The organism is Microbacterium sp. ARD31, from assembly GCF_031844425.1.
The window spans coordinates 1-55,226 of sequence record NZ_JAUZVE010000002.1 but is presented as its reverse complement, the minus strand read 5'-3'; the positions used below and the strand labels follow the sequence as shown (position 1 = coordinate 55,226).

Below are 55,226 nucleotides of genomic sequence, written 5' to 3'. Positions count from 1 at the left end.
CGTCGTGCTCAGCCGCTCGGCGATCGGCGCGCGGGCGCTCCTGGCCGACGATGCGCTGCCGGTGGCCTTCGTGCCGACGGTCCGCGATCTCGAGGCGTACCTGTCCACTCAGGACATCCGGGTCGTGCTCTACGTCAACCAGAACACCCGTAACTTCCAGATGTTCCGCTACGGGCGCCGCTGGCACGTGTTCATCAACCACGGCGAGTCCGACAAGATGTACATGACCACCAATCAGTTCAAGGCCTACGACTATGCGTTCGTGGCCGGTGATGCCGCGCGCGAGCGGTTGTCACGGGTGCTGTGGGACTACGACATCGAACGCCGCACGATCGAGATCGGCAGGCCGCAGGCCGATCACTACTCCGGAGCCCTGCCGTACACGCCGGACGACCGCACCGTCGTTCTTTACGCGCCGACGTGGGAGGGGGATCGACCGAGCGCGCACTACGGTTCGATCCTGACCCACGGCGAGGCGCTCGTCGACGCGCTCGTGGCCACCGGCCGGCACCGTGTGGTCTATCGACCGCATCCCCGCTCCGGTGTGGTCGACTCCGCGTACGGCGCCGCCAACCGGAGGATCATCGCCGCGCTCGCCGCGGCCAACAGCGCAGACCCCGCCGCGCAGCATGTCTTCGACGACGGCCCCGAACTGGGGTGGCAGCTCTCGGCGGCCGATGTCGCCGTGGTCGACATCTCGGCGATGGTCTACGACCGTCTCGCTGCCGACAAGCCCCTCATGATCACGCGGCCCGTCGATCCCGCAGCCCTCATCGACACCCACGGCTATCTGTCGGCGTGCGAGTGGCTGACCGCGGCGGCCGCGCCCGGGATCGTCGGCGAGATCGACCGGGTGCTGTCGGACCCGGATGCCGTGTCCCGTCTGGCGACCTGGGTGCGCCATTACTTCGGCGACACGTCGCCCGGAGCCGCGACGGCCCGCTTCCAGGACGCCGTCGGCACGCTCATGGCCGACTGGGAGACATGGCACGCGCGGGCGGCCGCCGACGAGCCCCAGGAACCCGACACCGACGAAGCGGAGCTGGACGACGCCGACGCCTAGGCTCGAGCCCGCCGCTCAGCGGAAGCCGTCCAGACGCACCACGAGCCGCTCGATCGCCCGGAGCGGGATCGCTACCCAGGTCGGCCGGTTGCGCGCCTCGTAGATGCTCTCGTACACCGCTTTGTCGAGTTCGAGGGCCGCCAGCAGGATGCCCACGTCGTCGAGGCCCTCTCCCGAGCCGGCCGCGTAGCCGCGGACGAACTCGTCGCGCGCGCTGCGCGCCCACCGCAGGGGGACGTCGGGCGGCCGGTCGGGGTCGTCCAGCCGCAGCGATCCCGCGACGTAGTCGAACGAGCGCAGCATGCCCGCCACATCGCGCAGTGCCAGATCGGGCAGCACGCGCTCCCGCATCGGACGAAGGGGCTCGCCTTCGAAGTCGAGCAGCACCCACCCGCGATCGGGTACGAGCAGGACCTGGCCCAGGTGGAAGTCGCCGTGGATCCGCTGCAGCCGCGGCCACGCGAGCTGCGAGGCGGCGGCGTAGACCGTCTCGATCGCCTCTCTCAGGTCCGTGATGGCGGGCACCTCGGCGATCGCGATCGCCAGCCGGCGCGCCCACGCCTGGACGGTCGCGTCACGGTCTTCGGGGGTGGCCGCACGCGTGGGGAAGAGCTCGGACAGCGAGCCGTGCACGTTCGCGGTGGCCTCGCCCAGCTCGAACGCCTCGCGGTCGAACGCCTCGCCGTCGGCGGCCGCGCGCAGGGCGACGCGCCATGCGTCCTCGACACCCGCGAGGAACTGCTGGGCGAAGGCGAGCGACCCCGTGATGGTGCGCGACGCATCCGACGGGTGCGGCCATGTGCCCTCGAGCGCGCCGACCGCACGGGGGACGTACGGGGATCCTGCGGCTGACAGTGCGGACGACAACTCGATGTCGGGGTTCAGGCCGCCGTTGACCTGGCGGTAGATCTTGCAGATCAGCGCATCGGCGTCACCTCGGAACACGACGGAGGTGTTCGACTGCTCTCCGGTGAGCACCTGGGCCGAACGGGGGGACCCGTCGACGGGCTCACCCTCGGGATGCCCCACGGCCCGGGCCGCGGGCCCGGTGCACTCGCCGCCTTCGGTGACCAGGCGCTCGAGGGCTCGGGTGTAGGCGGGATCGAAGGGGCCGTCGATCAGGGTCGTCCCGGGCTCCGGGCTGCCGATGACATGGTCTGGGTCGGCGGTCACGGCGACGGTCTCGCGCTCGACGACGGGCACCTGGTACAGGACGGGTGGGAGGGCGCCCTCATCGACGAGAAGGTAGGTGCGCACGCGCGCTCCCGGGTCGTCGGAGGACATGTCCCACCACGCCACGAGGTGGAGGCTCGGCACGCGGCCTTTGCCGGCGTACCACCGCTGTCGCGGCATCCACGCGGCCACACACCCCAGCGTGCTGTCCATGCCAGCGAGACTATGGCCGCCGCACGCTCGTGTCGAGGACATCCTGCAAGCGTTTGCAGAGTCGTGTCCCGGGGACGACGGACGTGGCTCAGCGACCGATCGCGCGGCGGAGGGTGTCTCCGGTGCGCCGGGTTCCCCCGGCGATCGCCTCACCGGTGCGCCGCGTGCCGCCGACGATCGCCTCGCCCACACGACGGATGCCGCCGGCGGCGGCGGATTCGAGCCGCAGGGTTCCCGGGCGGGGCTCGAGATCGGCGGGCACGAGTGCCGGCGGCGGACCGAAGGCCCGGCGCGACGCGACGAGCACCCGTCGCCCGAGGATGTTGTTGCCCGCGCCGCCGACGGCCGCTCCGACACCGAAGGGCAGCGCCTTGCCCAGCCAGGAGGCGCCCCCGCGGGCGGCGAACTGGTGGATGAACGCGGACTTGAGGCGATCGACCAGCGGTCCCATCGCCGCACGGGGCAGCGTCTTGGTGACCATCTCGCCCCAGTAGGCGTCGCGCGTGACTCCGCGTCCCGATGCCTGACGGGCGAGCTGGCCGACCAGGTCGACACCCTCCTTGCCGAGCATGAGGGTGAGGACGAGGGCACGCGCTCGATCGGGATCCCCGACGGGGATGCCGTGGACCTCGGCCACCGACTGCGCGAACAGCGTCGTTGCCTCCAGGAACCCCACCGTCTCGACGCCGCTCAGGGCCAGGGTGATGCCGGTGCCGATCCCGGGCACGACCGCGGTGGCACCCACGGCGGCGCCACCGGTCGTCACGGCCGCGAGATACCGCCGCTCCAGCATCCGGATGATCGTCGCCGCATCCGCATCGGGATGACGCAGACGGATGCTGCGCAGATGCGACAGCACGATCGGACGCTGGATGGCCAGCACCCGATCGAGCACGCGGATGATCCCCGGGTGCTCGTCGGATCCGGCAGGCGGAAGCCCGTTCTGCCACGGCGAGTCGCCGGGAAGCGAATGTATGCGGTGCACCTTGTCGGCCATCGGGCCGATCCTAGGTACGCGCGCTGGGGGAGCGCTGGGGGTTGACGAACGTCAGACGAACTGGTTCGCCCGCTCGAGATCCTCGGCGAAGTCGACCTCGACGGCGTACAGATCCGAGATGTCGAGCGGGCGGACGCGGACGCCGTCCTCGGCGATCGCGAGCTCGAGGCCCCGCTCGAAGTAGTCCTGGTCATCCACTCGACCCAGCTGGCGGATGAAGGCCTTCTTGTCGCGGCTGGAGATGTAGTTGATCCCCACCGCCTCGCCGATCCCGCCGACGACCGTCTTCGACAGCTCCTTGATGGAGCCGTCGGCGGCGACGGTGTACTTGACCTCTTCGTCGCTGACCTTGGCGGTGTTGACCGTCACGAACGACTGGTCGCGCTCGATGAGTTCGATCGCCCGGCCGAGGACCCGCGGGTCGAACACCACGTCGCCGTTCATCCACAGCACGCCGCTGCGGCCGGTGGTGGTGAGGGCGCGTAGCAGCGACTTCGAGGTGTTGGTCTGGTCGTAGCGGTCGTTGTAGACGTAGTCGACGTCGGGGAAGGCCTCGACGATCGTCTCCGCGCGGTAGCCGACCACCGTGGTGATCTCGGCGTCGGTGCCGAAGGCTGCGCGGATGTTGTCGTGCTGCTGCTGCATGATGCTGCGGCCGTCGCCCAGCTCGGTGAGCGGTTTGGGCAGGCTGCGCCCGAGGCGCGAGCCCATTCCGGCTGCGAGAATGACGGTCTGAAGAGTCACAGTGTTGCTCCTGGAGTGCGTGGTTAAGCGTCGGTTCACCGAACGGACACTCCTTCGTGCCGGATTCATGGTAGCGATGTCGTCTGGGAACGCGCAGGATGCTGGACCTCCGTTGCCGTTTCGTGATATTGCACCGATTGCAGCGGATCGCCACGCGGCGTTGCGGCCCCGCGCCGGGCGCTTGATACCTTGGATCGGTGACTGCGTCGCTGCCGGTGCCCCATGAGACCGATCCGGACGAACCGGGCGGCGCACTGGCGAGCCCGCGCGTCGTGCGCCTGCCCGCCCATCCGGGACCGCCGCCGCCGCTGCCGACCGACCTCGACGTGCCGCCGCGCCCGCCCCTGCCGGCGCAGCCTGCGCCCGAGGCGGAACCCGAGTCCTTCGCCCCCGCACCCGCTGGGGAGCCGGATTCGCACGTGGGCGAGCTGCCGGACTCCTTCACGCCGCCCGCTGTGGATCTCGCCTCGCCGGTCCTCGAACTGCGCGGGGTGGCGAAGAGCTTCGGCGGCGCCCGCGCCGTGGAGGAGATGGACCTCACCGTCCCCGCCGGCACCTTCTACGGCCTCGTGGGCCCGAACGGCGCAGGCAAGACCACGACGCTGTCGATGATCGCGGGCCTGCTGCGGCCCGACCGCGGCAGCATCACCGTCGCGGGCGTGGACGCGAACGCCCGTCCGCTAGCGGCCAAACGCCTCATGGGTGTGCTGCCCGACCGGCTTCGGACCTTCGACCGGCTCACCGGGCGACAGCTGCTCTACTACTACGGCGTGCTGCGCGGGATCTCCCCGGCGGTCGTCGAGAGCCGGACGGCGGATCTCGCCCGCGCGTTCGATCTGACCGATGCGCTCGGACGCGTGGTCTCGGACTACTCCGCCGGCATGCTGAAGAAGATCATGCTCGCGGGGGCGCTCATCCATTCGCCGCGATTGCTGGTCCTCGACGAGCCGTTCGAAGCGGTCGACCCGGTGTCCAGCGCGGTGATCCTGGACATCCTCTCCACGTACGTCGCGCACGGCGGCACGGTGATCCTCTCGAGCCACGGCATGGACCTCGTGGAGCGGATGTGCTCCCGGGTCGCGGTGATCGTGGCAGGCCAGGTGTTGGCGGAGGGCACGGTCGACGAGGTGCGCGGCGAGCTCACCCTCGAGCAGCGCTTCGTCGAGCTCGCCGGCGGCCTCAGCGACGTGGAGGGCCTGGAGTGGCTGCATACGTTCTCCGACTGAGGGTCGCGCTGCTCGTCGGCGCGCTCCGCGGCGGAGCCTCGCACGTCACCCGCGTCGTCATCGGTCTCACGCTGCTGGCGATGGTGGTGGCGGCCGCGTGCTGGGCACTCCTCACGCTGCGCGAGACGACGCCGACCACGGCCTTGACCGTCACGGTGCTGGCGGGGTCGGCCGTGACCCTCGGGTTCGCGCTCGCCCCCCTGATGGGAGGCGCGACGGATCCACTGGATCCCCGCCGCTTCACGCTGCTGGGTCTTCCCGCCCGGTCCCTCGCTCTGCTGCTCGTCGTCGCGGGCCTGATCAGCGTCCCCGTCGCGGCGATCATCGTTCTCGCGGTGGGCTTCGGAGCCGTCTGGGCGCGGTTCGACATCCCGGCGCTGCCGGTGACGGTGTCGGTCGTGCTCGGCATCCTCACCTGCGTCCTGCTCGCCCGGGTGTGCATGGCCCTGGCGGCGATGTTCCTCTCGGGCCGGCGATCGCGCGAGCTGTCGGGGCTCTTCGTCCTCGCCGTCGTCGTCGTGGTCGTCCCGGTGGGCGTCTTCCTCTCGTCGCTGGAATGGAACGGCGCGGTCCCCACCCAGCTCGTCGAAGCCGTGCAGGCGCTGGCGCTCACCCCGCTGGGCGCGGCGTGGGCGGTCCCGGGACTCCTCGGCACAGATCCCGATGCCGCCACGCTGTCGCTCGTCGTCGCGGCGGGCACCGTGATCTTCCTCGGTGCGGTGTGGATGCTGCTGGTCCACCGCGTCCTCACCACGACCGAGCGCCCGTCGGTGGTCCGTGAGCGGGCCGGCCTCGGATGGTTCGCCGTCGCCCCCGGCACCCCGGGGGGAGCGGTGTCGGCACGCAGCCTGCTGTACTGGTCCCGGGATCGCCGCTACATCGTCAACATCCTCATCATCCCGGTGGCCGCCGCGGTGACGATGGTTCCGCTGCTGGTGGCCGGCGTGCCCTGGGAGCTCGTCGTGCTCGTGCCCGTCCCCTTCGCCGCGCTCTTCCTCGGCTGGCTGCCGCACAACGACCTCGCCTACGACTCCACCGCCGTGTGGATGCACATCGCCAGCGGCGTCCGGGGATTCTCGGATCGCATCGGCCGGCTGGTGCCGGTGCTGCTGATCGGGATGCCGCTGCTGGCGGTCGCGATTCCCGTCGCGATCTCGCTGCACGGCCGCTGGGCGCTCCTGCCCGCCCTCACCGGGGTGTGCGTGGCGCTGTTCTTCGGGGGGCTGGGACTGTCGAGCGTCTCGTCGGCCGTCGCGCCGTACGCGGTCTCGCGTCCCGGCGAGAGCCCGTTCCAGCAGCCGCAGCGAACCACCTCGAGCGGGGCGATCGCGCAGGCGCTCGTCCTGGGCGGTGCCGCGCTGACGGCCGTTCCGGCGCTGTGGTTCAGCTGGCGCGCGCTCACCGTCGACATCACGGAGGCCGATTCGGCGCTGTGGGCCGGGCTGGCCGCGGGAGGGACGGTCTTCCTCGTCGGACTCGTCGTCGGCTCGGTCGCGTTCGAGCGCCGCGGCGGCCGTCTCATGGAGTTCGCCGAGTCCACCTGAGTCCACAGGCGCACCGTCGGCCGCCCGCCGACACCCCCCCGCGGGCTACACTGTTCCCTCATGAGCACCCCCCTCGACAGCCCCGATCAGGGCGGCCTGGCCACCCTCGACCGAGAGCTCGAAGAGCTCATCCGCGAAGAGAACATCGAGCCCGGAGACCACGAGCGCTTCTCGCACTACGTCAAGAAAGAGAAGATCCTCGAGTCGGCGATCACCGGCAAGCCGGTCAGGGCACTGTGCGGCAAGAAGTGGACGCCCGGGCGCGATCCCGAGAAGTTCCCCGTCTGTCCGACGTGCAAGGAGATCTACCAGTCCCTGGTGTGATCACCCGGGCCGTCTGAGGTCTCGCCCGTGCGACGTCAGTCGGCGTCGCGGAAGACGGTGGGGATGGCCGGGTCCGAGCGGCTGAGCGCGAGCGCCCGCACCGGGAGCTCTTCGCGGACGCGCGCGTGGTGCTCTCGCGCGGCCCGGACGCCGGCGGGTCCCTCCGCCGCGGCATCCGGTTCGCCGTCGACGATGAGCGGAACCTGCAGCGCACGCGCCTCCGGGAGCTCTGCCGCCGAAGCGAGCTCCTCGAACCCGTCCGAGACGATCACGAGTTCACTCGAGGCGGTGCCGTGCTCGAGCGTGCGGAAGGCGGCCTTGCGGCCCCCTGTCGAGGCCTTGTCGGTGGACGCCTTCGCGACCCCGACCCAGCCGCCGTCCGCGCCCTGCCGTGCGACGAGCTTGTAGACCATGCCCGCCGTGGGCGAGCCCGATCCGGTGACGACGGAGGTCCCCACGCCGTACGCGTCCACGGGCGAGGCGGCCAGGGCGGCGATGGCGAACTCGTCCAGATCGCTCGTGACCGTGATGCGGGTGTCGACGGCTCCGAGCTCGTCGAGCTGACGACGGACCTCGGCCGCGACGGTCGGCAGGTCGCCGGAGTCGATCCGCACGCCGCCCAGTAATGTCCCGGCCACGCGCACCGCCGTCTCGACGCCGGTGCTGATGTCGTATGTGTCCACCAGCAGCGTCGTGCCGGCGCCGAGCGCGGCGACCTGGGCGCGGAAGGCATCCTCTTCGCTGTCGTGCAGCAAGGTCCAGGAGTGCGCGGCCGTGCCCATCGTCGGGATTCCCCACGTACGACCCGCCTCGAGATTGCTCGTGGCGGTGAAGCCGGCGATGAAGGCGGCGCGCGCCGCGGCCACCGCAGAGGCCTCGCCGGCGCGTCGCGAGCCCATCTCGGACAGCGGGCGTTCCCCGGCAGCGATGCTCATGCGCGCGGCCGCGGTGGCGACCGCGGAGTCGTGGTTGAGCACGCTGAGGGCGAGCGTTTCGAGGACGACCGCCTCGGCGAAGGTGCCCTCGACCGTCAGGATCGGCGAACCGGGGAAGTACAGCTCGCCCTCGCGGTAGCCGGTGATCGAGCCGGTGAAGCGGTAGCCCTCGAGGAAATCCAGGGTGGGGGCGTCCACCACCTTCTGGTCGCGCAGGAATCGCAGTTCGTCGTCGCCGAAACGGAACTCGCGCAGCAGCTGCAGCAGGCGCCCGGTGCCGGCGACCACGCCGAAGCGCCGCGCGCCCGGCAGACGGCGGCCGAACAGCTCGAACACGCAGCGTCGGTGCGCCGTGCCATCGCGCAGGGCGGCGTCGAGCATCGTCAGCTCGTAGCGATCGGTCAGCAGGGCCGTGCTCGGCGAGGTCATGCCGAAAGCCTAGCCAGGCCGTGGCGTAGGCTCGATCATCGTGACTTCCGGGCAGGCTCGGGGCGGCGGCGACGCCCCCATCGGCATCTTCGACTCGGGCGTCGGCGGACTCACCGTGGCGCGCGCGGTGTCGGCGATGCTCCCGCGCGAATCGATCCTCTACATCGGCGACACCGCCCGCTCTCCGTACGGGCCGAAGCCCATCGCCGACGTCCGCCGCTACGCGCTCGAAGTGCTCGACACGCTCGTGGACGAGGGCGTGAAGATGCTGGTCATCGCGTGCAACACCGCGTCGGCGGCGATGCTCCGCGACGCGCGCGAACGCTATGACGTGCCGGTGGTCGAAGTCATCGGACCCGCGGTGCGCACCGCGATGTCGACCACGCGCAACGGCCGCATCGGGGTCATCGGCACCGAGGGCACCATCGGATCCGGCGCCTATCAGGACATGCTCGAGGTGAACGAGCGGCTGACGGTCTTCGCCCGCGCCTGCCCGCGGTTCGTGGAGTTCGTCGAGCGCGGGGTCACCGACACCCCCGAGGTGCTCGCCGTGGCGGAGGAGTACCTCGCCCCCCTTCGTGACGCCGGCGTCGACACGCTCGTGCTGGGCTGCACGCACTACCCCTTCCTCGAAGGCGCCATCAGCTACGTGATGGGTCCCGACGTCAGCCTCGTGTCCAGCGACACCGAGACGGCCAAGGACGTCTACCGCCAGCTGGTGTCCCGCGACCTGCTCGCCGGACACGGGGCCGTCCCCACCCACGTGTACGAGGCCACGGGCGCATCCGCCGACGACTTCCTCGACCTCGCCCATCGCCTCATGGGACGCGAGGTCAGCACCGTCCGCCTGGTGCAGACCGGCGCCATCGACCTTCCCCGCTGAGCACCCGCTTCTTCCGACAGGAGAGACATGTCCGAGATCACCCGCGCCGACGGGCGCGCCACCGACGACCTGCGCACCATCACGATCGAGCGGGGATGGAGCGCCCACGCCGAGGGGTCGGCGCTCGTGTCGTTCGGGGGGACCAAGGTGCTGTGCACGGCATCCTTCACCAACGGTGTGCCGCGCTGGCTGACCGGCAAGGGCAAGGGCTGGGTCACGGCCGAGTATGCGATGCTCCCGCGCGCCACCAACTCCCGCAACGACCGCGAGAGCGTGAAGGGCCGCATCGGCGGCAGGACGCACGAGATCTCGCGCCTGATCGGACGCGCGCTGCGCGCGGTCGTGGACACGAAGGCGCTCGGCGAGAACACGATCGTGATCGACTGCGACGTGCTGCAGGCCGACGGCGGCACCCGCACCGCGGCGATCACCGGCGCGTACGTCGCCCTCGCCGACGCTGTCGAGTGGGGTCGGAGGAAGAAGTTCATCGGGCAGAAGTCCGAGGTGCTCTTCGACTCGGTGGCCGCCGTCTCGGTGGGCATCATCGACGGCGAGCCCATGCTCGACCTGGCCTACGTCGAGGACGTGCGCGCCGAGACCGACATGAACATCGTCGTCACCGGCCGCGGGCTGTTCGTCGAGGTGCAGGGCACCGCCGAGGGCGCGCCGTTCGACAAGCGCGAACTCGACGCGCTGCTCGAGCTCGGCGTCGCCGGATGCGCGTCGCTGCGTGAGCACCAGCTGGCAGCCCTCGCGGCCACGGGGGAGTGAACATGGCAGCGGCGGACGCGGCAGCGTCGGGCGAGCTCCGCCAGGTCGTCCTCGCAACCCACAACCCCCACAAGGTGACGGAGTTCCAGGCCATCGTCGCCGCGACGCGGCCCGACCTGCAGGTCGTGGCGTACGACGGGCCCGAACCCGTCGAGGACGGCATCACCTTCGCCGAGAACGCGCTCATCAAGGCGCGCGCCGCCGCCGCGCACACGGGTCTTCCGGCGCTCGCCGACGACTCCGGCATATGCGTGGACGTGCTGGGCGGGTCGCCCGGTGTCTTCTCGGCCTACTGGGCCGGGCACGCGAAGGACGCCGCGGCGAATCTCACGCTGCTGCTCGATCAGCTCTCGGATGTCGGCGACGGGCTCCGCACCGCGCAGTTCGTCTCGACGATCGCGCTCGTCGTGCCCGGCGACGCGTCGCGCGAGGAGGTCGTGGAGGGCGTGTGGCCCGGCCGCCTGGCCACCGCGCCCGCAGGCGCAGGCGGGTTCGGCTACGACCCGATCTTCATCCCCGACGCCCAGCCCGACGGTGCGGCGCGCACGGTCGCGGAGTTCTCGGCGGCCGAGAAGAACGCCCTCTCCCATCGGGCGCGCGCGTTCGAGGCGCTGACGCCGCTGCTGGAGCGGCTGTAGGTCCTACCCTGGTCGCATGCACGACCACGCATCGCCGGGCATCCGCGGCGCCGACAACCGGCGCCTGCTGAGCGTGTCGCTCGCCATCACCGCGGTGGTGATGGTCGTGCAGGTCGTCGGTGCGGTGCTGTCGGGGTCGCTGGCACTGCTGGCCGACGCCGCCCACATGTTCACCGATGCCGCAGCGCTCGTGGTCGCCCTGGTCGCCAGCGTCGTGGCAGCCCGCCCCGCGACCGAGCGGTCGACGTTCGGGTACCAGCGCGCGGAGGTGCTGGGGGCGCTCGTCAACGCGATCGTCCTCATCGCCCTGTCGGTCTGGGTGGCGACCGAGGGAGTCCGGCGGCTGCTCGGGCCGGCCGAGACGGACGTGGCCGGCGGACTGATGCTCGCCGTGGCGATCATCGGACTTCTCGCCAACGCCGCCGCCATGTGGCTGCTGAGCGGGGCGCAGCGCCGCAGCATGAACGTCCGCGGCGCCTACCTGGAGGTGATGGGCGACCTCCTCGGCTCCGTCGCGGTGATCGTGGCGGCGGTCGTCATCATCGCGACCGGATGGGTGCAGGCGGACGCCGTGGCATCGCTCCTCATCGCCGCGATGATCGTGCCTCGAGCGGTCTCGCTGCTGCGCGAGGTCGTCTCGGTCCTGACCGAGTCCGCGCCCCAGGGCACCCACGTCCGTGAGATCCGCGAGCACATCCTCGCCACCCCGGGCGTCGTCGACGCGCACGACATCCACGTGTGGCAGCTCACCCGCGGCGCCCCGGTGTTCACCGCCCACGTCGTCGTGGACGACGCGGCCCTGGCCGACGGGTGCGCGCCCGGCATCCTGAGTCGTCTCCAGGGATGCCTGTCCGACCACTTCGACGTCGAGCACTCCACGTTCCAGCTCGAGCCGGCCGGACACGTCGAGCACGACGCGCACGCCTGAGTCCCCGGCGGCTCAGGACTCGCGACGGACCTCGGCCGGCGACTTGTCGGGGCGCAGCCCCCGCCAGCGGGCGTGCCGCAGGATGCCGCCGGGGGTGAACTCCGCGAACTCGACCTCGCCCACGAGGTCGGGCCTCACCCAGAGCGCGTCGCGGGCATCCGCGGCCGGGACCCCCTGCACCGTCGTCGCATCGACACGAAGCGGAGTCAGCTGCCGCAGCAGTGCGGCGAGGGCGCGATCGCTGAAGCCCGAGCCCACCCGTCCGGCGTAGCGCAGCCCGTCCTCGTCCGGGACCGCGAGCAGCAGCGAGCCGAACGTGCCGGCACGGCCTCCCTTGCCCGGCCGGATGCCGGCGATGACGACCTCCTGCGTGCGGGTGTGTTTGACCTTGAGCCACGACTCGGAGCGTGTCCCGCGGCGATAGCGGGATGCGGGGTCCTTGACGACGACGCCCTCCAGCCGGAGGCGTTCACTGGCGTCCAGGGCGGCATCCACGTCGTCGAACACCGGCGGCACCGAGATGGGCGCAGCGGCACCGGCGGCGACCTGCTCCAGCCGTCGGCGCCGATCTCGCAGCGGCATCGAGGTCACGTCGGATCCGCCCGCCGACAGCACATCGAACAGGTAGTACCGCACCGGGATGCGCCGAGCCTCGCGCGTGATCTCCGCGGGCCGCTCGAGGTTCATGCGGGATTGCAGCAGGGAGAAGCTCGGCCGGCCGTCGGGCTCGAGCGCGACCAGCTCGCCGTCGACGATGGCCGGATGGTCGCCGAATCCGGCGTCGATGTCGGTGAGCTCGGGGTAGCGGTGGGTGACCTCGTTGCCGCTTCGGGCGTAGAGCCGGAGCCGAGCGCCGTCCCACACGCCGAGCGCGCGGATGCCGTCCCACTTCCCCTCGACCCATGCGTCCGACTCGGCATCGGACGCGCTCCAGCGCGCGGCGGCGCGACGGGCCTCGGCCGGGGTGGCCGTGGTGGCGAGCATCGGTCGCAGCTCCGGGGGCGAGAACGCCGTGGGCGAGGGCGAGGGCGAGGGCGCGGCGGGCGAGGGCGCGGCGGGCGGTTCGGGCGTATCGCGGTCGGCTTGGGGGCTCGGCTCCACCGGGTCGCCGTCGGCCTGCGGCCGGCCCGCGGCATCCGTCTTCATCCGGTGCAGGAGCCACGAGGACTTCTCGCCCTCGCCCTCCGTGCGGATGAGCGCCACCCGCACGCGCCCGAGCGGTCCGCCCGGACGCCCCTCGAGCGTCACGATGACTTCGTCGTCGCGCCACTTCTCCAGGTCGTAGCGTCCGTCGTCCCAGATGGTCACGGTGCCGCCGCCGTACTCGCCGGCCGGGATCGTGCCCTCGAACGAGGCGTAGTCCATGGGGTGGTCCTCGGTCATGATCGCGAGGCTGTTGCGCGTGGTGGTGTGCGGCACACCGCGCGGGACGGCCCAGCTCACCAGGACCCCGTCGTGCTCGAGCCGGAAGTCCCAGTGCAGACGCGAGGCGTGATGCTCCTGGATGACGAAGATCGGCTTCTCGTGGTGAGGTGATGCGCCCAGCGGGTTCGCGGGCACCGGCTCGGGGGTCCGCGCCGCGGATCGCTTGGCGATGTAGGCGGCGAGGGGGCCCGCCTCGGCTTCCCGTGCCCCGGCGTGGAAGCCCAGTGCCGCCATGGGGTCGCCCTCGGGCGATCGCTGGAGAACCTCCTCGAAGCTGAGGTGCCGAAGGTCGGGGTCGTCGAGCTCGGCCCACTCTCGCGGCGCGGCGACGGTGGGGTGCGTGCGTCCGCGCAGCGAGTACGGCGCGATCGTGGTCTTGGCGCCGTTGTTCTGACTCCAGTCGATGAGCACCCGGCCCTCGCGCTCGGTCTTCTTCATCGAGCTGACGACGAGGTCGGGGTGGTCGCCCTCGATGGCGCGGGCGAGCTCTTTCGCCACAGCCGAGGCCTGCTCGGTCGTGTGCCCGGGTGGCAGGGCGGCGTACAGGTGGATGCCCTTGCTTCCGCTGGTCACCGGGTAGGGCTCCAGGCCCATGCCGGTGAGGATCGTGCGGGCCCAGCCTGCGACGACCGCGCACTCGGCGAGACCGGTGCCCGGGCCGGGGTCGAGATCGAGCACGAGCCGGTCGGCGAAGCCGCGCTCGCCCTCCGGGGTGAACCGCCACTGCGGGACGTGGAGTTCCAGGCTGGCCACCTGCGCCAGGTACACGAGGGTCGGGACGTCCGCCACCAGCGGGTAGTGCTTCGTGCCGCTGGAGTGGGGGATCGGCATCCGCGTCACCCACGACGGCGCGCCCGCCTCGAGGTCCTTCGCGAAGAAGACCGGCTCGGGATGCTCGTCGGTCCCCACGCCCTCGACCCACCGCTTGCGCGTCACGGGCCGCCCGATGACATGGGGGATGAGCAGCGGCGCGATGCGGGTGTAGTAGTCGATCACCTCGCCCTTGGTGGTGCCCGTCTCGGGATACATGACCTTGTCGAGGTTGGTCACGCGCAGGCGTCTGCCGCTGATGCTGACGAGGTGCTCGGCCGCACCCTTCCCCCGTGTCTGGGCCATCGGTCCATCCTGCCGTGCCGGCGGCTCGAACGGCACGGGGTAGCCGCAACCGGTGTGACAGGTGTTCACTGGTGTGATGAGGGCGATCTGGAAGGGCGCGCTGACGTTCGGGCTCGTGAACGTCCCGGTCAAGGTGTACTCCGCGACCGAGGACCACGACGTTCCGCTGCATCAGGTGCACAGCACGGACGGCGGCCGCATCCGCTACCAGCGGATCTGCGAGATCGACGGCGAGGTGGTGCCGTACAGCGACATCGACCGCGCCTACGACGACGGCGAGAAGACCGTGGTGCTCACGAAGGACGACCTCGCGTCGCTGCCGTCCGAGCGCAGTCGCGAGATCGACGTGGTGGAGTTCGTGCCGAGCGAGCAGGTCGATCTGCTCACCCTCGACAAGGCCTACTATCTCGAGCCCGATTCCGCGTCGCCCAAGGCCTACGTGCTGCTGCGCAAGACGCTGGAGCAGACCGACCGCACCGCCATCGTCCGCTTCTCGCTGCGGCAGAAGACGCGGCTGGCGGCCCTCCGCGTCCGCGGCGACGTCCTGGTGCTGCAGACGCTCCTGTGGGCGGACGAGGTGCGCGAGGCGGCCTTCCCGTCGCTCGACGAGCCGGTGCGGATCTCGGCGAAGGAACTCGAGTTGTCGGCATCCCTCGTCGAGAGCTTCGCGAGCGATTTCGACCCGTCCGACTTCGCCGACGAGTATCAGGAGGAGCTTCGCACCCTGATCGACGCGAAGCTCGAGAAGGGCGATGCGCTCGACACGACCGAGACGTTCGGCGACCGCGACGAGGAGGAGTCCGGCGGCGAGGTCATCGACCTCATGGCCGCGCTCCGCGCAAGTGTCGAGCGATCGCGTGCGGCTCGGGAAGGGTCCGCGGGGGCGGCATCCGCGTCATCGGGCGGCGATCAGGCGGGCGGGAAGGCGACCGCGTCGGGCAGCGGCACAGCGAAGAAGACACCGGCGAAGAAGGCGCCGGCGAAAGCACCCGCCAAGAAGGATGCCGCGGCCAAGGACGCTGCGGCCAAGGATGCTGCGAAGACGCCGGCGGTGAAGAAGAAGACCGCCAAGGCTTCCTGATCGCCTCTGCTCCGTCGTTCGGCCGCGCGGTGCGGGGATCGCTCAGGCGTCGTCGCGGCGGTGCGGGTCCCGGTCGGAACCGTGCTCGAGCACCTCGGGGTCGAGCACGAGTTCGCGCGCCTCATCGGCGTCGGTGACGACGTCCTCGCCGGCGGCCTCGGCCTTGCGTGCCTTGTTGCGCTCGGCGAAGTAGTGCCAGACCACGAAGACGATGGTGCCGGCCACTGCGGCGAGCAGGATGACGTCGATGTACTCCGTGACGAGGTCGCCGACGCCCGGGATGAAGCCGATCCCGTAGCCGATCATGGTCAGGCCGAAGCCCCAGATGACCGCGCCGATGAAGTTGTACAGGCTGTAGCGGTGCCACGGCATGTGGCCCACTCCGGCGGCGACCGGGGCGAACGTGCGCACGATGGGGACGAAGCGGGCGAGGATGATCGTGAGCCCGCCGTAGCGCTCGAAGAAGGCGTTCGTGCGCTCGACGTTCCGGCGGCTGAACACGCCGGACTCCTTGCGCTCGAAGACCGCCGGCCCTCCCTTGTGCCCGATGAGGTAGCCGACTTCACCGCCAACGAAAGCGGAGAGGCCGATCAGGAGCGCGACGACCCACGCGCTGACACCGAACACGCCGTTCGGTGCGACCTCGCTCGGGTGGGACAGCAGGCCCGCCATGATCAGCAGCGTGTCGCCGGGCAGCAGGAAGCCAACGAGGAGGCCCGTCTCGGCGAACACGATGAAGCAGACCACCAGGAGCGCCCACGGGCCGGCGGTGGCGATGATCGCGGCGGGATCGAGCCAGGGGATGAGGGCGATGGACTGCAAGAGGCGGTTCCCGTCGATCGTTGGCGGTCGGTGCTGAGGGATGCCGGGCACGAGGCGACGACACGTGCGGAAGGTGGGACTTGAACCCACACGCCCGAAGGCACAGGAACCTAAATCCTGCGTGTCTGCCGATTTCACCACTCCCGCGAGTGGGTTCAGTCTACTGAGGGCGTGGGAGCCTGTGGATAAGTTCGGGGCCCCCTCCGAGCCTCTTGCGAGGATGCTCGGGTGACTCCTCCCGCCGCTCCCGTCGCCGTGGCCGCGGCCGCCGTCGCCGAGCGGGTGCGCGAGCGCCTGCGGGCAGAGCGCGCAGACCCCTCCCGCGATCCCGAGCTGGCCGCGCACATCGCGCGGGACGAGGTGCGTCGCCACAACGACTACGCCCTGGCGAGGGGACTGGCGCCGGTCGACGACGAGTCGGCGTGCGTGCGGGAGGTCCTCGCATCGGTCGCGGGATACGGTCCGCTGCAGGCCTACCTCGACGACCCGTCGGTCGAGGAGAACTGTACACAACGCCGAGCTCTTGTCTGGTGTCCATGAGCGATGTCAGGATCACCATCGCGGCGGGTGTGGCTATTCACTGCGGCGCGACACGACTCTGATTCGAGTGGCGCTCGTCGGGAAACGGTCGTCTCGGTAGTGTCGATCCGGGAAGCTTATGGTCGTCTGCCGCTGTCAGGGCCTGACACTACTTTCTGGACCTGAGGAGAGACATGACGGATGCCTCAACGGCTGCCATACATCAGGCGCTGTGTTACTTCGCCGATTCGCTGCACGAGAAACTCGGCACTGCGGGCGCCGGAGACGTTTGGGCTGAGGACCAGCTCAAGGGGCCCGCGGAGGTGCTATTCAAAGCGGTGGGACTCGCGCTAAATAAGGTGACTGTCGTGCGAACCGAGGCACCTCAGCCAGCGAGCGGGTCGGGCGTCGTAGGAGAGTCTGCGCCGAGCCTCGCTAACGGAGCCGAAGACGGTGCGACCGAGGCGGAAGAGGCAGGCGGCAGTCGCGTTGACGCTGCGGTCTACGTCGGTCCGAGCGTGGCGGCGACGCTACTGACCGGCCACATCGAGTTGAAGGCACCTGGCAAATCCGCTGACCCAAGGCGGCTGACCTCGAAGGCCGACAAACTTCAGTGGAAAAAGTTCCAGAAGTTGCCCAACCTGATCTATACCAACGGTCGCGAATGGACCTTGCAACGCACAGGAAAACAGCTCGGGGCGATGCTCAAGTTCTCGGGTGACCCAGTTGCTCTGGGCGCAGCCGCCGTCACGGTCGACGATGCGGTGCGCTTCGAGACCTTCGCACGCCAATTCCTGAGCTGGCAGCCGATTGTGCCTCACTCGTCGCGCCAGATCGCGGAGTTGCTTGCGCCGCTGTGTCGACTGTTGCGGGCGGAGGCATTGGAGGCACTCAAGCGCAAAGACTCGGCTTTGACGAGTCTCGCTACAGAGGTAAGGAAGTACCTCTTCCCCAACGCAACCAATGAGGTCGTGGCGGATGCTTACGCGCAGACATTCACTTACGCCCTCCTGATTGCTCGATTCGAAGGCGCGGACCCACTAACGGTTGATACCGCCGAGCAAGCGCTCCAGGCGCAGTACGGGCTCCTGGGGGAAGTGTTACATCTCCTTGACGGTCCTGCGGCACGGAAGGAGGTCGCGACATCCACCGAGACACTCGAACGTGTGATCGCGCAGATCAAGCCGAGCGAGATCGTCACTACCCATGGATCGAATCCGTGGCTGTATTTCTATGAGGAGTTCTTGGCCGCGTATGATCCCGCGCTTCGCAAGCAGGTGGGCGCCTATTACACGCCGGTCGACGTCGTACATGCGCAGACCGCGTTCGTCCGGGGGATCCTCACCGAGAAACTCGGGAAGACCGGAGCGTTTGCGGATCCTGACGTAGTGACGCTCGACCCGGCAGTCGGGACTGGGACCTACCCGCTCGGGATTCTGCAATCCGTGGTCGACTCGGTTCCCGAACACGCGTCGGGTTCTATCCCTGATCAGCTTCGTCGCGCCGTCAATAATCTGTTTGGGATCGAGTACCTGATCGGACCTTACTCGGTCGCTCACTTGCGACTTTCTCGATATCTTGCAGATCACGGTGTGGAATCAAGTGAAAAGCATCCATTAAACATCCTGCTCGCGGACACACTCGCTTCTCACGAGAGCACCGGGCCCGAGATGCTGCCGGGAGTGTTCGGATACGAAGAGATTCTGCAAGAACGCGAGACAGCCCGGGAACTCAAGGTCGATACGCGCGTTGTCGTATGTCTGGGCAATCCGCCATACCTCCGCGGTCGAAAGGCGGGGACTGGTGGATGGATCACCATGCGTCGGACTCCGATCAAGGGTGACAAAGTACGGGATCCCTTCACGCGGCGGATGGTTGCGGATCGAGGCGAGCAGGGAATCATCAAGGACTTTCTGAATCCTGCAATCGCGGCTGGCAGGGGCGGCGACCTGAAGAATCTCTACAACGCCTATGTGTACTTCTGGCGGTGGGCGCTCTGGAAGGTCTTTGAGCAGGAAATCCCTGATCCCGCGCTCGAGGCGACGCCTTCGAGAGCAGGCGTGATCAGCTTCATCACGGCGGCCTCGTATCTGCGCGGCCCGGGGTTTGTTGGCATGCGTCAGCACATGCGATCGACTCTCGATGAGATTTGGATCGTGGACCTAGGCGGGGACAATAAGGGCGGTCGTAAGACGGAGAACGTGTTCTCCATCGAGACTCCGGTAGCGATCCTCACCGGTGTCCGCTATGGCGACCCGCAACCCGACACCCCTGCGACGGTTCACTACGTGTCGCTCGCTGACTTGAGTGCGAAGGAGAAGCGCTCGAGGCTCGGCGCTGTCACGGGTCTCACTGACCCTTCGCTTGCCTGGGTGGACGTGATGTCCGGCTGGCAGGACCCGTTCCTCCCAATCACAGACGAGGAATACCTCACTTGGCCCGCGCTCACGAACGTTTTTCCATGGCAGTCGAGCGGTGCGCAGATAAAGCGGAGCTGGCCAATCGGCGAAACAAGACAGGTCCTGGAGGCCCGCTGGAGTGAACTCACGGCGAGTCTGCCGCTGGACTTGGCGACACCGAGTCCGGCGAAGGACAAGGTCCTTCGAGACAAGAGGCGAGCGACGCTGCTTCACGAGAGCCGCGATCGAAAAGCTACCGGCAAGTACACCGACCTCTTCGATGGCTCCGAGCTGCAAGTCTTAACCGAAGTCGCGCCGGGGACTCAACCGGAGGTGCGACCCTACGCCTTCCGGGCTTTCGACGAACAGTTCGTCATCGCGGACAATCGGGTCGCCGATTACCTGCGACCCTCGCTGTGGAGGGCACACAGCGCCGATCAGCGGTACATCACAAGCATGCTCACGGAGGTGATAGGTCGCGGTCCAGCGGCGGTAGCTGCGCGGGCGGTTCCCGACCTGCACTACTTCCGCGGGTCGTTCGGCGGCCGACACGTGATTCCGCTCTGGCGCGACGCGCAGGCGACCCAAGCCAACGTGACAGCTGGCCTACTCGACCAGCTTTCGCTTGCCTATGGAGCGGAGGTTACGGGCCCGGAGCTCTTTGCTTATGCCTACGGGCTACTCGGGACGAGTGCGTACGTCGACACGTTCTGGGATCCGTTGACGCTGCCGGGGCCGCGGCTACCAATCACCAAAGACGGCACGCTGTTCGAGCGGGTGCGCAAGCATGGGCAAGCCCTGCTCGACTTGCACACAGACCGTCTGTACAACCTAGACGTCCTTCACACTCGGGAACCGGGGCGAGCACGCTATGTCCGCCCGATCCCCGACGGCAGCTATCCCGAGTCCTTCTCCTACGATGCCGTTACCGAGACGCTGTCCGTCGGGGACGGCATCTACGACCGTGTCTCGCACGCGGTGTGGGACTTTTCAGTGTCTGGGTTTCGAGTGGTCGATTCGTGGCTCGGGTACAGGCTCAAGCGCCGCGCGGGAAAGTCCAGTAGCGACCTGGACGGGATCCGTCCGGCAAGCTGGCCGGACGAGGGGGGGCATCAACTTCTGCGGTTGCTCTGGGCTCTGGAGATGACCGTGGTTGCGGACGCCGACGGCGGGGCCCTGCTGGCCGAAGTCCTCGATTCCGACTTGTACTCGGCCGCCGACCTGCCGATGCCGGCCGAGGCCGAGCGGCGACCGCCTGGCGCGGTGGATGAGCCGGACGACGAGGACGACGAGGACGACGAGGACGACGAGGACGACGAGGACGACGAGGAGGAGGGGGAAGACGGTTTGGGGTAAAACCGAGGTCATGCGCATTTGCCGAGAGAAGCTATGCCGCCCCGGGTCGTGGCTAGTCCCGACCGGTTGAAGCTCCCCATGAGCCGATCCGCTGTGCGCCGAGCTGGCCGAACCAACGGGGAACATTGGAGGAGATATGGCATTCAGCGTCGAGAGTCGCTATCCCGAGAAGCCTGTAGTCAGGCATGGTTTCTTCGAGACCCAGGAGGATGCGAAGGTGGCCGTTCTGCAGGCTGACAGGAAGCCGATCGCAGCGGCGATTTACATGGGCTCTGTTACCAGCGGGGGAGCGCTCTACGCGGTCTACGACGAGGAAAACGGTTGGGTTGACGTTGACCGAGTGACGCAGCCGCGCTGGTGGAGTCGTGTTTCCAACGATGTGCACGAATGGGTGTTGAACAACCCGGCTGCGCCGCTCGCTCCGTGGATTGCATCGGCGATCACGGACGCGGCCGGCGGGCTCATGAACCTTCCTGGCGACGGGAGTAAACCGACAGGTAACCTGCTCGAGACTCAGGACGAGGAGTGGGTCCGTTTCCAACGGGTGCTGCGCCTCCTCGAATATTGACAAAAGGCCCGCCCCCTTGCGCCGGAGTAGCGACGCGAAGAGAGCGGGCCTGTGCCGCTGCCGTCCAAGGAGGCGGGAGTGGGCGACGGTTGCGCGTCGCGCCGGGTCCTACGCCGGCCACGCGCTCACCTCGCCGGGTCCTTACGCCGCAGGTGCTCACGCCACGCGAGTCAGGAGAACTCGCCGCGTGCTCTCGCCGCGCTTGAATGCCGCAAGCCGCGAGCACTCTGCGCCCGTTCTGATGCGGGCACAGAGGAGCTATCGGGATACGCCGCGCGGGATGCCTTGGGCATCGCGGAGGCATGAGAGCACGACGCCGTACGCGCGCTGAGCCACGGCGGCGGCGCCTTGCTGGCGTGCTACGCCGGCCAGGCGCAGTCGCGCGCGCTGGTGTACGTGGTTGGCGGTCTCATCGTCCAGAGCGAGGAGCTCAGAGAGCAACGGGTCAACGAGGGAGCCGAGGGCGTTGGCGATGAGGCCGTCGTGCGGTGAGTGCCCGGTCATCGCGCCGCCTCCACGGTGAGGTTGAGTCCGTGGAGGCGCAGTTTTCGGCGGAGCTGCTGCATCGTGCCTTCGTTGGGTCGAGAAATGAGCGCCGCCGTCATGCGTGGCGTGTAGACCGTGAGCGCGACCGCGGTGGCCAGGTCGCAAGCATCCTCGGGGATGCCGTAGAACTCGCGGGCTTGCCAGCGGGCGGCCTCGTAGCGGCCTTCATAAGCCTCGAGGGCGAGTCCACGGGCGAACGAGACGAGGAGGTCGAGGTCAACGCCGTCGAAGGTGTGCAAAACGTCCTCCTGTCGGATGAGCACGGCGAAGCGCTCGCGGCGTTCATCGACGGCGAGGGCGACCGGGCCTCGAGGTCGGGTCAGGGAGGAGTGCGGCATGAGCGGGCCTTTCGAGGGGACTAGGAGGGCGGGGCCGCCCGTTGCCGTGTGGGCGCGGGGCAGCCCCGTATGGTGACGCCAGGGGCGTTGAGGGTTACGCCGCCGCGGTATCGATGCGGACGACGCCGCCGTGCTCGACGAGGTCGACGGTGCCGTTCTCGCGATCGACGGGAAGCGGCATCGCGGCGACCTTGACGAAGCTCGAGACGAGCGAGCGGTCGGCTGCGACGTTGCTGTCGTAATCGTTGATCACTCGGACGGCGAAGCTCACGCCGCGCTTGTCGTCAAAGACGGGCGTGGTGATGCTCGCGCCGTAAGCGGCGCCCTGCGGCACCTTGGGCGCGCGAGCCACGAGCGCGAAGGCCTCGGGGATGAAGACGGCGATCGCGCTGTCAGCGAGGCGGGTCGATTCGATCACCTCGACACCGCGAACGGTCTTGCCGTTGGCGTCGAAGCCCGCGCTGGCCGGCGCGTCGAGAAGGTCGGCGTAGACGCTCGCGCCGACGGCGGCGAACAGTTTCGCGGACTCCGGCACGCCGTTGGTGCGGAGGATACGCCGAGCTGCGGTGATCGCCTTGGCCGGTGCCGTCGCCGAGTAGGCGACGCTCGTGGTCTCCGGCGTCGCTGACATGGTCGCGGCGGTCAGCGCCTCGATCTTCGCGGCGATGGCGCGGGTCTGGGGTGCGAGCACCTGGCGGGCGTAGTCCTCGAGCTCGAGTGACAGATCACCCTCTGAGAGCACCGTCAGCGAGTACAGGTGATCGGTCAGCGTGACGTCGATGTACTTCTCTGCGAGCTCGTCGGCGATCAGGGCCGTCGACTTGTCGCCAATGAGCTTCGAGTGTGTCGGAATCGCCCCGGGGACGGGGATGCGGACGGTTGCGCCCGTGCCCTCTGCGAAGTCGGCGGCGGCGTTGGTGCTGATCAGCTTGGCGAGGTTGAAGTCGGCGCCGGCCAGCTTCGCTGCGACGGTCGCAAGCTGCTGCGGGCTGTGGGTAAAGGTGTTAGCCATGATGGCTCTCCTTGAGAGTGGTGGGCGGAAAGTGCGCCTGGTGATAGATGAGGAGGGCCGCCTTGCGGTTGTTGGCATCCGACGCCTTGGCCGGGATGCCGCGCCCCAGGGTGGTCTCGCGCGCAGTGCTCGCCTTGGAGCGCGTCGCGGCGGGAGAAGTGGGCCTGGGAAGGATCGCGTGGCATCAGGCCCGCACATGGCGTGCGCAGGGCCTTACGCCGTCGCGTGCGGGCAGGGTTTGCCTGTCGTGCCCGGGGGCCAGCTAGGCCGTTGGGACGATGCGGGCGACCCGTCGGGATGGGCGCGACAGGGAGACGAATCGGGGGAGGGGCGCGCCCCGATCGTTGGTGCGTTTCAGCGTGCCGCGAGTCGTGGTCTGGGGCGCCGATACGGCCTGTCGGGTGGTCAGACGCGCGAGGGCGTAGCCGGCGCCGACCCGGACGACCTCGGTGAGCGGCTCGGCCATGACGGCATCTGGGGCGATGTGGGACGGACCCGGTGTGCGTCGAAGCGGGCGCGCAGGCCGCCGCGCTCGGATCTTCCCCGCAGAGGTGTGGGGCATCCGGCGGGAGGTCGGGAGTTGTGCGAAGGAGGGCGGCGGGTGGCGGCGCGCGTATATGAACCCCTCACCATTAGAAGTTGGTGCCCACCCCCATCTACATTGCGAGGGCGGCGATGATGCGGTCGGCTTTCGCGTTGCCGACCTCTTGCGCGAGTGCGACGTCGGCCTCGTCGAGTTCGTAGATGCGCACGGTGCGGGCGTCCGCGCGGGTGTCCCGGAGAGCATCCGCGATGCAGGTGGACCTGATGAGGCCTGCCTCGGCGCGGGCGTGTGCGGCTTGGCGATGCTGCGCCGCGTCCGAGGCCCAGATGGTGCGACCACCGCGGCCAGCTCGCACGACGCCGAAGCCCAGCTCGCCGAGGGTGAGGGCGCGGTCGGAGTCGCCAGTTGACGTGACGAGGTCGTCGTACCGCGCGACACTCAGGCGGCGCGCTTCGTAGGCGGCGCCACGGTCGGCCTCTCGGGCGGCGCGGGATTCCTCGCCATTGAGCAGGTCTGCCAGAGCGCTGCGCTCCTCGGGGCTGAGTCGACGCACCTCGTCCGGTCCCCGCAGCGCACCGGCGGCAAGGAGCACACGGAGCCGTTTGACCATGGCGCCCTCAACCGCGGCGGGTGGCTCAGTAACGGCAGCCACGGCTGTAGCGTCTCGAGGCCCGTGCGGAAGAGGCGGGCGCCCCAAGGAGGGCGTCCGCGGAGTTGCCGAACACATCGCCGAGCTCGGTGGAGCAGCCGACGAAAGGAAGGTGGGGGGCATGATTGGCTCACTTTCTGGCAGGGCGTCACAGTATTGGCTCCGACAGAAGAGGAGACCGCCTGAGCGGCAGATCCTGCCCAAGAAGTTTGCCTTGTGTGGCACAGGGGCCACCAAGGGCCGTGATGACTCCCGCGAGTTGACGAGATGCCACGAAGCCGCTGGGGCTCAGCGGCCTTCGCAGAGCAAGGGTGACGAAGTGACGAAGAAACCGTCACTTTCTATTCCCCCCTTGAGAGAGAGCTCGCTTAAGGAAGGAATAGAGAGTGACGGTTTAACCGTCACTTCGTCACGGCCTATGACCGCTGTCGGGCCCGCCGGCCTCTCCCGGCGGACATTGACGGCGTGTCACGCAATGGCCGCCTCGAGAGCGCCTACGCCCCCCACGTCCCCGGAGTCGATCAGAGCGAGCGCCTTGCGGATGTGGGCTCGCTGCGTCTGGGTCGTTGACGATGAGTCGAGTGCCCAGGAGGCGCGATCAGTCAGTCCGCGCACGTACATGGAAAGTGCGATTACGTCGCCGTGCTCGTCGACGACGATGTGGCGGAAGGAGGCTAGTTCGTCCATCGTGCGTCGCAGGAGCGCGAACCCAGCGGCCTCGTCGCGCTGTGAAAGGGCTAGGCCACGCTCAAGTGCATCGGCGTAGTCTGAGCGCGTGGATGGACGCCGGAGCGCGTGCTCGGCGCGGGCGATGAGGCTCTCCGTTGTCATGCCGTGCTCACTCCCTCGTACCGTGCGTGGAAGTCCTCCTCGGACTCGCCCGCCCACTTGATGCGCATGCGCTGGCGACCGTGGAAGCGCGCGCCGGGATACGGGGCAGCGGCTACCTCCACCCGCTCGATCGCGAGTCGGAGTAGCGTTCGTGCCTCGAGGACTCCTGCTGCTTCGATGCCTGGGAGGGACAGCTCGGGATCGAGGAGCGCGCCGAGGTCGGCGTCTGGCTGAGGCAAGGCGCGGAGGTGCTCCTCCATGGCGGCGATGCGGTCCTTGAGGGCGCCCGTGATGCGAGCGTGCCGTTCCTCGTCCAGCGTTTCCCTGACGTAATAGTCGTGGTCGGCCGACGCGAGGCGAGCCCGCGCCGAGTCCAGCTGCTCAAGGTAGTCGCGCTTCGCCTGGACGGGAGCCGGGTCGAATTTGGCGAGCCAGTGATCAGCGACGGCGCCCAGAATGGGCGAGTCATGCTCGAGCGACGCTAGGCCGTAGGCCCACGCCCGCCGCACTTCGGACTCGATGAGCGCGACGCTCACATTCAGCGGTCGCTCGCAATCACTTCCGTCAGCGTGCCACTTGCGGCAACGGTACGAGTTGCCGAACGTGTTGGCGGGGCGGTGGCAGGCCGCGCACTTGATGAGGCCGCCAAGGAGTGACTTCGGCTGGCTCACGGGTCGCATGCCGCGACCATATCGACGTAGGCGTCCGTCCATGACCTCAAGGAGCCGGAGGCGCTCGGATTCGCTCACGATGGCGGGATATCCGGGGGCCATCAGCGAGACGACCTCCCCGGTGGCGGGGTCGCGCCACGCCGCCGTGCTAGTGCTCCACTTGCCGCTTGTCTCGTCTCGCCGCTTTTCGGGCATCAGGCCCGCTAGGGCGGGGGAGCGGAGCGCTGCAGAGAGGGTCGAGGGTCGCCACTCGCTGCCGCTGCGCCGCGTAGGGATACCCCGGCTGTTCCAGTCCCGGCATACGGCGAGAAGCGCATCTCCAGCGAGGACGCGGTCGACAAGTTCGCGGACGAGGAGTGCCTCGCTCGCGTGCTGGCGAAGCTGACGGTTCTCGTCGACCGTGTAGCCCCAGGGGGCGGGGCCGCCGAGGTACTTGCCCTCGCGCCGGGACGATTCCTTCTTTGCTCGGACGCGGGTAGAGGTGTTCGCCGACTCGGCGCGCGCAAGCTCGGACATAAGCATGATGAGCATGCGGCTGTTAGATGCCGCTGAGTCGAGCGGATCCTTGAGGAAGAACAGACGCCCGCCGACGGCGTCGACTGCGTCGAGCACGGTTCCCACCTGCCCCGCGCCGCGACGGCTCAGTCGGTCCAGTTTCCACACGGCGAGCGTCCCGACCTCGCCCGACGCGACGGCCGCCACGGCGGCATCGAAGTCAGGACGCTTGACCCCCTGTTTGTAGCCAGAGCGACCGGCGTCGCGCCATACGCGGCGGACAGCGAGGCCTTCGCGTTGCGCCCATTCGCGGAGATCGGCCTCCTGGCGCTCGAGGGAGTCTTTGCCCTCTTTATCGATGGATAGGCGGACGTACAGGTCGACTAGATCGGCGGGGGATGCTCCTGTTGTTACCACTTATCGGTCCTCTCGAGAGATTGTTTCTAGAGAGGAGAACGCCTGGAGCAACCTCGTTGCCCAAAACACTTCTCCGAGGAGCTGTGGATCAACGCGCCGGACCGCATCTTCGTGGCCCGGGAAGGCGTGTCCGAGCGCGTGCCCCTCACCCTGACCGAGTCCGCCGTCCGCGACCTCGTCGAGCGGATGCTGCACGCCACCGGTCGCCGGGTGGATCTCAGTCAGCCCTTCGTCGACGCCTCGCTGCCCGACGGCAGCCGGCTGCACGTGGTGATCCCCGACATCACGCGGCGGCACTGGGCGGTGAACGTCCGGAAGTTCCTGCCCGCGTACCGCGACCTGGATCGGCTGGTGTCGGCCGGGTCGCTCCCTGTTCCCGCGGCGGAGCTGCTGGCCGAGGCGATGGCCGCCGGTCGCAGCATCCTCGTCTCGGGCGCGACCCACGCCGGGAAGACCACCATGCTGGCCGCGCTCATCGCCGCGTGCCCACCCGACCACCGCATCGTGACGGTCGAGGAGACCTTCGAGCTCGCGGTCGGCGCCCCCGACATCGTCGCCCTTCAGGGCCGTCAGCCGAGTCTCGAGGGCACGGGAGAGGTGACCCTGCGCCGCCTGGTGAAAGAGGCGCTGCGCATGCGACCCGACCGCCTCGTGGTCGGCGAGGTGCGCGATGCGGAGGCGCTCGATCTGCTCCTGGCGCTCAACACCGGGGTGCCGGGTGCGGCGACCATCCACGCCAATTCGGCGCGTGAAGCGCTGGGGAAGCTCGCCGCACTCCCGCTGCTGGCCGGGCGGAACATCGACGCGGGGTTCGTCGTTCCGGCCGTCGCGGCATCCGTCGACCTCGTCGTGCACTGCGAGCGCACACACACCGGAGCGCGCCGCGTCGCCGAGATCGTCGAGCCGGACGGCGTGGACGCCGGCGCGGTGACGGCACGGACGCTGTACCGGGCGGTGCGACCGTGACGATCCTGTGGGGCGCGGTCCTGGCCGCGGGGGTCCTTCTGACGGTCTCCCCGTGGCTGTGGCCGGTGCGGCAGCGTCGACCCGCGGACCAGGAGCCCGGCGCGCTCGCGCGGCTGCTGGCATCAGCCGGACTGGCGGGGGTGCGCCCGGTGGTGATCGTTGCGATCTCGCTCGGCGGGGCGGTGGTGGGTGCGGCGATCGCATGGCTGGCCACGACGGTGGCGGCGCTCGCGCTGATCACGGCGATCGCCGCGCTGGCAACGCCGTTCGCGTGGCTGCGCTCGCGGGCCTCGCGCCTGCAGCGCACGCGCAGGGCGCTGTGGCCCGACGTGTGCGACCTTCTCATCGCCTCGGTGCGTGCGGGCATGTCGCTTCCCGATGCCGTCGCCTCCCTGGCCGACTCGGCGCCGGCCGAGCTGCGTGCCCCTTTCGCCTCCTTCCGGCGGGATCTGGCAGCGTCGGGGCACTTCGATTCCAGCATCCTGACGCTCAAGGCGACGCTCGCCGATCCGGTGGCGGACAGGATCGTCGAGACCCTCCGCATGGCCCGGCAGGTGGGCGGGACCGAGCTCACGCCGGTGCTGCGCGGGCTCGGGTCGTCCGTGCGCGCGGATGCGACTCTGCGGTCCGAGGTCGAATCGCGGCAGTCGTGGATCCGGGGCGCGGCCGTGCTCGGTGTCTCGGCGCCGTGGGTGATCCTGGCGCTGCTCGCGCTCAGGCCGGAAGGCGCGCGCGCCTACTCCAGCCCGGAAGGAGTGGCCCTCGTGGTCGGTGGCGCGGCGGTGTCGCTCGTCGCGTTCCGGATCATGCTGCGCATCGGGCGGCTCCCCGAACCCCGGAGGTGGTTCGGGTGACCTGGCAGCCGTCGCTCCTGCCGGGTGTCGACGTCGCGGCGGTGTCGATCGTCCTCGGTGTGACGTTCGCGCTGGGCGTGACGCTGCTGTCGACGCTCGCGCCGCGGTGGTGGGCCCCGAGTCTCGCTCGCAGAATCGCTCCGTACATCCGCGATGTGACCGATCCGCAGGGGACGACGCTGCTTCGTCCCGGGGGGCTCGGGCCCATAGATGTGCGGGACATCGCGCGGTCGGCCCTTCGACGCGCCGGCGCCCTGCTGTCGGGCTCGGCCGTCATCGAACGCCGACTGCGCCAAGCGGGTCGTGACGATGATGTGGCGACCTTCCGCGCCCGCCAGCTCGCCTGGACGATCGTCGGCATCGGCGGCGGCGGTGCGCTCTCGGTCGTGCTCGCGGTGACGGGCTCCGCTGCTCCCGCGGTGTGGTTGCTGCCGCTGGTGGGCGGAATGACCGGCGCGATCGGATGCGACATGCTCCTCACCCATGCTGCCCGCACGCGGATCGCGCGGATCGAAGAGGAGCTCCCGACCGTGCTCGAGTTCCTCGCGCTGTGCCTGTCAGCCGGCGAAGGGATCCTCGACTCCCTCCGGCGCGTCAGCGACGTGGGCGCCGGCGAGCTCACAGCTGAGCTTCGTGGCGTCGTCGTCGCCGTGGGGACCGGCTCGCCCCTCCCGGACGCACTCACCCGTCTGGGCTCCGACGTGGATGTGCCCGCCCTCGCGCGGGCGATCGACCAGCTGGTCGCGGCGATCGACCGCGGTGCACCGCTTTCCCATGTTCTGCACAGTCAGGCCGCCGATGCTCGCGAGGCCGCGAAGCGCACCCTGATCGAGTGTGCCGGGCGGAAGGAGATCTACATGCTCGTTCCGCTGGTGTTCCTGATCCTCCCGCTCAGCGTGCTTTTCGCGGTCTTCCCCGGGATCTTCATGCTGCGGCTGGGCATCGGCTGAGGGCAGCAGCCTCGATACACGACGAAAGGAATGTCATGACCGACGAATGGATGCGGCGCCTCATCGCCCGCTGGCATGCACTCAGCGCGGACCTCGCCAAGGACGAACGAGGGGACGTGCCCGGCTGGGTGCTCATCACGCTCATGACCGCGGGGCTCGTCGTGGTGATCTGGGCGCTGGCGGGGCCCGCGCTCGCGGGCCTGTTCGAACAGGCGATCAGCCGCGTCTCGGGCCTGTGATCCCATGCGGGTCCTGCGCGCGCGAGTGCGTGCGGCGGTCGCCGATGAGCGCGGATCGAGCCCGGTCGAGTTCGTCCTCGTCGGGGTCCTCCTGACGGCTCTCACCTTCGGCGTCCTGCAGTTCGGGTTCGCCGTTTACGTCCGCAACGTCGTCCATGATGCCGCGGTGGACGGCGCCTTCCATGGCGCGCTCGCCGACGCATCCCCGAGCGAGGGCGCCGCACGGGCCCGGCAGATCATCACCCGTACGGTGGGCGCCGAGTATGCGACCGACGTCACCGCCCACCCGACCGATGCGCTCGGTTCACCGGCCGTGCAGGTGACGGTGCGCACGACCTTGCCGCTCCTCGGTCTGTTCGGCGCTCCCCGCGCTCTGGAGGTGAGCGCGCGTGCGCCGCTCGAGTCCTTCGACTGATCCTCGTCTGCCGCTGACGAGGACCGACGGGGCCGAGCTCGGGTCGGCATCGCTGGAGTTCATCCTGGGGGGAGTCCTCCTCCTCGTGCCCCTGGTCTACCTCGTGACCGCACTGGGCCTCATCCAGGGGCACGCGCTGGGCGCCGAGGCGGGCGCACGTCACATCGCCCGCACCGTTGCGACAGCCGACGGCGCCGCCGATGCGCGCGAGCGTGCCGAGCGCGTGCTCGCCTTCGTCGTCGAGGAGTACCGCCTCGACGCGGAGAGCGTGCACCTCGACTACGTGTGCAGGCCGTCAGGCGTCACGTGTCCGCAGGCGGGCGCAACGCTGGTGGTGACGCTCACCTCGCGCGTTCCGCTTCCTCTCGTCCCGCCGGTCTTCGGCTGGGAGCGATCGGCCGCGATCCCCGTCGAGGCCACAGCCGCGCAGCGCGTGTCCAGATTCTGGGGCGCGCCGTGAGCATCCCGCGCCGCGCCGGGCGCGCGGGCGGGGTCGCTGATGAGGACGGGAGCGTGCTCATCCTGACGATCGGGTACGCCATGCTCGCCCTGGCTGCGATCCTGCTGTGCGTCGACGCCACGAGCCTGTATCTGTCGCAGAAGCGGCTCGATGCCGTCGCCGATGCGGCGGCGCTCGCGGCCGCAGACGGCTTCACCCTCTCGATCGTGGGTGGCGAGCCCGTGGCGATCCTCGATGACGGGGGAGTGCGGGCCCAGGCCGCGTCGATGGTGGGCGAGATCGGAGGGGCATCCCGGCTCGTTTCGGCCGTCACCCCTGACGGCGTCTCGGCGCGGGTGACGGTCGCCGCGACCTGGCGACCGCCGATCCTCACCCTGTTCGTCCCCGAGGGCGTCGAGCTGGAGTCCACGGCCACGGGCCGTACCGCGCTGCGCTGACCCGCACCAGACACCGACCTTCGCCCCTCGTTCCGAGGTCGTCGAGTGAAACGTGTCAGATCGCGCTTGCGTGTGCGAACTCACCAGCGCTACGGTGACGGCAAGCGCTTTCCTGAGCGCCACTGGGACGTCCGCAACGGACGATGAAAGGACGACGATGTTCCGCACGCGTACTCTGGCTGCGGCCGCGCTGGCCACGGCCTCGATGATCGTGCTCGCAGGCTGCGGTTCCTCCGCCGCGCCGACGAGCGAGTTCGACCCCGACGAGGAGGTGTCGCTGGACTTCGCCTGGTGGGGCAACGACGACCGCGCGAACCGCTACAACGAGCTCATCGAGGCGTTCAACGAGGAATACCCGAACATCGAGATCAACACGACGTTCACCGATTTCCCGAGCTACTGGGAGCAGCGCCAGGTCGAGGCGGCCAGCGGCAGCCTTCCCGACGTGTTCCAGTTCTCGGACAGCTACCTGCGCCAGTACGGCGAGACGGGGAACATCCTCGACCTGAACGAGGTCTCCGACTACGTCGACTTCTCCACGTTCGACGAGGGTCTGCTCGGCACCGGCCGACTCGGCGACGCGCAGTACTCGCTGCCGACGGGATTCAGTCTGTGGGCGAACTTCGTCAACGACGACCTGCTCGCCGAGCACGGGATCGAGCTGCCCGAGGGCGGCTCTTCGTACGCCGAGTTCAACGACTGGATCGCGGCGGCGACCGACGCCACCGGCGGCGAGCCGTTCGGCGGTACCGACTACACGCAGCGCATCCAGGTGTTCGAACTGCAGTTGCGCGCGCAGGGTAAGAGCCTTTACACGGAGGAGGGTGAGCTCGGCTTCACCGAGGACGAGCTCGCGGCGTACTGGGAGTCCGGTGCCGAGCTGCGCGACGGCGCGGCCATCCCGCAGCAGGAGCTCGAGGAGATCAGCCCGATCTCCGGCTTCGGCGCCACGCTCACGGCCAGCGAGATGAGCTGGAGCAACTTCCTCGGCGGCTACCTCGCCGACTCCGGAGCGTCGTCGATCACGATCGTCGCGCCGCCCACCGACGACCCCTCTGCGAAGGACCTCTACCGCCAGGGCGGACTGCAGGTGGCGGTGTCGGCCAACACCGATCACCCCGAGGCCGCGGCGATCTTCCTCGACTTCGTCGTCAACAGCGAGGCGGCGGGCGAGATCTTCGGCACCACGCTCGGATTCCCCGCCTCCAGCAGCAAGCTGGCCGGCGCCACGCTCGAGGGCGCGGACGCGCAGGTCGCCGACTACATCGCCTCGGTCGAGGACCGCATCGGCGACACCCCGCCGCCCGCCGTGGTGGGATACGGCTCGCTCGAGCAGAAGTTCTGGGACCTCGGCAAGGAACTCGGACTCGGCACGAAGACCGTCGACGAGGCGGTTGCGGAGTTCTTCAGCGAGGCCGAGGTGATCCTCGCCGGCTGAGCCGGAAACAAGACGGCGGGCGGGGTTCCTTTCGGATCCCCGCCCGCTGTCGTTCGCGCCTCACGCGGAAGGCGCGGCATCCTCTTCGGCCTTGGCGGCTGCCACCTGGGCGTGGACCTCGGCCATATCGAGCCCCTTCACCGCCGTGATGACCTGCTCGAGCTGAGGCGCGGGCAGGGCGCCGGGCTGCGAGAAGACGAGGACGCCCTCCCGGAATGCCATCAGCGTCGGGATCGATGTGATCTGGAAGCCGGCGGCGAGCTGCTGCTGGGCTTCGGTGTCGATCTTGCCGAAGACGACGTCGTCGTGCGTCTCGGAGGCCTTGTCGAAGACGGGGCCGAAGGCGCGGCACGGTCCGCACCACTCGGCCCAGAAGTCCAGCAGGACGATGTCGCTGTCCTCGATGGTCTGGGCGATGTTGTCGATGGTGATCTCGCGGGTGCTCATGACTCCATCCTGCCCCGCCTGCGGCCGCCTGGGTTCGGGGAATCGGACCCCATCGCTCGCAGTCGGCGCAGGGCTCACCGCTGGGCGGCGCCGTCGGTCTGGGCCGCGGCGACCTAGACGCGGACCTCGGTCATGTCGAGGCCCTTCACCGCGGTGATGACCTGCTCCAGCTGTGGGGCGGCGAGTGCGCCCGGCTGTGAGAAGACGAGGACGCCTTCGCGGAACGCCATCAGTGTCGGAATCGACGTGATCCGGAAGCCCGCCGCGAGCTGCTGCTGGGCCTCGGTGTCGACCTTTCCGAACACGATGTCGTCGTGTTCGGCGGACGCCTTCTCGAAGACGGGACCGAACGCGCGGCACGGCCCACACCACGCCGCCCAGAAGTCGAGGAGGACGATGTCGCCGCTCTCGATCGTCTGCGCGATGTTGTCGATCGTGATCTCTTTCGTGCTCATGTCCAGCACTATACCCCAGGGGGTATGCTGTGGGCGAATCGAACGAAAGGTCTCACCCATGCGCATCCGGCACTCCTTCACCGCGCTCGTCACCCTGGCCCTCGTCTCCGGCGGGCTGGTTTCGTGCACCGCAAGTCCGCAGGCGACCGCGATCGAGGTGACGGAGCAGACCATCGTCGTCGACGTGCGCACCGCCGAGGAGTACTCCGCCGGGCACCTCGACGGCGCGGTGAACGTGAATCTGCAGTCCGGTCGCTTCGAATCCGAGATCGCGGAGTACGACCCCGAGGCCGAGTACGTCGTCTACTGCCGCACCGGGAGCCGATCGGCTCAGGCGGTGGCCACGATGGAGGCCGCCGGCTTCGACGACGTGACGGACGCGGGCGGCATCGACAGCGCCGCCTCGGCCACGGGGCTGCCGATCGTCACTGAATGACGACCAGCGCCGCTCGGGTCACCATCCGACCGTGTTGAACCACTCCTGCCGGCGGCGCAGCTCGTCATCCGGATGCCGGGTGTCGGCGTCGTGAGCGACCAGGCGTCCCTCTGCGGTCAACTCGACGAAGTCGTGACAGCGATCGCACATCGCGCGCCCGTGCGGCCAGGCGTCGGGCAACGCAGCGGCGGGCGAGCCCGCTTGGCCCGAGCCGGAGCAGCGAGACGCGTCGGCGCCGGCATCCGACCACATCACGCTCCGGTGACGATGCAGGCCGGGGTGCCCGAGCCGCCGGGTGCAGCGCCGGGACTGCCGCCGGCTGCGGCAGAACTGCACGATCTCGTCGCTCACGGGCGGGCCCCCGGGACGAAGCGCGGCACCCACCGCACGAACGCATACGCGCCGGCCAGGCCGATCGCGCCCATGACGCCCGAGGCCACCGACAGCGACGCCGCACCGGCGATCGCAGATACGAGCAGTGGTGAGAGCGCGCCGCCGGCGTCGGTGAGCGTGCGCCACGAGCCCAGGAACGGCGCGGGGTCGTCCCTCGGCGCCACATCGGCGCCGAGGGTCAGCAGGATGCCGCTGGACAGGCCGTTTCCGACGCCGAGCACCGCGGCGAACATCGCGAACCACATGGCGGCCTGATCGAGGTCGTGGGTGAAGGACAGGGCGATGAATCCGGCCCCCATGAGCGCCATCGCCGGCAGCGCGGCCCACAGTCGCCCGAACCGGTCCATGACCTGGCCGCTGGCGTAGAAGAGGGCGAAGTCGAGCGCGCCCGAGATCCCCACGACCAGCGCGATCGTCTGCGCGTCGAGCCCGATCGACAGTCCCCAGAGGGGGAGCACCACCTGACGTGCCGAGCGCACCGCCGACAGGCTCGCCGCCGCGACGCCGAGCCGCGCGAGGACCGAGCTATGGCGACGCATCGTGGCGAAGACGCCGGGGCGCCGCACCGTCGGCACCGAACCGGTCACGGCTTCGCCGGTGTCGGCCATCGCGGGGGAGTCGTCGGAGCCGCCGCCGCCGTCGTCCGCGACGGGCGCGAACCGCCGCTCCGGGTCGGGGCCGAGAGTCACCAGCAGGACCGTGGCGATCAGGCAGCCGCCGAAGAACCAGATCGCGCCGCGCTCATCACCGGTCGCGAACAGCAGCCCCGCGGCGACGAACGGACCGATGAACATGCCCAGTCGGAAGGTTCCCCCGAGCAGTGACAGTGCGCGCGCCCGGTAGGCGAAGGCGACCCGGGTGGTCATGAAGGAGTGGCGGGCGAGCCCGAAGGCCGCCGCGCAGAACCCGATGACGAAGACGGCGGCGGTGACGATCGCGAGCGAGTCCGCCAGCGCCATCGCGGTCACGCCGGCCAGGGACACCAGGCCCGCCACCGCCATCGTGACGCGTTCGCCGAACCGGGCGACCGCCCACCCCGCCGGCAGGTTTCCGCAGAGCTGGCCGACGACGAGCGCCGCAGCCACGAGCGCGGCGAGGGCCACGTCCGCGCCGAGCTTGTCGGCGATCACCGGGATGAGGGGGATGACCGCGCCCTCGCCGAGGGCGAAGAGCAGCGTGGGGGCGTAGACCATGGGTCCGAAACCCCACAGCACGTCCCGAGCGCGAAGAGAGCGATCGGCCACGTGCATCCACGTTACTGTGGAGTGTCATGCTCGAGCTCGATCTGTCTGCCGACATCCAGGCCCTCCGTTCCACCTTCTCCGACATCCAGGCGGTGGTGGACGTCGACGCGCTCAAAGCCGAGATCGCCCGCCTCAGCGAGGAGGCCGGCGCACCAGACCTCTGGGATGACGTCGAGAAGGCGCAGAAGGTCACCAGCGCCCTCAGCCACCGGCAGTCGGAGTTCAAGCGCATCAGCGAGATCGAGCAGCGGCTGGATGACCTCGAGGTGCTGGTCGAGCTTGCGATCGAGATGGACGACGAGGACTCCGCCGACGAGGCCCGCAAAGAGCTCGCCGAGCTCGAGGATGTCATCGGCCAGCTCGAGGTGCAGACGCTGCTGGACGGCGAGTTCGACGATCGCTCCGCGGTCGTCACGATCCGCTCCGGCGCCGGTGGCGACGACGCGACCGACTTCGCCGAGATGCTGCTGCGCATGTACCTGCGGTGGGCCGAGCGTCACAAGTACTCCGTCAAGGTCATGGACACCTCCTACGCCGAAGGTGCCGGAATCAAGTCCGCGACCTTCGAGGTCGACGCCCCCTACGCGTACGGCACGCTCTCGGTCGAGGCCGGCACCCACCGCCTCGCCCGCATCAGCCCGTTCGGGTCGGCCGACAAGCGCCAGACCAGCTTCGCCGCCGTCGAGGTGATCCCGGTGATGGAGGAGGCCGTCGAGGTCGACATTCCCGAGGGGGATCTGCGCGTCGACGTTTTCCGCTCGTCGGGTCCCGGCGGCCAGTCGGTCAACACCACCGACTCCGCCGTCCGCCTCACCCACCTGCCGACCGGCATCGTGGTGTCGATGCAGAACGAGAAGTCGCAGATCCAGAACCGCGCCGCCGCCATGCGGGTGCTGCAGACGCGACTGCTGCTGCTCAAGCGCGAGGAGGAGGCGGCGAAGAAGAAGGAACTGGCCGGCGTCATCACCGCCAGCTGGGGCGATCAGATGCGGTCGTACTTCCTCTACGGACAGCAGCTCGTGAAGGATCTTCGCACCGGGCACGAGGTCGGCAACCCCGCGACCGTGTTCGACGGCGACCTCGACGGCTTCATCGCCGCAGGCATCCGGTGGCGCAAGCGCAAGGACGACGACTGAATCGTCCGCCGCGCGCGGATGCCGGGCCGTCGGGTGTCGCAGATCGCCCTCACGCCTGATCCGCTTAGGCTTGCTGAGCCATGATCCGGTTCGAAAACGTCACGAAGCGCTTCCGCGGCACCGCCAACCCGGCCCTGAACCAGGTCGACTTCGAGGTGCTGCGCGGTGAATTCGTGTTCCTCGTCGGTGCGTCCGGCTCGGGCAAGTCCTCGTGCCTGCGCCTCATCCTGCGTGAGGAGACACCCTCCGAGGGGCGAGTCGTGGTCCTCGGTCGTGACCTCCGCAACCTGTCCAACCGCAAGGTCCCGTACTTCCGCCGCCACATCGGCGCGGTGTTCCAGGACTTCCGGCTGCTGCCGAACAAGACGGTGTTCCAGAACGTCGCGTTCACTCTCCAGGTCATCGGCTCGTCCCGCGGGTTCATCCGTCAGGCAGTGCCCGAAGTGCTTTCGCTCGTCGGTCTCGACAACAAGGAGCGCCGTTTTCCGCACGAGCTCTCGGGCGGTGAGCAGCAGCGCGTCGCGATCGCCCGCGCCCTGGTCAATCGTCCGCAGGTCCTTCTCGCGGACGAGCCCACGGGAAACCTCGATCCCGCGACATCGGTCGACATCATGCAGCTGCTCGCCCGCATCAACGCCGGTGGGACGACGGTCGTGATGGCAACCCACGAGAAAGGCTTCGTCGACCAGATGCAGCGCCGGGTCATCGAGCTGCGCGGCGGCGAGCTCATCCGCGACGAGAGGCACGGCGGCTACGGCGACACGTCGAGCCTGCCGAGCCTCGCTCCGCCGCCCGAGCGCGGTGCCGCCGCCGTCGCGGCACTGACGGCGGTGCTCGAGGTTCAGCGCGAGGTCGCCCTGGCTGCCGCAGCCGCGGCCGCCCCCGCCGAGAGCACGCCGGAGCGTGACGCGGGAACCGACACCGCGAACGCCGAGATCCGACCGGCGGATGCCGCCGCACAGGCCGCGCCCGATCCCGAGCCCGCCGCGTCGGCAGACTCCGCCGTCGGACCGGCGAAGGCCCCCACGCAGCCCATCCCGATCGCGGACATCGCCGAGGTCGAGGTCTCGGAGCTGGGTCTGGCGGATCGCCTCGGGCTCGGCGGCTCGGAGCCCGAGAACGAAGTCGGACCGACGACGTGAGGGTCGGACTGATCCTCGGCGAGGCGTTCACCGGCCTTCGCCGCAACGCCTCGATGGTCATCTCGGTCGTGCTGGTGACATTCGTCTCTCTGACCTTCGTCGGCGCCGCCATCCTCATGCAGATGCAGATCGGCACCATGCGCGATTACTGGGTCGATCGCGCCCAGGTGGCGGTGTTCATGTGCACCGAGATCTCGCAAGAGCCCACCTGCACCGAGGGTGCGGCGACGCCGGAGCAGCTCACCGAGGTGCAGGCCAAGCTCGACGGACCGGCGTTGGCGCCTCTCATCCGCGACGTGCGCTTCGAAGACCAGGACGAGGCGTACCAGAACGTCATCGATCTGCTGGGGGAGGAGTACGCCAGCGTCATCACCCCCGAACAGCTCCCCGAGACGTTCTGGATCAACCTGGTCGATCAACGGCAGTCCGACGTTCTCATCGAGGCCTTCAGCGGGACTCAGGGCATCGAGGGCGTCGAGGATCAGCTGCAGTATCTCGAGCCGCTCTTCTCGGCCCTCACCGTCGCCACCTACATCGCGGTCGGAATCGCCGTCCTGATGCTGATCGCCGCCGTCCTGCTGATCGCGACGACCATCCGGCTCTCGGCGTACGCCCGAAGGCGCGAGCTCGGCATCATGAGGCTGGTCGGGGCGTCCAACCGCTTCATCCAGACACCGTTCATCCTCGAAGGGGTGTTCGCGGCGCTCCTCGGGTCGGTGTTGGCCAGCGGGGCCGTCATCGCCGGCATCCATTTCGGTGTCGACGGCTATCTGCGACGTCGCGTCGACTTCGTCACGACGTGGGTCGGGATCGACGACGCGTGGCTGGTGATACCGGTGCTCTTCGGCATCGGTGCGCTCCTGGCAGCGCTGTCGGCGGGCTTCGCGATCCGTCGCTGGCTGCGTGCCTGATCGTTCGCGGTTAGACTGACAGGCTGCCGTGCGCCCGCATGGCACATCAGCCACGCGCGCAGGCGCCATCGAGGAGACGACATGCCCAGGGAACGCGGTGAGAAGGTCATCGCGACCAACCGTCGCGCGCGACACGAGTACACCATCGAGAAGACCTACGAGGCGGGACTCGTCCTCACCGGCACCGAGGTGAAGTCGCTGCGGCAGGGGCGCGCGAATCTGAGCGACGGCTACGCGTACATCGACGGCGGCGAGGCCTTCCTCGACGCCGTGCACATCCCCGAGTACTCGCAGGGGCACTGGACCAACCACTCCACCAAGCGCGTCCGGAAGCTGCTGCTGCACAAGGACGAGATCATCAAGCTCAGCCACGCCATCTCGGCGGGCGGCTACACGCTGATCCCGCTGAAGCTGTACTTCTCGGATGGTCGCGCGAAGATCGAGATCGCCGTGGCCAAGGGCAAGGCGGAGTACGACAAGCGCCAGACGCTGCGCGAGCGGCAGGACAAGCGCGAAGCCGAGCGGGCGATGCGCAGCCGCAATCGGCTGGGCGATTGACAGAGCGGATGCCGCGGCATCCGGTCCGCCGATCCGGCGACGTCAGCGCGCGCTGAACCGTGCTTCCACGGCGGCGGTGACGCTCAGGTCCTGCGGCTGGAACTGCAGGCCGCCCCCGCCCCCTGCGGGCGCGCCGTCGAACGCCATGCGGGCCATCATGGCGCCACTCTGCTTCGTCGCCGCGTCGGGGTTGCTCAGCAAGCCGACGTCCGCGATCTCGAGCGGTGCGACGTCCATCCGTCCCAACGCACGGGCATAGGCGGTGGCGCGCTCCACGGCGACCGAGACGGCCGCCGTGGCCACTTCCTGTTCGACCCGCGCACGCGTCTCGGGCGTGAGCTGCCAGTCGACATGGCTGATCTGCACGCCGTCGCGCTCGGCGGCATCGCCCGCCCACATCGACATGGCGGTGACGTCGGTGAACGTCGCCGTCATCTCGACAGTGGCGTGATGAACGGGGGCAAGGCGCTTGCCCTCGGGGTGCCAGGGGCGCTCCGCCCACACCGAGACCCGCTGGCTCGACCACTCGGAGAGCTCGCCGGCGGCCTGTCGGGCGGCGAGGTCTTCGCGGACCGGGGTGCTGAGTGCGGCGATGCGCTCGACGACCGTGCTGCGGTCGCGTCCCTCCACCGTGACGCTCAGGTGCACGACGGCCCGTTCTGGGGGCAGCGAGGTCTCGTGCTCACCGCGAACCGTGATGACGACGTCGTTCATACTCGCGATCGTACGCGTCGGGCCAGGGATGACGACGAGGGAATTTCCATTCCCGTGCATCCAAACCCGGCCACCCCCCGGAATACCCATCCGACGGGCGACGCAGGGTCGCTCGAATCTGGAGGAACATCATGCGAAAGACCATCACGGGCGTGGTCGTCGGCGCCGTCGCCGCTCTCGGCCTGATCACCCCGGCCTACGCCATCTCGGACACCACCGCCGACCTCTCGGTCCTGCACGGCATTCCCGACACCCCCGTCGACGTCTACGTGAACGGCGAGCTCACGCTCGACGACTTCCAGCCCGGCGACCTGGCCGGTCCTCTGGACCTCGCCGCGGGCGACTACGAAGTCGTCTTGACCGCCCCCGACGCCGCAGACGCCAGCGAGCCGGTCCTCGGCCCCATCTCGGTGACCCTCGAGGCGAACACCAGCTACACCGCCGTGGCGCACCTCAACGAAGCCGGTGAGCCGACCGTCACCCCCTTCGTCAACGACATCTCCGAGACCGCCGCCGGCGAGGGTCGCCTCACGGTCCGCCACACCGCGGCCGCACCCGCCGTCGACGTGCTCGCCGGAGGCGACGCCGTGATCGAGGGTCTCGCGAACCCGGATGAGGCGAGCCTCGACCTCGCCGCCGGCACCATCGAGGCCTCGGTCGCCGCGGCCGGCACGACCGACCCGGTCATCGGACCGGCACCGGTCGAGGTCCAGGAGGGTGTGCTCACGATCGTCTACGCGTGGGGCAGCCTCGAGGACGACAATCTCGACATCGCCGTGCAGACCATCGACGGCCTGCACTCCGCCCCGGAGGGCGTGAACTCCGGCACCGGCGGCCAGCTGGCCGAGCGTGACGCGATGATGCAGGCGATGGTGCTGGTCGGCGGGTTCGCCCTGCTGGCTGCCGCCGCCACCACCGGCGTCGTCGTGGCCCGCGCTCGCGCGAACCGCTGAGGCATCACATGTCGGCGAGGACGATCACCCTGGCGGCCACCGCCGGGCTGATCGTCCTCGCCCTGTCCGGGTGCGGTGGTCAGCCCGTGGCCGCACCCGAGACCGCGGAGCGGACCCCCTCAGCGAGTCCGACGACACCTCGACCTACTCCTGGGGTCGAGGTTCCTGTCGCGGCGGCGACCCCAGCGCCGCCGCGGCAGTCCGTGCCTCCGGTGCGGCTGACCCTCGACGCGATCGCCGTGGACATCCCCGTCACCCCCGTCGGGGTGGAGGAGGGAGGCTTCATGGAGCTGAACGAGGATCCCGCGGTGGGTGGGTGGTATCGCTTCGGCGCGGATCCCACGAGCGACGACGGGAACATCGTCATCTCTGCACATGTCGACGCGCCCGACTATCCCATCGGACCGCTGAGCCGACTGCGGGAGCTCTCGGGCGGCGAGACGGTCACCGTCGTCGACGATGCGGGGACGACGCACCGGTACACGATCGACTCCGTCACGTACTACCCGAAGGAAGAACTTCCGGTCAATGAGGTGTTCGCGCGCTCCGGTACCGACAAACTGGTCATCATCACCTGCGGGGGAGAGTTCGACAGCTCGACCGGCCGCTACGCCGACAACGTCGTCGCCGTCGCCTCTCCCGAAGGCCGCCGGTGATGACCGACGTGATGATCAGAGGAGAGTCTCGCGTGGATGAACCGGACGAAGCGGCTCTCGCCGACCGCTTCCGCCAAGGCGATGAACGCGCGCTGGCCGATGTGTACCGGCGCTGGTCGCCCCTGATCTTCACTCTGGCGCTGCGGTCGCTGGGTGACCGGGGTGACGCTGAGGACGTGACGCAGAAGGTGTTCGTGTCCGCCTGGACGTCCCGCGCGTCCTACGATCCGGCGAAGGCCAAGCTCTCGACCTGGCTCGTTGCGATCGCCCGCCGCCGCATCGCCGACACCCACGAGGCGCGGGCGAAGGTGCGGGCGCTGCAGGAGGAGCTCGTGCGGGTCTCGGGCACCGACGAGCTGGTCCACTCGGATGTGGACCTCGCGGATCGGCTGCTGATGGCCGACGAGGTGGAGCGCCTCGAGCCCGACGCACGGGACGTCGTGCGCCTGGCGTTCTACGACGATCTGACACATCAGCAGATATCGGACCGTCTCGGGATGCCGCTGGGTACGGTGAAGAGTCATATCCGAAGAAGTCTGTCCAGATTGCGCAGCCGATTGGAGGTGAGCCATGTCGCACCTTGACCCCGAGCAGATCGCTCTGATCGCCCTCGGTGAGCCCGCGAGCGACGATGACACGGCGCACCTCGCCGCGTGCGCCGACTGCTCGCTCGAGCTGGCGGAGCTGCGCCGCACAGTGCTCGTCGGAAAGTCCACCCTGGGCATGGGCGGGCTGGAGACGCCCCCCGATCGCGTCTGGGATCGCATCGTCGCCGAAATCGACGAGGCCGGCGTTCCCGTGGCCGCTGTCGACAGCGCGCCTGTTGCGGACACCGATCGATCGGACGACGGTGCCGACACGAAGCGGGACGCATCCCCGCGCCGCACGCTCTCGAAGATGCTGTTCACCCTGGCCGCCAGCGCCGCCGTGATTCTCGCGGTCGTCGGCACCTGGGCCCTCGTGCGTCCTGCCGAGGTCGTCGAGGTGGCGTCCGCAAGCCTGCTCGCCTTCCCGGACCACCCCGGCGCGGAAGGCTCGGCAGTCGTCGTCGAGGGTGAGGACGGCGAGAAGATGGTGCGCGTCGAGCTCGACGACGACGAGCCGACGGACGGCTTCCGAGAAGTCTGGCTCATCACGGCCGACGCGACGGCGATCGTCAGTCTCGGCATCCTCGAGGGGTCCGAGGGCGAGTTCGCCGTTCCGGAGGACGTCGATCTTCGCGACTACGTGCTGGTCGACATCTCACAGGAGCCGCAGGATGGCGACCCGACGCATTCGGGCGATTCCATCGTGCGGGGAGAGCTGGACTTCGCCTGAGCGGGAATGGCGAGCCGGCGGCATCCGTTGTAGTCTGGTGTGCTCGGATGCTTCGGCGTCCGGACTTGGCAATTCCACAGTGTGACAGCGGCCCTTCAGCAGAAGGAACACCTCGCGAGAGGTTCACGGGGATGATCGGTTTCGACATTGCCTGCCTATCTGCGTGAAGCGGGCCGAGGATGCGGGGTTATCTCGTTAACGCCCCCTGCAAACCAATAACTGCCGAAAAGAAGCAGTCTGACTTCGCCCTCGCTGCGTAAGCGAGGCCGATAGTCCGTCAGTCCGTGTGTGATCCCGACACGGGTCCTGGCGTCATCTAGGGATCTTGCTGCGCGGTGGCGTCTGGACGCCGCGCGGGACTCTTCCCAGGCTGGGCTCGTCGACTCAGGTGTCTGTGACAAGGGTCGGGGCCGAGCAGAACGTCTGCACAGACTGCGCCCGGAGAAACCGCAGAGATTCAGCAATGGACGGGGGTTCGATTCCCCCCATCTCCACCAATCCGCTGTCACTTGAATGGGCTCGAGAGCCGCGGAATCACGCGGTTCTCGAGCCCATCCTTTTGGTCATGGTTGGTCATGCCAAGCTGCATCGCCCACAAATCGCCCACGAATTTTCGGCGCATAAGCGTGGGAAACTGCGTCTGGATGCCGTGCAATGACGGTTCTCGATGGCGATGTTCGCGCGCGCTGCTCACGAGTGGAGCGACTAACTGGCCCAGAGGCGGCCGACATCCGCGTTCACGCCGCCCTGATTCATCCGTTCCGCGACGTCGGCGAGGTCGTCGTCGAACAGATCGGCGTACGTGTCGAGAGTCATCGAGGCCGACTTGTGCCCCAGCATCCGCTGGACCGCCTTCACGTTGGCTCCGGATGAGATCGCAAGGCTGGCGGCCGTGTGGCGCAGATCATGGGGCGTCAGACGCTCGATGTCAGCAATGCTCAGGGCGGTCGTGAACCATGAGTTCATTCCTTGCTGGGTTTTCGCACGCCGCAGGTGCTTGCCCTCCAAGTCGGTGAAGACGAGATCGTGGGCTCGCTTGCCACTGCACAGTCGTTTGAGAGGCTGCTCGAGAAACGCAGGAAACGGCACGAGCCGACGTTCCCAGTTCTTGGGCGTACCGAGCACGATCTTGCCGTTGACCTCGACTGCCGCTCGCTGTACCTGGATGCGGTGCCTCGGAAAGATGATGTCGCTGACGTGCATTCCGATCGCCTCGCTCCATCGGACTCCGCAGTAGGCGAGAACAAGGATGAGGGTCTTGTGTGTGTCGTTGTTAGTCGCTTCGGCGAGGCGCACGACCTCGGCGTGTGTGAGGTAGCGACGCGGCTTCTGCGATTGCTTGGGAGGCAGATTCTGCGCGCCTCTGGCGACATTCCGGGGGATTCTGCCGTCGCGGACGGCCGTGTCGAGGATGCCGGCCAGCACGCCCAGCGCGCGATAGACGACGCTCGCGGATCGCGGATTGGCACCAGCCTTCTCACTTTTCGTGCGCTTCGTTGTCGCGGTGCCCTCGGACAGCTCGCGGATCCACTGCTCGACGTGGGACGCGCGGATGTCGCCGATACGGACGTCGCCCCAACGCGGCAGGACGTAGACCCGCCAGGAGGTATCCAACGAGCTGAACGATGACGCCTTGAGCGCGTGCTTCTTGTTCCGTAGCCAATCGACGCCAAGCGCCCCCACGGTGATGCGAGCTTCACCCGGGTCGGTGTACGAACCATTGGATCTCGAGACGGCGGTGTGTGCGAGATAGAGCTCGGCCTCCTTCTTGGTGCGAAAGCCCTTCTTCTCAACCTGCTTCTGCTGATCGTCGCGCCAACGCACGCGATAGCGTCTGCCGGATCCGATCTCGTAGGCAGTGATGCTTCCCATGGGTCACCTCGCGGCAAGGGTAGCCCGGACCGGATCGCCTTCGCCCGATGTGGTGACGCTTCGGGCGCGTCCTGTGGATAACTGTCGGCAACTGCACATAGGTGACGTTCTGCTTCGTCGGGCGGTCCGCACTCAACCTCCCTCGAGAGAAGTTCGTGCATGGCGGCCATCGTGCTTCGGGCACTGATGGCGGACAACGAATACATCGAGCATGGAACCGTCCCATGGACGGATCGTCTTGCGCTACACGGAGCTCCACGCGGCTCTTTCCCGCTGTCAGACGTGTATGGTCACTGGATGCTGTATAGTCAGTCAATGCTGACCTTGTCTTCGCGCGTCGATGTGATGAATCGGTTGGGCCGGGCGATGGCCGATCCCACCCGGTCGCGGATCCTGCTCTCGCTCCTTGACCAGCCCGGCTACCCGGCGCAGATGGCACGCGACCTCGATCTGACCCGGACGAATGTGTCCAACCATCTCTCCTGCCTGCGCGGCTGCGGCATTGTCGTTGCGACTCCGGAGGGGCGGCAGACCCGGTACGAGATCGCCGACCCGCACCTCACCCAAGCGATCGGCGCGCTTGTGCAGGTTGTGCTTGCGGTCGACGACGGTACGGGATGCGTGGATCCTGACTGTGCCCTCCCGTTGTGCTGCGGGGCGGGGGCCGTGGCGTGAGCGTCGCGACCGACCCGGTCCGTGTCGGCATCCTACGTCGGCGGATCCGTTGGATCGTGGGGTTCACGATCACCTACAACGTCATCGAGGGCATCATTGCGCTGATCGCCGGTGGAGCCGCCTCTTCCGCCGCGCTGATCGGATTCGGGCTCGATTCGTTCGTGGAAGTGCTCTCTGCGGCGGCCATCGCCTGGCAGTTCGCCGCCCCCGACCCCGAGACTCGCGAGAAGCCGGCGCTGCGAATCATCGCCGTGTCCTTCTTCGCCCTGGCTGCGTACGTGAGCGTCGATGCACTGCTGTCGCTGACCGGCCTTAGGGAGCCGGAGCACAGCCCGGTGGGGATCGCGTTGGCCGCGATCAGCCTGGTGATCATGCCTGTCGTGAGCTGGCTGGAGAGGCTCGCGGGGCGGGAACTCGGCTCGGCCTCAGCGGTGGCTGATTCGAAGCAAACCCTGATCTGTGCCTACCTGTCGGCGGCGCTCCTGGTCGGCCTGCTGCTGAACAGCCTGTTCGGCTGGGCGTGGGCGGACTCCTTTGCCGCCCTGTTCATCGCCGGGTTCGCCGTAAAGGAAGGACTCGAAGCGTGGCGCGGCGACGCCTGCACCGTCCCGATCGCCGCCCTCACTGGTGAACTCGAAATCGACGACCACCACCACGACCATGACGGTCACCACGAGCACGCGTAGCGTGGAATCGTGCGATTGACCTCCCTACGCAACACCGGCGTACAGGCCGCCCTTGCCGCGGCGCTGCTGTTCGGTGCGGGTACCCCGATCGCGAAGCTGCTGCTCGTCGACGTGAGCCCCTGGATGCTCGCCGGCCTGCTCTACCTCGGCTCCGGGATCGGCCTGGGTGTGTACCGGCTGATCCGCCGGGCACCCCGGGTGCGTTTGGAGCGCCGGGAGCTGCTGCCTCTGGCCGGGGCGGTGTTTTTTGGCGGGGTGGTCGGCCCGGTGCTGTTGATGTTCGGACTGGTCGGGATGCCGGCATCCGGCGCCTCTCTTCTGCTGAACGCGGAGGGGGTAGCGACTGCGCTGCTGGCGTGGTTCGTGTTCAAGGAGAACTTCGACCGTCGCATCGCCCTCGGTATGGCCGCGATCGTCGCCGGGGCGGTCGTGCTCTCTTGGCCCGGCCAGGCCGACTTCGCCGGCATCCTCCCGTCAGTGGCGATCCTCGGCGCGTGCCTCGCCTGGGGGATCGACAACAACCTCACCCGGAAGGTCGCCCTTCACGACGCGACCTGGCTCGCCGCTGTCAAGGGACTCACCGCGGGACCGGTCAACCTCACACTCGCCTTCCTGCTCGGCGCATCACTTCCGCCGCTGCTGAACGTCGGGGCGGCGATGGTGACGGGGTTGTTCGCGTACGGGATCAGTTTGGTGCTGTTCATCGTCGCCCTCCGCCATATCGGCACCGCCCGCGCTGGCGCGTACTTCTCGATCGCCCCGTTCTTCGGCGCCGTCCTGGCGATCGCGATGGGGGATCCGATCACGATCCCGCTGATCATTGCCGGAGCGCTCATGGTGCTCGGGGTCTGGCTGCATCTGACCGAGCGGCACGAACACCCACACACCCACGAGCCCCTCGAGCACGACCACTGGCACACCCACCCCGACGAGCATCACGACCACGACCACGCCGAGCCGGTCTCAGCCGGCATCCGCCACCGGCATCCACACCCCCACGTTGAGCTCACCCACGCGCACGAGCATTACCCGGACAGCCACCACCGGCACTCGCACCCGACGACATAGCGTTTCGGTCGGGAGCAGGTCCGCGCGTTCGCCTGGCGAGTGGTCAGTCGGCCGTGCGTCGGTCGTTGTGCAGCCGTAGCGCGATCCATAGGCCGCAGCGCCGACACACGTATCCGGCGGTGCCGTTCAACGCGTGGACTCTGCGTCGGGGCAGAGTTCGCCCGCAGCAGGAACACTGGACCGCCGCGTCAGTGTCCATTGGCGGCGATCGCTTCGATGAGCTGTTCGGTCGTAGGGAGTCCAGCCAGCCCGGTGGGCGTCATATATACCCGGCAGGCGAGGTCCGCGGTGCGCCCGCCGCTGGGGAACAGGTCCTGGCCGTCGATCGTGATGGTGGGCGAACCCGCGAAGGGAACCCGGGCGGCGTCCTCGGACGTGCGGAGCAGTCGGTAGGCGATGGTCGTCTCACCGAACCCGGTCGCATCCAGGGCTTCGCGGAGGCGGTTCCCGGTTTCGCCCCAACTGGGGCAGTCCTCGATGTGGAGTACCTCGATGTTCATTCCCTCATCCTCCGCCAGCGCCTTGCAATGCCAAAGCGATCAGTTGCGATCAGCCAGATTACCCTAGGGGGGTATAGTATCGAGATATGAACGGGTACGCAGCGAATAAGGACGACCTCCTGAAGCGGCTGAGCCGCGCGGAGGGTCAGGTGCGTGGTATCGCGCGGATGGTCGAGAACGACAAGTACTGCATCGACATCCTCACGCAGGTCTCCGCCGCAACCAGCGCACTGGAGACGGTCGCCCTCTCCCTGCTGGCCGATCATCTGTCGCACTGCGTGGCGGAAGCGACCGCTGAGGGCGGCGCCGTCGCTGCGGAGAAGATCCGTGAAGCGAACGAGGCGATCGCCCGCCTGGTCCGTTCCTGACCACACCCCCCGACCGAGAGGACACCATCATGACCGCGAACGAGCGCACCGACCTGGGCCTGACCGATTCCGCCGCCGGATGCAGCTGCTGCTCCACCGCGTCCGCCACCGACACGCAGGTTGCCGTATCGACGACCACACAGGATGTTCTGGTGGACGGGATGACCTGCTCGCACTGCGTGATGAGCGTCACTGAGGAGATCACCGCGATCGACGGGGTCGAGAACGTATCGGTCGATCTGAACGCGGGCGGCTCCTCGCGTGTGACCATTCACAGCGCCGCACCGATCGATGCTGAACGCGTGCGCGCCGCGGTGGAGGAGGCCGGGTACGCCCTCGCCGGCAGCCCGTCATGAGCACCCTCGATGTGGAGCTCGAGATCTCCGGGATGACCTGCGCGTCATGCGCGACGCGGATCGAACGCAAGCTGAACAAGCTCCCCGGGGTTGAGGCGACGGTCAATTACGCGACCGAGAAAGCCCGTGTCCGCGCCGACGGTGTCGAGGCGGCGGAGCTGATCGCGGCGGTCGAATCCGCCGGGTATTCCGCGGCGGTACCGGCACCTGTCGCGCCCGAGCCGACATCGACCGACACTCCTGCGGAAGATCCCGAGCTGGTGTCGCTGCGTCGCCGGCTACTTATCAGCACCGCGTTGGCGGTACCGGTCGCGCTGATGTCGATGATCCCGCTGCTGCAGTTCACGTACTGGCAGTGGCTGGCCTTGACGCTGACCGCGCCGGTGGCGGTGTGGGGGGCGTGGCCGTTCCACCGTGCGGCGTTCGTGAACGCCCGCCACGGGGCGGCGACGATGGACACGCTGATCAGCGTCGGGGTGATCGCCGCGTTCGGCTGGTCGCTGTATGCGCTGTTCTTCGGCATGGCCGGGATGCCCGGGATGCACATGACCTTCACCCTGTTCGGCAGCCCCGAGGCGGGCAGCGGCGAGATCTACCTCGAAGTCGCCGCCCTGGTGACGGTGTTCATCCTCGCCGGCCGGTACGCGGAGGCCCGTGCCAAGAAGTCCTCCACCGAAGCGCTCCGCGCACTCCTGCACCTGGGCGCGAAGAATGCCACGCGCCTGGTCGGCGGCGTGGAACAACTGGTCCCCGTCTCCCAGCTGATCGTCGGCGACCGGGTGCTCGTGCGCCCCGGGGAGAAGATCCCCTCCGACGGCCTGGTGGTCGATGGGGCCTCCGCGATTGACGCGAGCATGCTCACCGGCGAATCCGTCCCGGTCGAGGTGACCACCGGGTCCCGCGTCGTCGGCGCGACCGTGAACGTCGGCGGACGACTGATCGTGGAGATCACCCGGATCGGCGCCGACACCGAACTGGCACGGATGCAACGGCTGATGGATGAAGCCCAGACCGGCAAAGCCAAGGTGCAACGCCTCGCCGACCGCGTCTCCGGGGTGTTCGTCCCGATCGTGATTGTCCTGGCGATCGTGGCGTTCGCAGGGTGGCTGCTGGTCGGCGGATCACTCGAGGTCGCGTTCACCGCCGCGGTCGCGACCCTGATCATCGCCTGCCCCTGCGCGCTCGGCCTTGCGACACCGACCGCGTTGCTGGTCGGCACCGGCCGCGGCTCGCAGCTGGGGATCCTGATCCGCGGACCGCAGGTGCTGGAACAGACCCGCCAGGTCGACACCATCGTGCTGGACAAGACCGGCACCATCACCCACGGCACCATGACCGTCACCACCGTCTCACCCGCCCCCGGCGTCACCGCCGAGGATCTCCTGACCACTGCGGCGGCGGCCGAGTGGGGCTCCGAGCACCCGGTCGCCCGCGCCATCGTGACCGCCGCCGGCGACACCCCGCCGCTGGCTGAAGCGTTCGCCTCCCATGCAGGGTTCGGTGTGCAGGCGATCGTCGACGGCGCGCTCGTGGTCGCCGGCCGGCCGCTGTGGGTTGAGGATCAGTGGAGCGTGCACCCTCCGATCACCCACCGCACAGAGGCAGAGGCTCTGGAAGCGGCCGGGGCCACGGTGATCGCGGTCGCCCGCGACGGCGAGTTCCTCGGCACCATCGCCGTCTCGGACACGGTCAAGCCGACCAGCGCCGAAGCGATCGCACGCTTCCGCGCCCTCGGCCTGTCGCCGGTTTTGCTCACTGGCGACAATGCCGGCGCCGCGCAGCACATCGCCGCCCAGGTCGGCATCGACGAGATCCGCGCCGGGGTCACCCCGGCCGGGAAGCTCGAGGTGATCCGTCAGCTGCAAGCCGCCGGCCGGGTCGTCGCCATGGTCGGCGACGGCGTCAACGACGCCGCAGCCCTGGCCGCAGCGGACCTCGGTGTCGCCATGGGCGGCGGCACGGACGCGGCGATCGCCGCCTCCGATGTCACGATCGCCTCCGGCGACCTGCTTGTCGTGGTCGACGCGATCCGGCTGTCCCGCCGCACCCTGGGCACCATCAAGGGCAACCTGTTCTGGGCGTTCGCGTACAACATCGCCGCGATCCCGATCGCAATGCTCGGCCTACTCAACCCGCTAGTTGCTGCGGCCGCCATGGCGCTGTCCTCCGTGTTCGTGGTCACCAACAGCCTCCGCCTGCGCAGCTTCCGCCCCCACCCCGCGCCCGCTGTTGCGGCGCCCGCGCCGGCCGACCGGACGGTGCAGCCGGCCTGAGCCGGTCTACCCTGGACACGAAGGAGGTGACATGTCGATGATCGCTCTGGCGCAGCGTCTGCGTCCCGGCCCGCGCGGGCTGGGTCGCTCGGTCCTGCTGCTCATCGCTGTCACTGCCGCGATCATCGTCGGGCTGCTCGCGATGCACTCCCTGAACAGTCACACCGAGACCGCCGCACCCGCAGCCGCGGCGCCGATGCACGAGCACGGCACCCCCAACCCAGGCGTTGTCGACCACGGCACCACCCAGCCAGCGACCGACGGGGACTGCGCGGATTGTGGCGGGCACGCCAGCATGCTGGCGATGGCTTGCGTCCTCGCGCTCCTGATCGTCTCGCTGCTGCTGTTCCTCCCGCGCGTGGGCATCTCCTGGGGGTCCGCGCTGCGCGCCGGCCCGGCCCTGACCGCCCGTGCCGCTGTCCTTACTCGACCACCGTCTCTTCTGGTTCTCTGCATCAGTCGTACCTGAGCAGCGCTGTCAGCCGACCCGTTTGCGGGTGGGCACAGCATTCGCGCGCCCGGGCACCGGCTCGTGCGCCTCATATACGACTGAGGAGATACCTGATGAACAACCGTGCCGCGGCAACTGCCACGATCACCCTGACCGCCCTGCTCGCCCTCGCCGGCTGCGCCAGCACCACCAGCAGTGGCGGGATGGACAACATGCCCGGAATGGGCTCATCGGCATCCGCATCCCCGGCCGCCGACGTGAACAACGCCGACATGCAGTTCACGATGATGATGATCCCGCACCACGAACAAGCCGTCGAGATGGCTGACATGATCCTCGCCAAGGACGGCATCGACGAACGCGTGATCACCCTCGCCGAGCAGATTAAGGCAGCCCAGGGCCCCGAGATTGAGCTGATGGAGTCCTGGCTCGACGAGTGGGGCACCCCGATGGGGGACATGGACGGCATGGACCACGGGGGGATGATGTCCGACACCGACATGCAAGCCCTCGAGGATGCCACCGGTGCCGAGGCCTCCCGCCTGTTCCTGGAGCAGATGATCGTCCACCACGAGGGTGCGATCGAGATGGCCCAAGACGAGGTCGATAACGGGCAGAACCCCGATGTGGTCACCCTTGCCGAGAACATCATCGCCTCCCAGACCACCGAGATCGCCACCATGGAGGACATCCTCGCGACCCTCTGACCGGCAGGGGCCGGCCGCACCCGACGGCCGGCCCGCTGTCTCCGGAGAACGCCACTATGACTACACACGCCCGTACCCTCGCCGCCGCCACCCTCGCCGCGACGCTTACCCTGACCGCCACTGCCTGCACGGCGTCCCCTGACAGCGATGCCTCGCCCGCCCTCATCCCGCATGTCCACGATGTCGCGTTCGATCTGGACGGGGCGCTGCTGGTCGGCGCGCACACCGGTGTCTATCTGGTCGACCTCACCAGCGATGAGGTCTCCCTCGTCGGTAAGACCACATTCGATGCGATGGGACTCACCGTTCAGGGGGATACGATCCTCGCGTCCGGTCACCCGGACCCGGCCAACCAGGACCACACGTTCACAGCCCCCAACGTGGGACTGGTGCGCTACAGCGAGGCCGGCTGGGAGCAGGTGTCGTTGGCAGGCGTCACCGACTTTCATATGCTCGCCGCCACCCCCGCCGCACCAGAGATCCTCCTCGGGCTCCCCTCGGACCGGCCCGTCCTGGCGGAGAGTACCGATGCCGGGCAGACCTGGGCGGATCTTGTCCCACTGACCGCCCGTGACATCAGCATCGACACCACTCAGGCCGACATCGTCACCGCCACCACCCCAGACGGGCTGATGGTCAGCCGCGACGGCGGCACCACCTTCTCGCCTGTGCCGAACGGCCCCGCCCTGCTGGTCATCACGGCCGATCCGACGGTGGAGGAAGGGATCATCGGCGTCGATACCGACGGCACTATCTGGACCGGGGCGACAACGCCCGACGCGGTGTGGAAGACCGCCGGGCACGCCACCGGCACCGCGTCCGCGATCGCCGTCAGCTGGGAGGGGATCGTCGCGATCGCCGACGACGGTGGAGTCCGCGTAACGTCCGATGCCGGGAACACCTGGCGAGTCGTCATCAGAACCGAGCCCACCTCATGAGCACGCCGCAGCGGCTTCACGGAGCAGGAGAACAGAAATGAACGGAACTACGCGCACCGTCGTCCTGGAAGTCGAGGGAGTCTCCTGGGCATCGTCGAAGTCGATCGTCGAATCGACGCTTCTCCGCCAGCCCGGGGTCACGGATGTCGAGGCGAACCCGGTCTCCCAGACCGCGAACGTCTCCTACGACCCGCAGCTCACCTCACAAGCACAGCTGCGGCAGTGGATCATCGACTGCGGCTACCACTGCGCCGGGCAGTCCGTCCCCGAGCACATCTGCGATCCCGCTCTCGACCCCGACCACGCACACGACGCAGGCGTGACGGTGGCGCCCACCCGACCTTCCACAGATGCGGACCCGGGTCACGGCGCCGACGCGGGCACGCCGATGCACGATCATGCGGTGGCCCCTGCTGAGCCTTCGGGGCACGATGCCCACAGCGGGCATGGGGAGGGGATGCCTGCTCGTACAAGCCAGGATGCGATGGGGCACGGCGGGAGCCATGCGGGGATGTCGATGGCGGCGATGACCCGCGATATGCGCAACCGGTTCATCGTCGCCGCTGTCCTGTCGCTGCCGATCATCCTGTGGTCACCGATCGGCCGCGAAGTGCTCGGCTTCACCGTTCCGGCACCATTCGGGCTTCGCGACGACTGGTTCTCGCTGATCCTCTCCCTTCCAGTGATCTTCTACTCCGCCTGGATCTTCTTCGACGGCGCCTGGCGTGCCCTTCGGGCTCGCACCCTGGACATGATGGTGCTGGTCGCCGTCGGGGTCGGCACCGGCTGGCTCTACAGCGTCGTGGTCACCCTCACCGGGGGCGGGGAAGTGTTCTACGAGGCCGCCACGGTGCTGGCCAGCTTCGTGCTGCTCGGCCACTGGGTGGAGATGCGCGCCCGCGGCGGCGCGAACGACGCCATCCGCACCCTCCTCGAGCTCGCCCCGCCCCGCGCGGTCGTCCTACGAAACGGGGAAGAGCTCGAGGTGCCCACCTCCGATGTCATCCCCGGGGACCTCATGCTGGTCCGGCCCGGCGCGAAGATCCCCACAGACGGGACCGTGGAGGAGGGCGCGTCGGAGATCGACGAATCCATGGTCACCGGCGAAAGCCTCCCAGTCGTCAAGACCGCCGGATCGACGGTGATCGGCGCCACCGTCAACACCACCGGCACCCTGCGGGTGCGGGCCACTAAGGTCGGTGCCGACACCGCGTTGGCCCAGATCGTCGCGCTCGTTCAGGAGGCGCAGAACTCCAAAGCCCCCGGGCAGCGGCTCGCGGATCGCGCAGCCTTCTGGCTGGTGCTGGTCGCCCTGATTGGCGGCACTGTCACTTTCCTGGTCTGGTGGCTGATCGGCGCCCCGGTGCCCACCGCGATCCTGTTCGCCATCACCGTGGTGGTGATCACTTGCCCCGACGCGCTGGGCCTGGCCACACCGACCGCAATCATGGTCGGCACCGGCCTCGGCGCCAAACGCGGCGTGCTGTTCAAGAACGCCGGAGCGATCGAGTCCGCCGCGCACATAGACACAGTCGTCCTGGACAAGACCGGCACCCTCACTAAGGGCGAACCCGAAGTGACCGACTACCTCCCCATCGGGATGAACGACATCGAACTGCTCTCCCTTGCCGCCGCCGCCGAGCGCGAGTCCGAGCACCCGCTCGCCAAAGCCGTCGTCGCCTACGCCGACGCCCGCAACATTCCCCGTCGCACAGCCAGCTCATTCCGCAACGTCACCGGCCTCGGTGCCGTTGCAACGGTCGATGGCCGCCGCGTGGTGATGGGCAACGCCCGACTAATGGCCGACGAAGGAATCGACATCAGCTCCATCGCCGCCGCCCAGAACGAACTCGCCGCCACCGGACGCACCGCCATCGCATTCGCCGTCGACGGCAAAGCCGCCGGCGTGATCGCCCTCGCCGACGCGCCACGCGAGACCGCCGCCGCAGCGATCACCGCACTGCACGAATCCGGCATCGAGGTGGTGATGCTCACCGGCGATAACGAACCCACGGCCAAACGCATTGCCGCGCTGCTGGGCATCGACACCGTCATCGCCGAAGTGCTCCCCGAGGACAAGTCCGCCAAGATCGCCGAACTGCAACGCTCAGGCAAGAAGGTCGCCATGGTGGGCGACGGCGTCAACGACGCCCCCGCACTCGCACAAGCCGCCCTCGGCATCGCGATCGGAGCCGGCACCGACGTCGCCATCGAAACCGCCGACGTCGTACTGATGCGCTCCGACCCGCTCGACGTGGCAACCGCGCTACGCATCGGCAAAGGCACCGTCCGCAAAATGCGCCAGAACCTCGGATGGGCCATCGGCTACAACGCCGTCGCACTACCCATCGCCGCAGGCGTGTTCTATCCGTCGCTGGGCATCATGCTCACACCCGAGATCGCCGCAATCACCATGTCCGGCTCGAGCGTCATCGTCGCCGTCAACGCACTCATGCTGAAGCGCCTCCGCCTCCCGGCCCCGGCCGCCCCGACGGAAAAACATTCCGGTCCGTCTCCCGTGCCCAGCGGCGACCGAGCGTGACGTACGCCTAGC

Annotated in this window: 56 protein-coding genes, 1 tRNA gene, 1 other RNA gene and 1 pseudogene (1 of these 59 running past the window's edge); 40 read left to right on the top strand and 19 right to left on the bottom strand. The window is 68.7% G+C overall.

Features of this window, described 5'->3' with window-relative positions; genetic code table 11:
• Positions 1 to 1,063 carry the 3' portion of a CDP-glycerol glycerophosphotransferase family protein gene (locus Q9S36_RS06990; RefSeq protein WP_311284503.1) on the top strand. The gene continues 221 nt to the left of window position 1, outside the view, so the window shows 1,063 of its 1,284 coding nt (coding positions 222–1,284); its start codon lies off the left edge, out of view; it ends in the stop codon at positions 1,061 to 1,063.
• A 15-nt stretch (positions 1,064 to 1,078) separates the two neighbouring features.
• Here the strand turns inward: Q9S36_RS06990 and Q9S36_RS06985 are convergent, their stop codons facing one another.
• The 3 genes from Q9S36_RS06985 to Q9S36_RS06975 form a co-directional block, all read right to left on the bottom strand.
• Positions 1,079 to 2,449: a maltokinase N-terminal cap-like domain-containing protein gene (locus tag Q9S36_RS06985; protein WP_311284502.1), complete on the bottom strand. Its 1,371-nt coding sequence runs from the start codon at positions 2,447 to 2,449 to the stop codon at positions 1,079 to 1,081.
• An 88-nt stretch (positions 2,450 to 2,537) separates the two neighbouring features.
• Positions 2,538 to 3,446 (bottom strand): hypothetical protein, encoded by a 909-nt coding sequence (locus Q9S36_RS06980; RefSeq protein ID WP_311284501.1) that lies wholly within the window; start codon positions 3,444 to 3,446, stop codon positions 2,538 to 2,540.
• A gap of 51 nt (positions 3,447 to 3,497) precedes the next feature.
• Positions 3,498 to 4,190, bottom strand: coding sequence for a phosphocholine cytidylyltransferase family protein (locus tag Q9S36_RS06975; RefSeq protein WP_311284500.1), 693 nt, complete (start codon positions 4,188 to 4,190; stop codon positions 3,498 to 3,500).
• 197 nt (positions 4,191 to 4,387) lie between these two features.
• Here Q9S36_RS06975 and Q9S36_RS06970 point away from each other — a divergent pair, with 197 nt between their 5' ends.
• The 3 genes from Q9S36_RS06970 to Q9S36_RS06960 are packed head-to-tail and all read left to right on the top strand — an operon-like array spanning position 4,388 to position 7,284.
• Entirely contained in the window at positions 4,388 to 5,416 is a 1,029-nt protein-coding gene (locus Q9S36_RS06970; RefSeq protein ID WP_311284499.1) for an ABC transporter ATP-binding protein, read from the top strand.
• Positions 5,392 to 6,960, top strand: a complete 1,569-nt coding sequence (locus Q9S36_RS06965; RefSeq protein ID WP_311284498.1) for a hypothetical protein — start codon at positions 5,392 to 5,394, stop codon at positions 6,958 to 6,960. The genes Q9S36_RS06970 and Q9S36_RS06965 overlap by 25 nt, the downstream gene beginning before the upstream one ends.
• Positions 6,961 to 7,020: 60 nt before the next feature.
• The gene (locus tag Q9S36_RS06960) at positions 7,021 to 7,284 is read left to right on the top strand and encodes a DUF3039 domain-containing protein (RefSeq protein ID WP_251450221.1); all 264 of its coding nucleotides are present in this window, start codon (positions 7,021 to 7,023) and stop codon (positions 7,282 to 7,284) included.
• 35 nt (positions 7,285 to 7,319) lie between these two features.
• On the opposite strand, the gene Q9S36_RS06955 is transcribed toward Q9S36_RS06960, so the two are convergent.
• Entirely contained in the window at positions 7,320 to 8,648 is a 1,329-nt protein-coding gene (locus tag Q9S36_RS06955) for a nicotinate phosphoribosyltransferase (protein ID WP_311284497.1), read from the bottom strand.
• Between the two features lie 40 nt (positions 8,649 to 8,688).
• On the opposite strand from Q9S36_RS06955, the gene murI reads away from it, so the two are divergent.
• Genes murI through Q9S36_RS06935 form a run of 4 tightly spaced genes read left to right on the top strand, consistent with a single transcriptional unit; the run spans position 8,689 to position 11,868 of the window.
• Positions 8,689 to 9,531, top strand: coding sequence for a glutamate racemase (gene murI / locus Q9S36_RS06950; RefSeq protein ID WP_251450217.1), 843 nt, complete (start codon positions 8,689 to 8,691; stop codon positions 9,529 to 9,531).
• 27 nt (positions 9,532 to 9,558) lie between these two features.
• A complete protein-coding gene (gene rph, locus Q9S36_RS06945; protein ID WP_311284496.1) occupies positions 9,559 to 10,302 on the top strand; it encodes a ribonuclease PH in 744 nt (247 codons plus the stop codon).
• A 2-nt stretch (positions 10,303 to 10,304) separates the two neighbouring features.
• On the top strand, positions 10,305 to 10,940 hold the full coding sequence (gene rdgB / locus Q9S36_RS06940) for an RdgB/HAM1 family non-canonical purine NTP pyrophosphatase (RefSeq protein WP_311284495.1): 636 nt from the start codon (positions 10,305 to 10,307) through the stop codon (positions 10,938 to 10,940).
• A gap of 16 nt (positions 10,941 to 10,956) precedes the next feature.
• Positions 10,957 to 11,868 carry a cation diffusion facilitator family transporter gene (locus Q9S36_RS06935; RefSeq protein WP_311284494.1) on the top strand — a complete coding sequence of 304 codons (912 nt, stop codon included), beginning with the start codon at positions 10,957 to 10,959 and terminating at the stop codon, positions 11,866 to 11,868.
• Between the two features lie 12 nt (positions 11,869 to 11,880).
• Here the strand turns inward: Q9S36_RS06935 and Q9S36_RS06930 are convergent, their stop codons facing one another.
• A complete protein-coding gene (locus tag Q9S36_RS06930; RefSeq protein ID WP_311284493.1) occupies positions 11,881 to 14,409 on the bottom strand; it encodes an ATP-dependent DNA ligase in 2,529 nt (842 codons plus the stop codon).
• Positions 14,410 to 14,485: 76 nt separating this feature from the next.
• Between Q9S36_RS06930 and Q9S36_RS06925 the strand changes: the two genes are divergently transcribed.
• Complete coding sequence (locus Q9S36_RS06925) at positions 14,486 to 15,490, top strand: Ku protein (RefSeq protein WP_311284492.1); 1,005 nt, start codon at positions 14,486 to 14,488, stop codon at positions 15,488 to 15,490.
• Positions 15,491 to 15,532: 42 nt separating this feature from the next.
• Here the strand turns inward: Q9S36_RS06925 and Q9S36_RS06920 are convergent, their stop codons facing one another.
• Positions 15,533 to 16,312, bottom strand: a complete 780-nt coding sequence (locus Q9S36_RS06920) for a DedA family protein (protein WP_251450204.1) — start codon at positions 16,310 to 16,312, stop codon at positions 15,533 to 15,535.
• Positions 16,313 to 16,377: 65 nt separating this feature from the next.
• Positions 16,378 to 16,459 (bottom strand) — tRNA-Leu (locus tag Q9S36_RS06915).
• 81 nt (positions 16,460 to 16,540) lie between these two features.
• Between Q9S36_RS06915 and Q9S36_RS06910 the strand changes: the two genes are divergently transcribed.
• The 3 genes from Q9S36_RS06910 to Q9S36_RS06900 all read left to right on the top strand — a co-directional run bounded on the left by Q9S36_RS06910 (position 16,541) and on the right by Q9S36_RS06900 (position 21,154).
• Complete coding sequence (locus Q9S36_RS06910) at positions 16,541 to 16,852, top strand: hypothetical protein (RefSeq protein WP_311284491.1); 312 nt, start codon at positions 16,541 to 16,543, stop codon at positions 16,850 to 16,852.
• A 173-nt stretch (positions 16,853 to 17,025) separates the two neighbouring features.
• Positions 17,026 to 20,586, top strand: coding sequence for a type ISP restriction/modification enzyme (locus Q9S36_RS06905; RefSeq protein ID WP_311284490.1), 3,561 nt, complete (start codon positions 17,026 to 17,028; stop codon positions 20,584 to 20,586).
• A 136-nt stretch (positions 20,587 to 20,722) separates the two neighbouring features.
• A complete protein-coding gene (locus tag Q9S36_RS06900) occupies positions 20,723 to 21,154 on the top strand; it encodes a hypothetical protein (protein ID WP_311284489.1) in 432 nt (143 codons plus the stop codon).
• 500 nt (positions 21,155 to 21,654) lie between these two features.
• Here the strand turns inward: Q9S36_RS06900 and Q9S36_RS06895 are convergent, their stop codons facing one another.
• From Q9S36_RS06895 to Q9S36_RS06875, 5 genes are all read right to left on the bottom strand, one after another.
• Positions 21,655 to 22,038 (bottom strand): hypothetical protein, encoded by a 384-nt coding sequence (locus tag Q9S36_RS06895; protein ID WP_311284488.1) that lies wholly within the window; start codon positions 22,036 to 22,038, stop codon positions 21,655 to 21,657.
• A gap of 94 nt (positions 22,039 to 22,132) precedes the next feature.
• On the bottom strand, positions 22,133 to 23,050 hold the full coding sequence (locus Q9S36_RS06890) for a hypothetical protein (protein ID WP_311284487.1): 918 nt from the start codon (positions 23,048 to 23,050) through the stop codon (positions 22,133 to 22,135).
• A 656-nt stretch (positions 23,051 to 23,706) separates the two neighbouring features.
• On the bottom strand, positions 23,707 to 24,246 hold the full coding sequence (locus Q9S36_RS06885; protein ID WP_311284486.1) for a hypothetical protein: 540 nt from the start codon (positions 24,244 to 24,246) through the stop codon (positions 23,707 to 23,709).
• A 465-nt stretch (positions 24,247 to 24,711) separates the two neighbouring features.
• A complete protein-coding gene (locus tag Q9S36_RS06880; RefSeq protein WP_311284485.1) occupies positions 24,712 to 25,074 on the bottom strand; it encodes a hypothetical protein in 363 nt (120 codons plus the stop codon).
• Positions 25,071 to 26,657 carry a recombinase family protein gene (locus tag Q9S36_RS06875; protein ID WP_311284484.1) on the bottom strand — a complete coding sequence of 529 codons (1,587 nt, stop codon included), beginning with the start codon at positions 26,655 to 26,657 and terminating at the stop codon, positions 25,071 to 25,073. The genes Q9S36_RS06880 and Q9S36_RS06875 overlap by 4 nt, the downstream gene beginning before the upstream one ends.
• 75 nt (positions 26,658 to 26,732) lie before the next feature.
• Here Q9S36_RS06875 and Q9S36_RS06870 point away from each other — a divergent pair.
• From Q9S36_RS06870 to Q9S36_RS06835, 8 genes and pseudogenes are all read left to right on the top strand, one after another.
• A pseudogene (locus tag Q9S36_RS06870) lies at positions 26,733 to 27,623 on the top strand (CpaF family protein); the annotation flags it as partial.
• Positions 27,620 to 28,477 (top strand): type II secretion system F family protein, encoded by an 858-nt coding sequence (locus Q9S36_RS06865; RefSeq protein WP_311284483.1) that lies wholly within the window; start codon positions 27,620 to 27,622, stop codon positions 28,475 to 28,477. The pseudogene Q9S36_RS06870 and the gene Q9S36_RS06865, both read left to right, overlap by 4 nt.
• Positions 28,474 to 29,427, top strand: coding sequence for a type II secretion system F family protein (locus tag Q9S36_RS06860; RefSeq protein ID WP_311284482.1), 954 nt, complete (start codon positions 28,474 to 28,476; stop codon positions 29,425 to 29,427). Before Q9S36_RS06865 ends, Q9S36_RS06860 begins: the two co-directional genes overlap by 4 nt.
• 50 nt (positions 29,428 to 29,477) lie before the next feature.
• Positions 29,478 to 29,666, top strand: a complete 189-nt coding sequence (locus Q9S36_RS06855) for a hypothetical protein (RefSeq protein WP_311285052.1) — start codon at positions 29,478 to 29,480, stop codon at positions 29,664 to 29,666.
• Between the two features lie 4 nt (positions 29,667 to 29,670).
• Complete coding sequence (locus Q9S36_RS06850) at positions 29,671 to 30,081, top strand: pilus assembly protein (protein WP_311284481.1); 411 nt, start codon at positions 29,671 to 29,673, stop codon at positions 30,079 to 30,081.
• The gene (locus Q9S36_RS06845) at positions 30,056 to 30,541 is read left to right on the top strand and encodes a TadE family protein (protein WP_311284480.1); all 486 of its coding nucleotides are present in this window, start codon (positions 30,056 to 30,058) and stop codon (positions 30,539 to 30,541) included. The genes Q9S36_RS06850 and Q9S36_RS06845 overlap by 26 nt, the downstream gene beginning before the upstream one ends.
• Positions 30,542 to 30,621: 80 nt before the next feature.
• The gene (locus tag Q9S36_RS06840; RefSeq protein ID WP_396653741.1) at positions 30,622 to 30,978 is read left to right on the top strand and encodes a pilus assembly protein TadG-related protein; all 357 of its coding nucleotides are present in this window, start codon (positions 30,622 to 30,624) and stop codon (positions 30,976 to 30,978) included.
• A 157-nt stretch (positions 30,979 to 31,135) separates the two neighbouring features.
• A complete protein-coding gene (locus Q9S36_RS06835; protein WP_311284478.1) occupies positions 31,136 to 32,416 on the top strand; it encodes an ABC transporter substrate-binding protein in 1,281 nt (426 codons plus the stop codon).
• A gap of 60 nt (positions 32,417 to 32,476) precedes the next feature.
• Here the strand turns inward: Q9S36_RS06835 and trxA (Q9S36_RS06830) are convergent, their stop codons facing one another.
• Together trxA (Q9S36_RS06830) and trxA (Q9S36_RS06825) are read right to left on the bottom strand one after the other, a co-directional pair.
• Entirely contained in the window at positions 32,477 to 32,863 is a 387-nt protein-coding gene (gene trxA, locus Q9S36_RS06830) for a thioredoxin (protein ID WP_251450187.1), read from the bottom strand.
• Between the two features lie 113 nt (positions 32,864 to 32,976).
• Complete coding sequence (gene trxA, locus Q9S36_RS06825; RefSeq protein ID WP_311284476.1) at positions 32,977 to 33,318, bottom strand: thioredoxin; 342 nt, start codon at positions 33,316 to 33,318, stop codon at positions 32,977 to 32,979.
• 58 nt (positions 33,319 to 33,376) lie between these two features.
• Here trxA (Q9S36_RS06825) and Q9S36_RS06820 point away from each other — a divergent pair, with 58 nt between their 5' ends.
• A complete protein-coding gene (locus Q9S36_RS06820; protein ID WP_311284475.1) occupies positions 33,377 to 33,754 on the top strand; it encodes a rhodanese-like domain-containing protein in 378 nt (125 codons plus the stop codon).
• 18 nt (positions 33,755 to 33,772) lie between these two features.
• On the opposite strand, the gene Q9S36_RS06815 is transcribed toward Q9S36_RS06820, so the two are convergent.
• Together Q9S36_RS06815 and Q9S36_RS06810 are read right to left on the bottom strand one after the other, a co-directional pair.
• Positions 33,773 to 34,105: a hypothetical protein gene (locus Q9S36_RS06815; RefSeq protein WP_311284474.1), complete on the bottom strand. Its 333-nt coding sequence runs from the start codon at positions 34,103 to 34,105 to the stop codon at positions 33,773 to 33,775.
• A complete protein-coding gene (locus Q9S36_RS06810) occupies positions 34,102 to 35,397 on the bottom strand; it encodes an MFS transporter (protein WP_311284473.1) in 1,296 nt (431 codons plus the stop codon). Before Q9S36_RS06810 ends, Q9S36_RS06815 begins: the two co-directional genes overlap by 4 nt.
• A gap of 20 nt (positions 35,398 to 35,417) precedes the next feature.
• Between Q9S36_RS06810 and prfB the strand changes: the two genes are divergently transcribed.
• The 4 genes from prfB (at position 35,418) to smpB (ending at position 39,138) form a co-directional block, all read left to right on the top strand.
• Entirely contained in the window at positions 35,418 to 36,527 is a 1,110-nt protein-coding gene (prfB, locus tag Q9S36_RS06805; protein WP_251450179.1) for a peptide chain release factor 2, read from the top strand.
• A gap of 80 nt (positions 36,528 to 36,607) precedes the next feature.
• Entirely contained in the window at positions 36,608 to 37,669 is a 1,062-nt protein-coding gene (gene ftsE, locus Q9S36_RS06800; protein ID WP_311284472.1) for a cell division ATP-binding protein FtsE, read from the top strand.
• The gene (gene ftsX, locus Q9S36_RS06795) at positions 37,666 to 38,580 is read left to right on the top strand and encodes a permease-like cell division protein FtsX (protein ID WP_251450175.1); all 915 of its coding nucleotides are present in this window, start codon (positions 37,666 to 37,668) and stop codon (positions 38,578 to 38,580) included. The genes ftsE and ftsX overlap by 4 nt, the downstream gene beginning before the upstream one ends.
• An 81-nt stretch (positions 38,581 to 38,661) precedes the next feature.
• Positions 38,662 to 39,138, top strand: a complete 477-nt coding sequence (smpB, locus tag Q9S36_RS06790) for an SsrA-binding protein SmpB (protein ID WP_251450173.1) — start codon at positions 38,662 to 38,664, stop codon at positions 39,136 to 39,138.
• A 42-nt stretch (positions 39,139 to 39,180) separates the two neighbouring features.
• Here smpB and Q9S36_RS06785 read toward each other — a convergent pair whose 3' ends face one another.
• Positions 39,181 to 39,852 carry an SIMPL domain-containing protein gene (locus tag Q9S36_RS06785; RefSeq protein ID WP_311284471.1) on the bottom strand — a complete coding sequence of 224 codons (672 nt, stop codon included), beginning with the start codon at positions 39,850 to 39,852 and terminating at the stop codon, positions 39,181 to 39,183.
• Between the two features lie 131 nt (positions 39,853 to 39,983).
• On the opposite strand from Q9S36_RS06785, the gene Q9S36_RS06780 reads away from it, so the two are divergent.
• The 5 genes from Q9S36_RS06780 to ssrA all read left to right on the top strand — a co-directional run bounded on the left by Q9S36_RS06780 (position 39,984) and on the right by ssrA (position 43,275).
• Entirely contained in the window at positions 39,984 to 40,805 is an 822-nt protein-coding gene (locus tag Q9S36_RS06780; protein ID WP_251450168.1) for a DUF4397 domain-containing protein, read from the top strand.
• Positions 40,806 to 41,017: 212 nt separating this feature from the next.
• The gene (locus Q9S36_RS06775) at positions 41,018 to 41,461 is read left to right on the top strand and encodes a class F sortase (RefSeq protein ID WP_311284470.1); all 444 of its coding nucleotides are present in this window, start codon (positions 41,018 to 41,020) and stop codon (positions 41,459 to 41,461) included.
• Positions 41,461 to 42,045 carry an RNA polymerase sigma factor gene (locus tag Q9S36_RS06770; RefSeq protein ID WP_251450163.1) on the top strand — a complete coding sequence of 195 codons (585 nt, stop codon included), beginning with the start codon at positions 41,461 to 41,463 and terminating at the stop codon, positions 42,043 to 42,045. The genes Q9S36_RS06775 and Q9S36_RS06770 overlap by 1 nt, the downstream gene beginning before the upstream one ends.
• Positions 42,032 to 42,778 (top strand): anti-sigma factor, encoded by a 747-nt coding sequence (locus Q9S36_RS06765; RefSeq protein ID WP_311284469.1) that lies wholly within the window; start codon positions 42,032 to 42,034, stop codon positions 42,776 to 42,778. Before Q9S36_RS06770 ends, Q9S36_RS06765 begins: the two co-directional genes overlap by 14 nt.
• 127 nt (positions 42,779 to 42,905) lie before the next feature.
• Positions 42,906 to 43,275: a transfer-messenger RNA gene (gene ssrA / locus Q9S36_RS06760) on the top strand.
• A 208-nt stretch (positions 43,276 to 43,483) separates the two neighbouring features.
• Here the strand turns inward: ssrA and Q9S36_RS06755 are convergent.
• Positions 43,484 to 44,650, bottom strand: coding sequence for a tyrosine-type recombinase/integrase (locus Q9S36_RS06755; protein ID WP_311284468.1), 1,167 nt, complete (start codon positions 44,648 to 44,650; stop codon positions 43,484 to 43,486).
• Positions 44,651 to 44,965: 315 nt separating this feature from the next.
• On the opposite strand from Q9S36_RS06755, the gene Q9S36_RS06750 reads away from it, so the two are divergent.
• Genes Q9S36_RS06750 through Q9S36_RS06740 form a run of 3 tightly spaced genes read left to right on the top strand, consistent with a single transcriptional unit; the run spans position 44,966 to position 47,079 of the window.
• Positions 44,966 to 45,325, top strand: a complete 360-nt coding sequence (locus Q9S36_RS06750) for a helix-turn-helix transcriptional regulator (protein ID WP_194398091.1) — start codon at positions 44,966 to 44,968, stop codon at positions 45,323 to 45,325.
• A complete protein-coding gene (locus Q9S36_RS06745; RefSeq protein ID WP_194398092.1) occupies positions 45,322 to 46,011 on the top strand; it encodes a cation transporter in 690 nt (229 codons plus the stop codon). Before Q9S36_RS06750 ends, Q9S36_RS06745 begins: the two co-directional genes overlap by 4 nt.
• A gap of 9 nt (positions 46,012 to 46,020) precedes the next feature.
• Positions 46,021 to 47,079 carry an EamA family transporter gene (locus Q9S36_RS06740; RefSeq protein ID WP_311284467.1) on the top strand — a complete coding sequence of 353 codons (1,059 nt, stop codon included), beginning with the start codon at positions 46,021 to 46,023 and terminating at the stop codon, positions 47,077 to 47,079.
• Between the two features lie 188 nt (positions 47,080 to 47,267).
• Here Q9S36_RS06740 and Q9S36_RS06735 read toward each other — a convergent pair whose 3' ends face one another.
• Positions 47,268 to 47,579, bottom strand: a complete 312-nt coding sequence (locus Q9S36_RS06735) for a thioredoxin family protein (RefSeq protein WP_194398093.1) — start codon at positions 47,577 to 47,579, stop codon at positions 47,268 to 47,270.
• Between the two features lie 86 nt (positions 47,580 to 47,665).
• On the opposite strand from Q9S36_RS06735, the gene Q9S36_RS06730 reads away from it, so the two are divergent.
• The 7 genes from Q9S36_RS06730 to Q9S36_RS06700 all read left to right on the top strand — a co-directional run bounded on the left by Q9S36_RS06730 (position 47,666) and on the right by Q9S36_RS06700 (position 55,214).
• Complete coding sequence (locus tag Q9S36_RS06730; protein ID WP_194398094.1) at positions 47,666 to 47,947, top strand: metal-sensitive transcriptional regulator; 282 nt, start codon at positions 47,666 to 47,668, stop codon at positions 47,945 to 47,947.
• A 29-nt stretch (positions 47,948 to 47,976) separates the two neighbouring features.
• On the top strand, positions 47,977 to 48,303 hold the full coding sequence (locus Q9S36_RS06725; protein WP_194398095.1) for a heavy-metal-associated domain-containing protein: 327 nt from the start codon (positions 47,977 to 47,979) through the stop codon (positions 48,301 to 48,303).
• Positions 48,300 to 50,576: a cation-translocating P-type ATPase gene (locus Q9S36_RS06720; RefSeq protein ID WP_194398096.1), complete on the top strand. Its 2,277-nt coding sequence runs from the start codon at positions 48,300 to 48,302 to the stop codon at positions 50,574 to 50,576. The genes Q9S36_RS06725 and Q9S36_RS06720 overlap by 4 nt, the downstream gene beginning before the upstream one ends.
• Before the next feature lie 31 nt (positions 50,577 to 50,607).
• The gene (locus Q9S36_RS06715; RefSeq protein WP_194398097.1) at positions 50,608 to 51,045 is read left to right on the top strand and encodes a DUF6153 family protein; all 438 of its coding nucleotides are present in this window, start codon (positions 50,608 to 50,610) and stop codon (positions 51,043 to 51,045) included.
• Positions 51,046 to 51,140: 95 nt separating this feature from the next.
• Entirely contained in the window at positions 51,141 to 51,734 is a 594-nt protein-coding gene (locus Q9S36_RS06710) for a DUF305 domain-containing protein (protein WP_194398098.1), read from the top strand.
• 56 nt (positions 51,735 to 51,790) lie between these two features.
• On the top strand, positions 51,791 to 52,672 hold the full coding sequence (locus tag Q9S36_RS06705) for a hypothetical protein (protein ID WP_194398099.1): 882 nt from the start codon (positions 51,791 to 51,793) through the stop codon (positions 52,670 to 52,672).
• 37 nt (positions 52,673 to 52,709) lie between these two features.
• A complete protein-coding gene (locus tag Q9S36_RS06700) occupies positions 52,710 to 55,214 on the top strand; it encodes a cation-translocating P-type ATPase (protein WP_194398100.1) in 2,505 nt (834 codons plus the stop codon).
• The last annotated feature ends 12 nt before the right edge of the window (positions 55,215 to 55,226 follow it).

What these genes read in the sequence shown, in the direction of transcription:
- Q9S36_RS06960 (WP_251450221.1), top strand. Translation starts at nt 7,021, where the DNA reads ATGAGCACCCCCCTCGACAGCCCCGATCAGGGCGGCCTGGCCACCCTC.
- trxA (WP_251450187.1), bottom strand. Translation starts at nt 32,863, where the DNA reads ATGAGCACCCGCGAGATCACCATCGACAACATCGCCCAGACCATCGAG.
- Q9S36_RS06720 (WP_194398096.1), top strand. Translation starts at nt 48,300, where the DNA reads ATGAGCACCCTCGATGTGGAGCTCGAGATCTCCGGGATGACCTGCGCG.
- Q9S36_RS06840 (WP_396653741.1), top strand. Translation starts at nt 30,622, where the DNA reads ATGCTCGCCCTGGCTGCGATCCTGCTGTGCGTCGACGCCACGAGCCTG.
- Q9S36_RS06730 (WP_194398094.1), top strand. Translation starts at nt 47,666, where the DNA reads ATGAACGGGTACGCAGCGAATAAGGACGACCTCCTGAAGCGGCTGAGC.
- smpB (WP_251450173.1), top strand. Translation starts at nt 38,662, where the DNA reads ATGCCCAGGGAACGCGGTGAGAAGGTCATCGCGACCAACCGTCGCGCG.
- Q9S36_RS06905 (WP_311284490.1), top strand. Translation starts at nt 17,026, where the DNA reads ATGACGGATGCCTCAACGGCTGCCATACATCAGGCGCTGTGTTACTTC.
- Q9S36_RS06780 (WP_251450168.1), top strand. Translation starts at nt 39,984, where the DNA reads ATGCGAAAGACCATCACGGGCGTGGTCGTCGGCGCCGTCGCCGCTCTC.
- Q9S36_RS06925 (WP_311284492.1), top strand. Translation starts at nt 14,486, where the DNA reads ATGAGGGCGATCTGGAAGGGCGCGCTGACGTTCGGGCTCGTGAACGTC.
- Q9S36_RS06890 (WP_311284487.1), bottom strand. Translation starts at nt 23,050, where the DNA reads ATGGCTAACACCTTTACCCACAGCCCGCAGCAGCTTGCGACCGTCGCA.
- Q9S36_RS06785 (WP_311284471.1), bottom strand. Translation starts at nt 39,852, where the DNA reads ATGAACGACGTCGTCATCACGGTTCGCGGTGAGCACGAGACCTCGCTG.
- Q9S36_RS06820 (WP_311284475.1), top strand. Translation starts at nt 33,377, where the DNA reads ATGCGCATCCGGCACTCCTTCACCGCGCTCGTCACCCTGGCCCTCGTC.
- Q9S36_RS06750 (WP_194398091.1), top strand. Translation starts at nt 44,966, where the DNA reads ATGCTGACCTTGTCTTCGCGCGTCGATGTGATGAATCGGTTGGGCCGG.
- Q9S36_RS06725 (WP_194398095.1), top strand. Translation starts at nt 47,977, where the DNA reads ATGACCGCGAACGAGCGCACCGACCTGGGCCTGACCGATTCCGCCGCC.
- rph (WP_311284496.1), top strand. Translation starts at nt 9,559, where the DNA reads ATGTCCGAGATCACCCGCGCCGACGGGCGCGCCACCGACGACCTGCGC.
- Q9S36_RS06930 (WP_311284493.1), bottom strand. Translation starts at nt 14,409, where the DNA reads ATGGCCCAGACACGGGGGAAGGGTGCGGCCGAGCACCTCGTCAGCATC.
- Q9S36_RS06770 (WP_251450163.1), top strand. Translation starts at nt 41,461, where the DNA reads ATGACCGACGTGATGATCAGAGGAGAGTCTCGCGTGGATGAACCGGAC.
- Q9S36_RS06715 (WP_194398097.1), top strand. Translation starts at nt 50,608, where the DNA reads ATGTCGATGATCGCTCTGGCGCAGCGTCTGCGTCCCGGCCCGCGCGGG.
- Q9S36_RS06705 (WP_194398099.1), top strand. Translation starts at nt 51,791, where the DNA reads ATGACTACACACGCCCGTACCCTCGCCGCCGCCACCCTCGCCGCGACG.
- Q9S36_RS06810 (WP_311284473.1), bottom strand. Translation starts at nt 35,397, where the DNA reads ATGCACGTGGCCGATCGCTCTCTTCGCGCTCGGGACGTGCTGTGGGGT.
- trxA (WP_311284476.1), bottom strand. Translation starts at nt 33,318, where the DNA reads ATGAGCACGAAAGAGATCACGATCGACAACATCGCGCAGACGATCGAG.
- Q9S36_RS06955 (WP_311284497.1), bottom strand. Translation starts at nt 8,648, where the DNA reads ATGACCTCGCCGAGCACGGCCCTGCTGACCGATCGCTACGAGCTGACG.
- Q9S36_RS06700 (WP_194398100.1), top strand. Translation starts at nt 52,710, where the DNA reads ATGAACGGAACTACGCGCACCGTCGTCCTGGAAGTCGAGGGAGTCTCC.
- ftsE (WP_311284472.1), top strand. Translation starts at nt 36,608, where the DNA reads ATGATCCGGTTCGAAAACGTCACGAAGCGCTTCCGCGGCACCGCCAAC.
- Q9S36_RS06880 (WP_311284485.1), bottom strand. Translation starts at nt 25,074, where the DNA reads ATGACAACGGAGAGCCTCATCGCCCGCGCCGAGCACGCGCTCCGGCGT.
- Q9S36_RS06755 (WP_311284468.1), bottom strand. Translation starts at nt 44,650, where the DNA reads ATGGGAAGCATCACTGCCTACGAGATCGGATCCGGCAGACGCTATCGC.
- Q9S36_RS06735 (WP_194398093.1), bottom strand. Translation starts at nt 47,579, where the DNA reads ATGAACATCGAGGTACTCCACATCGAGGACTGCCCCAGTTGGGGCGAA.
- Q9S36_RS06835 (WP_311284478.1), top strand. Translation starts at nt 31,136, where the DNA reads ATGTTCCGCACGCGTACTCTGGCTGCGGCCGCGCTGGCCACGGCCTCG.
- Q9S36_RS06710 (WP_194398098.1), top strand. Translation starts at nt 51,141, where the DNA reads ATGAACAACCGTGCCGCGGCAACTGCCACGATCACCCTGACCGCCCTG.
- Q9S36_RS06765 (WP_311284469.1), top strand. Translation starts at nt 42,032, where the DNA reads ATGTCGCACCTTGACCCCGAGCAGATCGCTCTGATCGCCCTCGGTGAG.
- Q9S36_RS06855 (WP_311285052.1), top strand. Translation starts at nt 29,478, where the DNA reads ATGCGGCGCCTCATCGCCCGCTGGCATGCACTCAGCGCGGACCTCGCC.
- prfB (WP_251450179.1), top strand. Translation starts at nt 35,418, where the DNA reads ATGCTCGAGCTCGATCTGTCTGCCGACATCCAGGCCCTCCGTTCCACC.
- Q9S36_RS06935 (WP_311284494.1), top strand. Translation starts at nt 10,957, where the DNA reads ATGCACGACCACGCATCGCCGGGCATCCGCGGCGCCGACAACCGGCGC.
- Q9S36_RS06900 (WP_311284489.1), top strand. Translation starts at nt 20,723, where the DNA reads ATGGCATTCAGCGTCGAGAGTCGCTATCCCGAGAAGCCTGTAGTCAGG.
- Q9S36_RS06980 (WP_311284501.1), bottom strand. Translation starts at nt 3,446, where the DNA reads ATGGCCGACAAGGTGCACCGCATACATTCGCTTCCCGGCGACTCGCCG.
- Q9S36_RS06985 (WP_311284502.1), bottom strand. Translation starts at nt 2,449, where the DNA reads ATGGACAGCACGCTGGGGTGTGTGGCCGCGTGGATGCCGCGACAGCGG.
- Q9S36_RS06895 (WP_311284488.1), bottom strand. Translation starts at nt 22,038, where the DNA reads ATGCCGCACTCCTCCCTGACCCGACCTCGAGGCCCGGTCGCCCTCGCC.
- Q9S36_RS06850 (WP_311284481.1), top strand. Translation starts at nt 29,671, where the DNA reads ATGCGGGTCCTGCGCGCGCGAGTGCGTGCGGCGGTCGCCGATGAGCGC.
- rdgB (WP_311284495.1), top strand. Translation starts at nt 10,305, where the DNA reads ATGGCAGCGGCGGACGCGGCAGCGTCGGGCGAGCTCCGCCAGGTCGTC.